Annotated in this window: 40 protein-coding genes, 2 pseudogenes and 1 riboswitch; of the genes and pseudogenes, 10 read left to right on the top strand and 32 right to left on the bottom strand. The window is 74.0% G+C overall.

Translation table 11 applies throughout. From position 1 onward, the window contains the following. Nucleotides 1–85: 85 nt before the first annotated feature. From ACFWI8_RS28790 to ACFWI8_RS28805, 4 genes are all read right to left on the bottom strand, one after another. Nucleotides 86–1,627 (bottom strand): PucR family transcriptional regulator, encoded by a 1,542-nt coding sequence (locus ACFWI8_RS28790; RefSeq protein ID WP_387097404.1) that lies wholly within the window; start codon nt 1,625–1,627, stop codon nt 86–88. A 137-nt stretch (nt 1,628–1,764) separates the two neighbouring features. Then, complete coding sequence (locus tag ACFWI8_RS28795) at nt 1,765–4,128, bottom strand: ATP-binding protein (protein WP_387097407.1); 2,364 nt, start codon at nt 4,126–4,128, stop codon at nt 1,765–1,767. Nucleotides 4,129–4,284: 156 nt separating this feature from the next. Then, entirely contained in the window at nt 4,285–4,995 is a 711-nt protein-coding gene (locus tag ACFWI8_RS28800) for a maleylpyruvate isomerase family mycothiol-dependent enzyme (protein ID WP_387097409.1), read from the bottom strand. Then, entirely contained in the window at nt 4,992–5,651 is a 660-nt protein-coding gene (locus ACFWI8_RS28805) for a pyridoxal 5'-phosphate synthase (RefSeq protein WP_387097411.1), read from the bottom strand. Before ACFWI8_RS28805 ends, ACFWI8_RS28800 begins: the two co-directional genes overlap by 4 nt. Before the next feature lie 223 nt (nt 5,652–5,874). Here ACFWI8_RS28805 and gabT point away from each other — a divergent pair, with 223 nt between their 5' ends. Continuing rightward, nucleotides 5,875–7,254, top strand: a complete 1,380-nt coding sequence (gene gabT / locus ACFWI8_RS28810; protein WP_387097414.1) for a 4-aminobutyrate--2-oxoglutarate transaminase — start codon at nt 5,875–5,877, stop codon at nt 7,252–7,254. Nucleotides 7,255–7,551: 297 nt separating this feature from the next. On the opposite strand, the gene ACFWI8_RS28815 is transcribed toward gabT, so the two are convergent. Both ACFWI8_RS28815 and ACFWI8_RS28820 read right to left on the bottom strand, forming a co-directional pair. Next, entirely contained in the window at nt 7,552–7,983 is a 432-nt protein-coding gene (locus tag ACFWI8_RS28815) for a hypothetical protein (protein ID WP_387097489.1), read from the bottom strand. Nucleotides 7,984–8,141: 158 nt separating this feature from the next. Beyond that, nucleotides 8,142–8,966 carry a DUF4190 domain-containing protein gene (locus ACFWI8_RS28820; RefSeq protein WP_387097416.1) on the bottom strand — a complete coding sequence of 275 codons (825 nt, stop codon included), beginning with the start codon at nt 8,964–8,966 and terminating at the stop codon, nt 8,142–8,144. A 113-nt stretch (nt 8,967–9,079) separates the two neighbouring features. Here ACFWI8_RS28820 and ACFWI8_RS28825 point away from each other — a divergent pair, with 113 nt between their 5' ends. Then, nucleotides 9,080–10,120 carry an adenosine deaminase gene (locus tag ACFWI8_RS28825; RefSeq protein WP_387097419.1) on the top strand — a complete coding sequence of 347 codons (1,041 nt, stop codon included), beginning with the start codon at nt 9,080–9,082 and terminating at the stop codon, nt 10,118–10,120. After that, entirely contained in the window at nt 10,108–10,806 is a 699-nt protein-coding gene (locus ACFWI8_RS28830; RefSeq protein ID WP_311604728.1) for a glycerophosphodiester phosphodiesterase, read from the top strand. Before ACFWI8_RS28825 ends, ACFWI8_RS28830 begins: the two co-directional genes overlap by 13 nt. A gap of 276 nt (nt 10,807–11,082) precedes the next feature. Here ACFWI8_RS28830 and ACFWI8_RS28835 read toward each other — a convergent pair whose 3' ends face one another. Further along, on the bottom strand, nt 11,083–12,516 hold the full coding sequence (locus ACFWI8_RS28835; protein ID WP_387097423.1) for a gamma-aminobutyraldehyde dehydrogenase: 1,434 nt from the start codon (nt 12,514–12,516) through the stop codon (nt 11,083–11,085). A gap of 332 nt (nt 12,517–12,848) precedes the next feature. Here ACFWI8_RS28835 and ACFWI8_RS28840 point away from each other — a divergent pair, with 332 nt between their 5' ends. Continuing rightward, a complete protein-coding gene (locus tag ACFWI8_RS28840; RefSeq protein WP_387097426.1) occupies nt 12,849–13,556 on the top strand; it encodes an ABC transporter ATP-binding protein in 708 nt (235 codons plus the stop codon). After that, on the top strand, nt 13,538–14,743 hold the full coding sequence (locus ACFWI8_RS28845) for a hypothetical protein (protein WP_387097429.1): 1,206 nt from the start codon (nt 13,538–13,540) through the stop codon (nt 14,741–14,743). Before ACFWI8_RS28840 ends, ACFWI8_RS28845 begins: the two co-directional genes overlap by 19 nt. A gap of 113 nt (nt 14,744–14,856) precedes the next feature. Here ACFWI8_RS28845 and ACFWI8_RS28850 read toward each other — a convergent pair whose 3' ends face one another. The 10 genes from ACFWI8_RS28850 to rpsB all read right to left on the bottom strand — a co-directional run bounded on the left by ACFWI8_RS28850 (nt 14,857) and on the right by rpsB (nt 26,149). Then, entirely contained in the window at nt 14,857–16,416 is a 1,560-nt protein-coding gene (locus tag ACFWI8_RS28850) for a family 10 glycosylhydrolase (protein WP_387097432.1), read from the bottom strand. 86 nt (nt 16,417–16,502) lie between these two features. Beyond that, on the bottom strand, nt 16,503–17,594 hold the full coding sequence (locus tag ACFWI8_RS28855; protein WP_387097435.1) for an ABC transporter ATP-binding protein: 1,092 nt from the start codon (nt 17,592–17,594) through the stop codon (nt 16,503–16,505). A gap of 8 nt (nt 17,595–17,602) precedes the next feature. Then, complete coding sequence (locus ACFWI8_RS28860) at nt 17,603–19,246, bottom strand: ABC transporter permease (protein WP_387097438.1); 1,644 nt, start codon at nt 19,244–19,246, stop codon at nt 17,603–17,605. 61 nt (nt 19,247–19,307) lie between these two features. Beyond that, nucleotides 19,308–20,420, bottom strand: coding sequence for a thiamine ABC transporter substrate binding subunit (locus tag ACFWI8_RS28865; protein WP_387097441.1), 1,113 nt, complete (start codon nt 20,418–20,420; stop codon nt 19,308–19,310). Between the two features lie 54 nt (nt 20,421–20,474). Beyond that, a riboswitch (TPP riboswitch) is annotated at nt 20,475–20,580 on the bottom strand. Between the two features lie 40 nt (nt 20,581–20,620). After that, a complete protein-coding gene (gene rlmN, locus ACFWI8_RS28870) occupies nt 20,621–21,727 on the bottom strand; it encodes a 23S rRNA (adenine(2503)-C(2))-methyltransferase RlmN (RefSeq protein ID WP_387097443.1) in 1,107 nt (368 codons plus the stop codon). 74 nt (nt 21,728–21,801) lie between these two features. Further along, complete coding sequence (locus tag ACFWI8_RS28875) at nt 21,802–22,662, bottom strand: phosphatidate cytidylyltransferase (RefSeq protein ID WP_311601462.1); 861 nt, start codon at nt 22,660–22,662, stop codon at nt 21,802–21,804. Nucleotides 22,663–22,773: 111 nt separating this feature from the next. Continuing rightward, a complete protein-coding gene (frr, locus tag ACFWI8_RS28880; protein ID WP_387097446.1) occupies nt 22,774–23,331 on the bottom strand; it encodes a ribosome recycling factor in 558 nt (185 codons plus the stop codon). 39 nt (nt 23,332–23,370) lie between these two features. Further along, nucleotides 23,371–24,108, bottom strand: coding sequence for a UMP kinase (pyrH, locus tag ACFWI8_RS28885; RefSeq protein ID WP_387097449.1), 738 nt, complete (start codon nt 24,106–24,108; stop codon nt 23,371–23,373). Between the two features lie 199 nt (nt 24,109–24,307). After that, nucleotides 24,308–25,144 (bottom strand): translation elongation factor Ts, encoded by an 837-nt coding sequence (gene tsf / locus ACFWI8_RS28890; protein WP_387097452.1) that lies wholly within the window; start codon nt 25,142–25,144, stop codon nt 24,308–24,310. Nucleotides 25,145–25,276: 132 nt separating this feature from the next. Next, nucleotides 25,277–26,149 carry a 30S ribosomal protein S2 gene (gene rpsB, locus ACFWI8_RS28895; RefSeq protein ID WP_311601444.1) on the bottom strand — a complete coding sequence of 291 codons (873 nt, stop codon included), beginning with the start codon at nt 26,147–26,149 and terminating at the stop codon, nt 25,277–25,279. A gap of 409 nt (nt 26,150–26,558) precedes the next feature. Here rpsB and ACFWI8_RS28900 point away from each other — a divergent pair, with 409 nt between their 5' ends. From ACFWI8_RS28900 to ACFWI8_RS28920, 5 genes are all read left to right on the top strand, one after another. Further along, the gene (locus ACFWI8_RS28900) at nt 26,559–26,951 is read left to right on the top strand and encodes a YraN family protein (protein WP_387097455.1); all 393 of its coding nucleotides are present in this window, start codon (nt 26,559–26,561) and stop codon (nt 26,949–26,951) included. Further along, nucleotides 26,951–28,573, top strand: coding sequence for a YifB family Mg chelatase-like AAA ATPase (locus ACFWI8_RS28905; RefSeq protein WP_387097458.1), 1,623 nt, complete (start codon nt 26,951–26,953; stop codon nt 28,571–28,573). The genes ACFWI8_RS28900 and ACFWI8_RS28905 overlap by 1 nt, the downstream gene beginning before the upstream one ends. Before the next feature lie 83 nt (nt 28,574–28,656). Beyond that, on the top strand, nt 28,657–29,778 hold the full coding sequence (dprA, locus tag ACFWI8_RS28910) for a DNA-processing protein DprA (protein WP_387097460.1): 1,122 nt from the start codon (nt 28,657–28,659) through the stop codon (nt 29,776–29,778). Between the two features lie 165 nt (nt 29,779–29,943). Beyond that, a complete protein-coding gene (gene whiG / locus ACFWI8_RS28915; RefSeq protein ID WP_387097463.1) occupies nt 29,944–30,786 on the top strand; it encodes an RNA polymerase sigma factor WhiG in 843 nt (280 codons plus the stop codon). A 70-nt stretch (nt 30,787–30,856) separates the two neighbouring features. After that, a complete protein-coding gene (locus ACFWI8_RS28920; protein ID WP_387097492.1) occupies nt 30,857–31,489 on the top strand; it encodes a helix-turn-helix domain-containing protein in 633 nt (210 codons plus the stop codon). An 84-nt stretch (nt 31,490–31,573) separates the two neighbouring features. Here ACFWI8_RS28920 and ACFWI8_RS28925 read toward each other — a convergent pair. The 15 genes and pseudogenes from ACFWI8_RS28925 to ACFWI8_RS28995 form a co-directional block, all read right to left on the bottom strand. Beyond that, nucleotides 31,574–31,984: pseudogene (locus ACFWI8_RS28925) on the bottom strand (peptidoglycan DD-metalloendopeptidase family protein); the annotation flags it as partial. Nucleotides 31,985–32,093: 109 nt separating this feature from the next. Then, nucleotides 32,094–32,429, bottom strand: a complete 336-nt coding sequence (locus tag ACFWI8_RS28930) for a DUF2469 domain-containing protein (protein WP_132930779.1) — start codon at nt 32,427–32,429, stop codon at nt 32,094–32,096. A 13-nt stretch (nt 32,430–32,442) separates the two neighbouring features. After that, the gene (lepB, locus tag ACFWI8_RS28935) at nt 32,443–33,210 is read right to left on the bottom strand and encodes a signal peptidase I (RefSeq protein WP_387097466.1); all 768 of its coding nucleotides are present in this window, start codon (nt 33,208–33,210) and stop codon (nt 32,443–32,445) included. A gap of 61 nt (nt 33,211–33,271) precedes the next feature. Continuing rightward, a complete protein-coding gene (gene lepB, locus ACFWI8_RS28940) occupies nt 33,272–34,306 on the bottom strand; it encodes a signal peptidase I (protein ID WP_387097496.1) in 1,035 nt (344 codons plus the stop codon). A 304-nt stretch (nt 34,307–34,610) separates the two neighbouring features. After that, nucleotides 34,611–35,579: pseudogene (gene lepB, locus ACFWI8_RS28945) on the bottom strand (signal peptidase I); the annotation flags it as partial. Next, entirely contained in the window at nt 35,572–36,273 is a 702-nt protein-coding gene (lepB, locus tag ACFWI8_RS28950; protein WP_387097469.1) for a signal peptidase I, read from the bottom strand. The pseudogene lepB (ACFWI8_RS28945) and the gene lepB (ACFWI8_RS28950), both read right to left, overlap by 8 nt. Before the next feature lie 29 nt (nt 36,274–36,302). Next, nucleotides 36,303–36,650 carry a 50S ribosomal protein L19 gene (gene rplS, locus ACFWI8_RS28955; protein ID WP_311601459.1) on the bottom strand — a complete coding sequence of 116 codons (348 nt, stop codon included), beginning with the start codon at nt 36,648–36,650 and terminating at the stop codon, nt 36,303–36,305. Nucleotides 36,651–36,797: 147 nt separating this feature from the next. Beyond that, nucleotides 36,798–37,613, bottom strand: coding sequence for a tRNA (guanosine(37)-N1)-methyltransferase TrmD (trmD, locus tag ACFWI8_RS28960; RefSeq protein ID WP_387097471.1), 816 nt, complete (start codon nt 37,611–37,613; stop codon nt 36,798–36,800). Between the two features lie 3 nt (nt 37,614–37,616). Beyond that, the gene (gene rimM, locus ACFWI8_RS28965; protein WP_387097474.1) at nt 37,617–38,129 is read right to left on the bottom strand and encodes a ribosome maturation factor RimM; all 513 of its coding nucleotides are present in this window, start codon (nt 38,127–38,129) and stop codon (nt 37,617–37,619) included. Nucleotides 38,130–38,245: 116 nt separating this feature from the next. Continuing rightward, entirely contained in the window at nt 38,246–38,485 is a 240-nt protein-coding gene (locus tag ACFWI8_RS28970) for an RNA-binding protein (RefSeq protein WP_311601434.1), read from the bottom strand. Between the two features lie 2 nt (nt 38,486–38,487). Continuing rightward, complete coding sequence (gene rpsP, locus ACFWI8_RS28975; protein ID WP_311601432.1) at nt 38,488–38,931, bottom strand: 30S ribosomal protein S16; 444 nt, start codon at nt 38,929–38,931, stop codon at nt 38,488–38,490. A gap of 150 nt (nt 38,932–39,081) precedes the next feature. Next, nucleotides 39,082–39,681, bottom strand: a complete 600-nt coding sequence (locus ACFWI8_RS28980) for a hypothetical protein (RefSeq protein WP_387097478.1) — start codon at nt 39,679–39,681, stop codon at nt 39,082–39,084. Between the two features lie 673 nt (nt 39,682–40,354). Further along, on the bottom strand, nt 40,355–41,770 hold the full coding sequence (gene proS, locus ACFWI8_RS28985; RefSeq protein ID WP_387097481.1) for a proline--tRNA ligase: 1,416 nt from the start codon (nt 41,768–41,770) through the stop codon (nt 40,355–40,357). Nucleotides 41,771–41,836: 66 nt separating this feature from the next. Beyond that, nucleotides 41,837–43,384 carry a signal recognition particle protein gene (gene ffh, locus ACFWI8_RS28990; RefSeq protein ID WP_387097484.1) on the bottom strand — a complete coding sequence of 516 codons (1,548 nt, stop codon included), beginning with the start codon at nt 43,382–43,384 and terminating at the stop codon, nt 41,837–41,839. A gap of 107 nt (nt 43,385–43,491) precedes the next feature. Further along, nucleotides 43,492–45,966 (bottom strand): [protein-PII] uridylyltransferase, encoded by a 2,475-nt coding sequence (locus ACFWI8_RS28995; RefSeq protein WP_387097487.1) that lies wholly within the window; start codon nt 45,964–45,966, stop codon nt 43,492–43,494. Nucleotides 45,967–46,106 lie beyond the last annotated feature (140 nt).

Below are 46,106 nucleotides of genomic sequence, written 5' to 3' on the forward strand. Positions count from 1 at the left end.
CGCTGGCGCAGGGTGACGCGTCCGGTGGCGTCGTACTCGTAGCGGACGCCGCCCGGCGGCGGCTCCGCCGGCCAGAGGCCGGTGGTCAGCCGCTGGCCTTGAGGGCCAGCCAGAGCTCCATGCGGACGTCCGGGTCGTCGAGCGACCGGTCGAGGATCTCCTCGACCCGCCGCATCCGGTAGCGCAGCGTGTGCCGGTGCACGCCGAGGTCGGCCGCCGCCGCGTCCCACTGGCCGTGCCGGGCCAGCCAGGCCCGCAGCGAGGCCAGCAGGTCGCCCCGGCCCCGCTGGTCGTGGTCGCGCAGCGAGCGCAGCATGCCGTCCGCGAACGCCCGCACCGCCTCGTCGGCCAGCAGCGGCACGATGGAGCCGTCCGCGACGTGGTCGTGCTCCACCAGGGTGCGGCCCCGCCGGCGACCGACCAGCAGCGCCTCCCTGGCGTGCTGGTAGGCGGTGTCAACGGCCGAGGGCCCGGTCGGCTCCGAGACGCCGAGCACCAGGCCGTCGGCCCGCCCACGCGGCTCGGCCCGCGCGTGGTCCACGAGGGCCGCGACGGCCGCGCCGCCGTCCGCGGCCAGGAGCACCAGGTCGGCGCCGTCGGCCACCGCGAGCACCGACTCGCCGGCCCTGGCCGCGGCGGACTCCACCACCAGGCCCAGGTCCTCAAGCGCGCTCGACCCGGCGTCGGCCTCGGCGACCACCACCCGCAGCGGGGCGTCGAGCAGCCCGCCGTAGAGCTCGCCCGCGACCGTGCGGGCGTGGTCGGGCTCGCCGCTCAGCAGCATCCGCAGCACCGCGCCGCCCAGTCGGGCCTCCGCCGCCTGGAAGGCGCGGGATCGCTCGGTGGTGAGGGTAAGCAGCGCGACGGCCGCCTGCACCGCGTACCGCTCGGCGGGGCCGAGCGGCGTGGCCGTGCCGATGGCCAGCACGGATCTCGGCAGCTGCCCGGTGCCCACCGACTGCAACTCGACCCGGTCGTCGTCCGGCTCGCCCGCCGTCACCACGCTGGCCGGCGCCGGCCGGTCCGCGAGGCGCCGCACGTCGGCCGCCGCCTTGGCGGCCCGGCGCGCCGCCCAGCCGGGCGCGACCGCCGTGACGGCGCCGGTGAGGTCGTAGAGCGCGGCCCAGCCGCCCACCTGGCCGGCCAGCCGCTCCAGCAGCGCGCGCTGCCCGCCAGGGGAGAGCGCGGCGCCGGTCAGCTCCCGCTGGGCCGCGAACCCCGCCGTCACCGACCGGTACTGCTCGGCGGCTATCGCGGCCGAGACGGCCTTGCTGATGGCGATGAACGGCGTCGGCCGCGGCACGGCGAGCAGCGGGAGGCCGGACTCGCGGGCCGCGCCGAGCAGGGCCGGCGGCACCTCGGGATGGCTGACGCCGACGCCGAAGCCGAGACCGACCACGCCGGCGCCGGCCAGCCGCGACACGTAGGCCCGCATCTCCCCCGGGTCGTGGACGGCGAGCTTGAGGCCGTTGGTCAGCAGCAGCTCACCGCCGTCGAGCCAGGGCACCGGGTCGGCGAGCTCGCTGGCGTGCGCCCACCGCACCTCGGCCTCGAGCCGGTCCTCGCCACAGAGCACACCGAGCTTGAGCGCGGTGTGCTGGACGAGGGAGGCGAGGGTCGGGCGCATGCATCACCTTGGGCAGCCAGAGCAACACGTACCATCACCGTACAGCGATTGGCATATGCGTCCGATGGCGCGTCCCAGGGGCACGTGCCGGCAACGGCGAGTTTCCGTCACCGTCGCGCGGCCCGCCCGGCGGCCGGTCAGCCGAGGCGGACCAGCACCGGAGGGCTCGGTTCCCCGGCCACGCTCGTCATCGAGACCACCGCGTGCCGGGGCGGCACGCGGTGGGCCAGCTCGGACGCCGACCAGCGCTCCCGCTCCACCCGCCGCACGGTGACCGATTCCGTGGTGGTGTCCCGGCCGGTGAACGCCCGGCGCACGCCACGCACCAGCCGCCTGACCATGCCGCCGGTGCGGTCCGGAGTGCGGGTGGTCTCCTGGTCCTCCGTCCACGCGGTGCCCCAGGCGCGCGCGAAGTGCTCGGCGTCCCAGGTGGTGATCCCGGAGAACGCCATCCGGCAGCCGACCGCGCCCAGCAGCCCGGCGCGCAGCTCGGCCGGGACGTCGTCCAGGGTGCGCAGGGCCAGCACGGCGCCGGCGTTGTTGGGGCGCAGCTGGGTCAGGCCGCGCACCGTGCCCCGGGTGACCGCGGCGGTGGCGTCGTCCAGCACCAGGCAGGCGAAGAGCGAGCGGTCGGGGCGGGTGACGGCGGCGGCGGTGAACTGGGCGAGCAGCAGCCGGGTGATGACGCGGCCGGCCTCGGCGTGACCGCCGGCCGGCAGGTCGACGCGGACCCGCAGCGGGTGGGTGAGGGAGCTCAGCGAGAACGCCGGCGCCCGGCCGGGGTGCGAGAAGCCGGCCCGGTCGAGCAGGGCGAGGCGGTCGGCGAGCTGCGGGCCGAGGTCGTCGGGGCGCTGGGCCTGGCGGACCCTGGCGTCCAGGTCGCGCTGCTGGTCGGCGGCGCCGGCCAGGGCCAGGTCCTCGCGGAGGGTGGCCAGCAGGGCGGGGGCACCGTCCAGCATGGCGCGCAGTTCGGGCACGCCGGGGAGCTGGCCGTAGGCGGCCTGGTAGGGGCCGATCAGCTGGATCAGCGCGGCCGCCGCCTCGCCCGGGTCGGCGCGGGTGCCGCCGACCAGCGCCTCGGCCAGCAGCGTGGCCGCCTCGTCGGTGTCGGCGGCGCCGCCGTAGAGGTCGAGCTGGTGGGTGCTGGCCGGGTCGCCGACGCGGACGACGATGTCGAAGGCGCTGTCGGGTCCGAGACCGCTGCGCGCGGTGCCGACGGCGACGACGGCGGCCTGGCCGGTGAGCGCCTGGAGGCACAGGGCCTCGACGACGGGCCTGATGACCCGGCCTGTCTTGCCGGAACCCGGCGGTCCGACGGCCAGCAGCGAGGTGCCGAGCACGGTCGGGTCGAGGGCGACGGCCTCGCCCCGGTACTCGTAGGGGTTGCGGTCCTCGTCGGGGGCGTGGCCGATGCGGACCTGCCGGGTGAGCAGGTCGTGCTCCGCGGTCCTGGCCGGCAGGTCGCGGGCGCCCGACGGGTGGGTGAAGGCGGCGGCGCCCTCGGCCGCCGCGGCGTCGTCGAAGGCGGGCAGCGCGGTGGGGCGGGCCCGCACCAGGCGCCAGGCGTGCTCGATGCGGGCGTAGTCGAGGTCGCTCATCCGGCCGTCCCTGAGATCGGCCGCCAGCCGCTCGGCGGCCCGGTTCGCGCCGGCGGCGCGCAGCTCGGTGAAGTCGGCGCGCCTGGCCAGTTCGGCGCGCTCCCCGGGGGTGGTGCCGGCGCCGGGGCGCAGCCGCGGGGCGAGCGGGAAGTGGCGCAGAACGGCGCGCCAACCGCCGAGCCAGGTGGCGAGGGCGAGCAGCAGCGCGGCGTAGAGCGCGTAGTAGAGGTTGTAGCCAACGGTATAGGCGGTGGTGTCACCGTCCTGCCACCAGGAGTCGGGGACGACGGCGTAGAACGGTTCGAGCCAGAACTCCCAGACGCCGCGGAAGCTGAGCCGCCAGGCGGCGTAGCAGGCGAGCAGCGCGGCGGTGGCCCGCAGCGCCGCGCCGCGCGGCAGCGGGGCGATGTCGGGGCGGCCGGTCAGCAGCCGCAGCACGGCCGGGCGCCAACGGCGCCAGAGGGCGGGGCCGTTGCCGACCCGACCGAAGGCGTAGACCAGGAACGCGGCGAACAGCAGCTCGTAGAGGTAGAGGACGGTGATGCCGCCGGTGGACCCGCCCCAGGAGTCGAGGCCGAGCCATTCGAGCGGCCACAGCACGAAGCCGAGGTAGCCGTTGGCGTAGAGCGACCAGACGATCCAGCCGACGATCGCGGCGAGCGCGGCGGTGCCGTGCAGCTCGCGGTCGCCGAGCCGGTCCGGGTCCTCTGGGGGCCTGGGGACGTGGCCGGTGCGCCAGACGCCGGGACCGGCCGCCGGCCGCGGCGAGCGCAGCCAGCGGACCAGCGGCGGGCCGGCGTCCTCGGGAGCCTCCGGCAGTATGGGGGGCGCGCCCCTGGGACGTGGGACCGCCTGGGCGTTCTCGCGTGCGGTGCGCGCGTCAGGCGCGCCTTCGGTGCTCATCGGCTGCCAAGCCCCCTGACCAGGCCATCGGGTGACCGTCGCTCGCCGCTCGGGCTGCCGCGCGGGTGCCACGGGTGTGCGGCTCAATCTAATGCCGAACGACCCGGGACACGCAGCGCCCGGTCCCTGCCACCGCTTTCCTCCGGTGGCGAACGGTCAGGGCCAGGGGTCGAGTTGGGGCAGCCGCCCGGCGTCGGCGCGGGGTGGCGCCGCCGGGGCGCGGCCGGCGAACCAGGCGGTCAGGTCGGTCAACGGGCCGCGCACCACCACCTCTTCCGCCTCTTCCGCGCCGGTGCCGAGCGCGCGCCGCTCGGGCCCGTCGGTGGCGACCAGCACGAGCCGGATCCCGGAGGGCACGCGCGGGGCGAGGAAGTCCAGGGCGTGGCCGCAGAACGCGCGGGACCAGTCGGCGGGGGTGGGGCCGAGCAGCGCGTCGGCGGTGTGGATCTCCGCCTCCCGCCACCAGGCCGCCAGGGCGCCGCGCAGCGGGCCCTCGCGGTAGCGGACGGGGCGGTCCAGGTCGGCCGGGCCGACGGCCGCCCAGGCGGCCCGCGTCCGGTCCAGGGCGGCGCTCAGGGCGGCGTGCAGCGCGTCGGCGTCGCGCTGGGCGCCCGCCTCGATGCCGGCGTCCCTGGCGGGGCGACCGCCGTCGTAGACGTCCACCCGCTCGCCGCGCAGGGCGAACTCGGCCTGCCTGGCCAGGGCGAGGCCGACGCCCTCCAGGTGGGAGACGACGTGGGCGCGGCTCCAGCCGGGCAGCGCGCTCGGCCCGCGCGCCGCGGCGTCGGTGAGCCCGGGCAGCAGGGCCCGCAGCCGGTCCTCGGCGGCGAACACGGCGTCCCGCAGGCCGTCTTCGGCCAGGGTCACGGCCACAAGATCTCCTTGCTCCAGCCGTCGGCGGTGCGGTGGTAGGCGAGCCTGGTGTGCTCGCGGTCGCGGTCGCCCTGCCAGAACTCGACCCGGTCGGCGAGCAGCGTGTAGAGCGTCCACTCGGGTGGCACGGCGTCCGGCTCGCGGGCGAGCCGGGCCCGGGACGCGGCCAGCGCGGCGGCGCGCTCGGCGGGGTGGGTCAGCGGGCCGCTCTGCCGGCCGAGCAGCGCCTCGGCGCGGGCGCCGGTGCCGCGGGCCAGGAAGTCGGCGGCGCTCAGCTCCCGGCTCTCGGCCACCACCGGTCCTGTGACCCTGACCTGACGGGCCTGTGGCTGCCAGTAGAAGGTGAGGGCGGCCCGCGGCCGGGCGGTGAGCTGGCGCCCCTTGGGGCTGGCCAGGTGGGCGGCGAACTGCCAGCCGCCGGCCTCGGGGAGCACGTTCTTCAGGATGAGCACCCGCGCCTGCGGGGCGCCGTGTTCGTCGACGGTGGACAACGTCATCGCGTGCGGCTTGGGGACCTTGGCGTCGACGGCGGCCAACAGCCAGTCGGTGAACAGCTCGGCGGGCGCGGCGGGAGTGGCGGCCGGGTCGAACGAGGGCAGCTCGCCGGCGAACACCTCGAGGTTCCGCAGCAGTTGACGTAGCTCGGACATGCCCCTCCGCTCCGGTCGAGTCACTCGACCAACCCCTCGATCTAACGGTTGATGGCGACATTACCATTAGGCACCTCACGCGGGTCCGCCCGCCCTTCCCTGCCAGTTCGTCCAGCCGCGTCCCCCGATCACTCCGTGGCGGAGCATGCGGGAACGAGGGGGGCGGCCCTAGCCTGCGAGGAGTGACCGGAGACACAGTCCCTTCGCGACAAGGAGTCCCCTCATGAGCGCCTCGACGGAAAACTCCGGCGGCCCCTCCCTCCCCCAGCGGCGCAAGCTCGTCACCGAGATCCCCGGCCCCAGGTCACGGGAGCTGATGGCCCGCAAGCAGGCCACCGTGGCCGACGGGCTGCCCATCGTGATGCCGGTGTTCGCCCGACGCGCGGGCGGCGGCATCGTCGAGGACGTCGACGGCAACGCACTGATCGACTTCGGTTCCGGCATCGCCGTCACCTCCGTCGGCAACAGCGCCGAGGCCGTCGTCCGGCGGGCGAGCGCCCAACTCACCCAGTTCACCCACACCTGCGCGATGGTCACCCCCTACGAGAGCTACGTGGAGGTCTGCGAGGAGCTCGCCAGGCTCACCCCGGGCGACCACGCCAAGAAGTCGATCCTGCTCAACTCGGGTGCCGAGGCCGTGGAGAACGCCGTCAAGATCGCCCGCTACCACACCGGGCGACAGGCCGTCGTGGTCTTCGACCACGGCTACCACGGCCGCACCAACCTCACCATGGCCCTGACCGCCAAGAACATGCCCTACAAGCACCGCTTCGGCCCGTTCGCGCCGGAGATCTACCGGATGCCGATGGCCTACCCCTACCGCTGGCCCGGCGGTCCTGAGCGCTGCGCCGAGGAGGCGGCGGCCCAGGTCATCGACCAGATCAGCAAGCAGGTCGGGCCGGAGAACACGGCGGCCATCGTCGTCGAACCGGTGCTCGGCGAGGGCGGGTTCATCGTGCCGGCCCCCGGCTTCCTGCCCAGGATCGCGGAGTTCGCCAGGGAGCACGGCATCGTCTTCGTGGCGGACGAGATCCAGTCCGGCTTCTGCCGCACCGGGCAGTGGTTCGCCAGCGAGCACGAGGGCCTGGTGCCCGACCTGATCACCACCGCCAAGGGCATCGCCGGCGGGCTGCCGCTGGCGGCCGTCACCGGCCGCGCCGAGATCATGGACGCCGCGCACGTCGGCGGCCTCGGCGGCACCTACGGCGGCAACCCGGTGGCCTGCGCCGCCGCGCTCGGCGCCATCGAGACCATGCGGGAGCTCGACCTGCCCGCCATGGCCCGCCGGATCGAGGAGATCATGAAGCCACGGCTGCTGGAGATGGCGGCCAAGCACCCGACGATCGGCGAGGTGCGCGGCCGGGGCGCGATGCTGGCGCTCGAACTGGTGCGGCCCGGCACCAAGGACCCCGACCCGGCCGCCACCGCGGCGCTGGCCAAGGCCTGCCACGGCGAGGGACTGCTGGTGCTGACCACCGGCACCTACGGCAACGTGCTGCGTTTCCTGCCGCCGCTGGTCATCGGCGAGGGGCTGCTCAACGAGGGCCTCGACGTCCTGGAGGGCGCCTTCGACGTGCTGGCGGGGGCGGTCGACGGCCTGTAGCGCGTGATGGGCCGCGCCGCCCCCGCGGGCGGCGCGGCCTGTGCCCGGCCTGGCACCGGATGAAGAAGCTGCGGAAAAGTGATGCGGATCCGGCGGCACCAGGCCCGGCACCGGTCATCCTGTCGTACGGTCGGACCGGTAGCGAGAGCAGCCAGACTCCCGCGACTCCTTTCGGACCGGTACCGCCCGCCCCACACCCCCCGGGGCGTGGCGGCCGTCCGTGTTGGGGAGTGGCCGGCACCGCCCCGGAGCTCTCCCCCCCTCGCTCCGGGGTGACTGGGCCGCCCCTCGCCCCGCTCAGCCCCCCTTCCCGTCCGCCAGCGTCGCGGCCGCCTCGTGCATGGCCAGCTCCAACACGGCCGGGTCCGTGAGCACACCCGAGCCGTCCGGCGGGACCAACCAGCGCACGCCACCCGCGGCCCGGTCCGGAGGCGGCACCACTATCCAGCTGCCCCGGCCGGCGCCCCGCACCCCGGTGCCCACCCAGCGGCCGGCCGTGCCCGGCGGGACGAAGAAACCGATCCTGGCGTCCCCCCGGTCCGCCAGCACCGGACCCGGCCGGTCGAGCACCCGGATGAGAACCTCGAGCGTCGGACACCCCAACTCGCCCCGCACCACCAGCACATCCCACACCCGACCGGCCGGGAGCAGCGCCACCCCCAGCGGGTGACGCTCCCACTCCCAGCGGCAGGCCTCCGGCTCGGGGGCCGCGGACGCCAACCAGTCCATGGCCGTGCGCGCGCCCCCGCTGTCGCCCTTCACGCGAACCTCCTCGCCCCCGCGGCCCCCGGTGGGCCGGATCGGGTCACGAGGATGGGAGGGCGCGAAGCCCGAACTCTTACGCCGCTTCGCCGGAATTCACCCGTGTCACACGTCACACCCCCCCGTCACGCCTCGACGCCGTCGTCCCCGGGGGCCGACTCGTCGGACCCCGAGTCGGCGCCGGAGCCGCCGTCGCCGGTGCCCAACTCGAACTCCCAGAAGCCGAAGTCGTAGCCGTCGCCCGGCGCGTAGTCCAGGGCGAGCGGGCCGTGCTGCGCCGACCCGGCCATGGTCCCGCCGATCCGGAAGGAGATCGATCCCGTCTCGCCGGGCGCCAACTCCTCGGGGCTCCGGGTCAACAACACGACGCCGGCGGCCTCGTCACCGATCCAGGCCCGCGCCACGCCCTCGGCCAGGTCCACGGTGTGCCCGCCGCCGTTCGTGACGTGTATGACGAGCAGCTGGCCGGGGTCGCCCTCACGCGGCCCGGCCACGGTGACGGCCAGGCCGTCCGCGTACGCCACCTCCTGGCCGGGCCCGGCCAGGAAGTCGGCCCCGGCCTCCGAGCGCACCTCGGTCGGCCAGTCGGCGGTCCAGCCGGCCAACAGCGCCACGAGCACGGCGGACAGCGCGGTGCCCGCCACCCCCGTCCACAGCCCGCCCTGGGCGAACACCCGGTTGGTGGCCCGGCCCCCGCGCACGTTCGCCAGGCCGACGAGTCCCAGGATGACGGCCAGCACGCCGAGGACCAGCGTCAGCGGGCTCAGGAAGAACGTCCAGCAGAACAACACGGAGAGCAGGCCGAGCACCAACGCGGCGTTGCCCGTGCCATTCCTCGGTGGCGGCGGCAGGAGCGGCCAGACCGGCCTCTGGTACCACTGCCACGACGCCGCGGGAGCCACGCCCTCGGCCGGCGGCCGGAACGGGTTGGGCTGCTGATCGGCAGTCACACGACCTCCACATCTCCAGGACACACCCTACGGTCCACCACCGACACCGCCGCCGGACCGACCGTCGGACCCGCCACATACGATGACCACGCACCGAGACCCCGGAGGGCACCTTGTCCGAGCCGACCGCCGCGACCGACCTGACCACGTTCATCGCCGGCCTGCCCAAGGCCGAGCTGCACGTCCACCACGTCGGCTCCGCCTCCCCCAGGATCGTCGCCGAGCTGGCCGCCAGGCACCCGGACTCGCCGGTGCCCAAGGACCCCCACGAGCTCGAACGCTACTTCACCTTCCGGGACTTCGCGCACTTCATCGAGATCTACATCTCCGTGGTCGAGCTGATCAGGGACGCCGAGGACGTCCGGCTCCTCACCCACGAGATCGCCCGCGACATGGCCAGGCAGAACATCCGCTACGCCGAGCTCACCGTCACCCCGCACTCCTCCGTGCGGCGCGGCATCCCGGACGTCGCCTTCATGGAGGCGATAGAGGACGCCAGAGTCGCCGCGGAGCGCGACTTCGGCGTGGTGCTGCGCTGGTGCTTCGACATCCCGGGCGAGCTCGGCCTGCCGGCCGCCGAGGACACCGCGCGGATGGCGTGCGAGCTGCGCCCGGAGGGCCTGGTCTCGTTCGGTCTCGGCGGCCCCGAGATCGGCTGGCCGCGACCGCAGTTCAAGCCGTACTTCGACCGGGCCATCGCGGCCGGCCTGCACAGCGTGCCGCACGCCGGCGAGTCCACAGGGCCCGAGACCGTCTGGGACGCGCTCACCGAGCTGCGCGCCGAGCGCATCGGCCACGGCATCAACGCGGCGCGCGACCCCCGGCTGCTGGCCCACCTCGCCGAGCACCGGATCCCGCTCGAGGTCTGCCCCACCTCGAACGTCGCCACCAGGTCCGTGCCCTCGCTCGCCGAGCACCCGCTGCCCGAGCTCGTGGCGGCCGGCGTGCTGGTCACCGTGAACACCGACGACCCGCCGATGTTCGGCACCGACCTCAACACCGAGTACGAGGTCGCCGCACGCCTGCTCGACCTCGACACGGCCGGCGTCGCCCAGTTGGCGAAGAACGCGGTGCACGCCTCGTTCCTCGACCCGGTCGGCAAGGCCAGGCTGGCCGCCGAGATCGACGGATACCTCGCCGCGTGGCCCGGCTGACCGGCCGCGCCGCCGTCGCCGTCGCCCACCGGGGCGACCCGTACCGGGCCAGGGAGAACACGCTGCCCTCCTTCCGCTCCGCGATCGCGGCCGGCGCGGACGCGGTGGAGCTCGACGTGCGCGCCACGGCGGACGGCGTGCCGGTGGTGGTGCACGACCCGACGCTCAGGCGGCTGTGGGGGCACGACCGGCCGGTGGCCGCGCTCACGGCGGCCGAGGTGGCTGAGCTCACCGGCGGCGGGGTGCCGACGCTGGCCGCGGCGCTCGCGGTCACCGCGCCGGTTCGGACCCTGATCGACCTCCCGGAGCGCTCGGCCACCACCGCGCGCGCCACCCTGGCCGCGGTCCGCGCCGCCGGCGCGGCCGACCGCGTCTACTACTGCGGCGACCCGACCGCCCTGCGGGCGGTCCGCGAGGCCGACCCGGCGGCGGAGATCGCCCTCACCTGGCACCGCGCGACCCGCCCACCCGCCACGCTCCTCGCCGAAGTCCGCCCGCGTTGGCTGAACTTCCGCTTCGGCCTGATCACGGAGGCCACGGTCGAACGAGCCAGGTCCCAGGGCTACCGGGTCGCCGCGTGGACGCCCGACACGCGGCGCACGATGCGGCGTCTCCTCGCACTCGGCGTCGAGTCGTTGACGACGAACCGCGTCACGACGCTCTGCCGCCTGTTGGACCGGCCGTAGGGTTATCCCCCACCCACCCGCCCTTTCCGCGCTGCGGGGGCCGAGGCACCGCGGCGGCTACGCCGCCGGGTATCCGGCGCGTCCGCGCCGGGGATTGCCCCCGCCCACCCGCCCGTTCACGCGCTTCGCGCGTGTTGGTGGGTCGAACCGCGCTGCGCCGGGCCCTCGCGGCCCGTGCCGCACGGGCCCGGGCCGCGCGACGACCCGCCCGGCTTGTGGGGGCACCTCCCAGCGTTAGCTGGGGGAGGGTGGGTGGGCGCGGCACGCGGCCAACGCCTAGAGCGCCGTCATGACGTGCTTGACGCGCGTGTAGTCCTCGAGCCCGTACGCCGAGAGATCCTTGCCGTAGCCGGACTTCTTGAAGCCGCCGTGCGGCATCTCGCCGACCAGCGGGATGTGCGTGTTGATCCAGACGCAGCCGAACTCCAGCGCCTTGGACATCCGCATGGCGCGCCCGTGGTCCCTGGTCCAGACGGACGACGCCAGGCCATACTCGACGTCGTTGGCGAAGGTCACCGCCTCGGCGTCGTCGGAGAACTTCTGCACGGTGATCACCGGGCCGAAGACCTCCTCCTGGATGATCTCGTCGTCCTGCCGGCACCCCGTGATCACCGTGGGCGCGTAGAAGAAGCCCCGCTCGCCCACCTGGTGGCCGCCGGTGACGACCGAGGCGTGCGCCGGCAGGCGCTTGACGTAGCCGGCGACCTTCGCCAGGTGGGCCGGGTTGTTGAGGGGGCCGTAGAAGCAGTCGGGGTCGGTGACGTCGCCCGTCCGCACCTCGGCCGCCGCCTTGACCAGGCCGGCCACGAACTCGTCGTGTACGGACTCGTGCACCAGCACCCGGGTGGCCGCCGTGCAGTCCTGGCCGGCGTTGAAGAAGCCCGCGTCGCGGATGCCCTCGACGGCCGCCGGCAGGTCCGCGTCCTCGAAGACCAGGCAGGGGGCCTTGCCACCGAGCTCCAGGTGGGCCCGCTTGAGGTCCTTGGCCGCGCTGGCCGCCACCTCCATGCCGGCCCGCACGGAGCCGGTGATGGACACCATCGCCGGGGTGGGGTGCTCGACCATCAGCCGCCCGGTGTCCCGGTCCCCGCACACCACGTTGAACACGCCGGGCGGCAGGATCTCGCCGATCAGCCCGGCCACGAACACCGCCGAGGCGGGCGTGGTGTCCGACGGCTTGAGCACCACCGTGTTGCCGGCGGCCAGGGCGGGCGCGAACTTCCAGACCGCCATCATCACCGGGTAGTTCCACGGCGCGACCTGCGCGCAGACGCCCACCGGCTCGCGCCGCACGAAGGACGTCATGCCGGTCATGTACTCGCCTGCCGACTTGCCCTCCAGCATCCGGGCCGCGCCGGCGAAGAAGCGGATCTGCTCCAGCATCGGCGGCAGCTCCTCCTGCCGGGTCAGCTCGAGCGGCTTGCCGGTGTTGCGACACTCGATGGCCAGCAGTTCGTCGGCGTGCTTCTCGAAGGCGTCGGCGATGCGGAGCAGGGCGAGCTGCCGGGTGGCTGGCGTGGTGTCGCGCCACTCGGGGAAGGCCGCCTCGGCGGCGGCCATGGCCGCGTCCACGTCGGCGAGCCCGGAGAGCGGCGCTGTCGTGTACACCTCGCCGGTGGTGGGGTCCACCACCTCGGTGGTCCGCCCGTCGGCGGCGTCCCGGAACTCCCCGTTGATGTAGTTGCGCAAACGGCTCGGATCGGTGGTCACGACACCCTCCTGCTTCCCGGTCCATCAGGCTGCGGCACCTCAGCCTATGCCCATGAGGCGGTCGAGCGACACCGCCACAGACCAAAGATCCACCACCCCAGGGGCACCGTTCACGGAAGAATGACGCCTCATACCGCATCACGAGAAAGGATTTCCCGTGGCCGGGCGGGTCCTGTCCACCGTCCGGAGGATTCTTCCGACCGCTCGCCGAGTCGCCGGCCGCCGCCCGCGTGGCTGTGTCAGCGTGCTGGGGGTGCCTGTGACGGATTCCCCGACCGCTCGTTCACCCGGTCGGGGGAGTTAAGGCGATACGACCGGAGGTGCCGGAGACGATGGCCCCACCCGATAACGACATTCTCTGGGCGCGCGGACTGCACTACGCGTACGACGGTTCGCCGGCGCTCCTCGGAGCCTCCCTCGGTGTCCGGCAAGGCGAGATCCTCGCCGTCACCGGGCCGCGCGGCTGCGGCAAGTCCACCCTGCTCGGCTGCCTCTCGGGGCAGCTGGCCCCCGACAACGGCGAGGTGTGGTTCAACAGCGTGCCGGTGCACACCCTCTCCCCCGCCAGCCGGGAGCGGCTGCGCCGTGACCGCTTCGGCTGGATCGGCCCGACGCACCAGCTCGTCGACGAGCTCACCGCCTGGGAGAACGCGGCGCTGCCGCTGCTGCTGGCCGGCATCGGCCAGCGCAAGGCCCGCCACACGGCGCTCGAGTGGCTCGACCGGCTCGATGTCGGCGAGTGCGCCCGCAAGCGCCCCTACGCGCTGCTCCAGGCGCAGCGACAGCGGATCGCCCTGGCCCGCGCCCTGGTCCACCAGCCCGACGTGCTGTTCGCGGACGAGCCCACGGCACCGCTCCACCAGGCGGACCGGGCCCAGGTGCTGCGCACCCTGACCACCGCGGGGCGCTCGCACGGCATCACCGTCGTGCTGGCCACCCATGACGCGGAGGTCGCGACGCTCGCCGACCGCACGCTCACCCTCGTGGACGGCCGCGCCTCGGGCGCGCCCGCGGAAGCCGCATGCTCAGTCTCCGTCTAGCCCGGGGCGCCCACCCGGCGGCCCTGTGCCGCCGGCTGCTGGTCGCGTGTGCCGCCGGCGGCGTCGGCTTCCTGCTGCTCAGCGCGCTGGCCTACGCGGTCGCCCACCCGGAGGCCGGCCGGGCGGCGCTGCTGCGGCTCGCCTGGTGCGCGGTGCCGCTGGCCGCCACCGTGCAGCTGGCCATGGCGGTGACCCGTGCCGAGCCGGTGGGCCGGCGCGGCTCAGGACTCGACGTGGCGGGCCTCGGTCCGGGGCGGATGCCGGTGCTCGCGGCCGTCTCCACGGCGCTCGCCGGGCTCCTCGGCAGCTGCATGAGTCTGCTGTGCTTCCTCCATCTACGCGGCGACACCTCCGAGGTGCTGCCCTACCACGGCGCCGCGGCCGACGTGCTGCCCGCCGGCCGGTTGCCGCTGGCCGCCGCGGTCACCCTGCTCGCCGTCGTCCCGCTGGCGGCGGCCGTCGCCAGCGCGCTCACCCTGCGGCGGACGCCGGCGGGGTCCGACCGGGCGCCGCAGCCGCTGCCCCCGCCCGACTCGCTCGACCTCGCGGACGCCGCGCGCGCCGAGCCCTCGGTGCCGTTGCCCGCCGGGCTGCCCTGGGGCACGGCGCTGACCACGGCCGGCATCGCGCTCAGCGCCTACGCGGGAGACGACCGGCCGCGGGCCGCGACCGACGGGTGGCTGCCGATCGACGGCACGCTGGGCGGGGTGGCCCCGGGGGTGGTGGGCGGTTGGCTGCTGATCGCGGCCGGCATCGTGCTGGCCGCGCCGGGGCTCGTCCACCTGTGCGGCCTGCTGCTGGCCGCCGGCCGCCCCCGGGTGGTGCGGCTGCTCGCCGGTCGTGGCCTGCAGGAGGAGTCGCGGCGGGTGGGCCGGCCGCTCGGCGCGCTGTGCGCGGCGGTGGCGGCGTCGCTCGCGGCGTTCTCGCTCGACGGTCTCGGCCAGTTCGGCCCGCTGGGGGTGCTGGGCACCGGGATCGTGCTGGTCTGTTCCCTGGCCTCGGTGGCCACCGCGGCCGACGAGGCCAGGGCCGCCCGCCGGCCGGCCACGGCCTTGTTGCGGCGGCTCGGCGCGCCGCGCGGCATGCTGCGCCGGGCCGCGCTGCTGCGGCTCACGGTGCTGCTGGTGGTCTTCGTGCCGCTGACCTGGCTGGCCGCCCAGCTGATCGCCCTGCCGGCCGGCGGCTAGCGAGACCCGACCACGACACACGACGGCCCGGTTCCCGCCGGGGAGGCAGCGGGACCGGGCCGTCGGGCCGTGTCGCGCGGGCCCGGGGGACGCGCGGCTCAGGGCGGAGAGGCTCAGGGACGGGCGAGGAACGGCGGGAAGTGCGCCTCGGCGATCGCGCCCCTGCCGACCCGCACCGTGCTGAGCGGAACGCCCACCACCCCGTCGGGCAGCTCGACCCGCGCCAGGTACAGCCCGGGGTCCAGGTGCGCGAAGCCGAACCAGCCGGTGCCGTCGGAGCGCCCGGTGACCGGCTCGCCCCGGCCGCCGAGCGGGGTGAGGGTGACCTCGGCGCCGTCCAGCGGGGTGCCGTCCCGCAGCGTCAGCTCGCCGGTGACGTGTCCCTCGGTCGGCCGGCTCTTCCACTCCATCTCCGGCACGGCGGCACGCTCGGCGAACGGCGCGTCCTCGCCGGTGGTCAACGCCTCGGCCAGCCGGCGCCGTTCGGCGGCGGCGCCGGCCGTCGCCGCGTCCAGGCTGGGGCTGGCATAGGAGTAGCCGCTCCAGCCGGCGGCGGTGTTGCCCGCCGGGGTCTCAGCGAGCGCCTGGCGGACCTGGCTGACGCTGTCCGCAACCGAGTTGAGGTAGAGCGCGGGCCCGTTGACCGCCTGCCGCTCGCCCTGGGTGTCGGCCAGGAACTCGGACCACTCGGCGAACATCCGGGCCTGGTCCGGGTTCCAGTTCCGCTTGTAGTTCATGGTCACGACGGTGTCCATGATCCCCTCGTCGAGCCAGCCGGCCCAGTCCTGGAGCACCTCGGCGTAGGTGCGGGTGGACTCCCAACCGCCCACGGACTGCGGCCCGTAGCCGTAGGTGATGGCGTCCATGGAGAGCCGGGCGGTGGGGTCGACCTCCCAAATGCCGAGGTAGATCCGGCGCACCAGGTTGGTGACCTGGTCGCGCCGCCAGTCGCTCCACTGCTCGTCGGCGGGCGCCGGCACGTCGGTGCGTCCGGTGGCCCGCTGGAAGCGCGCCACCGAGACGGCGTTGTAGCCCCAGTCGCTGTGGGTGGTCTGGGCGCTGCCGTCCGGGTAGCGGATGTAGTCGAGGTTGATGCCGTCCACGTCGTACTCGCGGACGATGCTCTGGATCGCCGAGACGATGTAGGCAACGGCGTCCGGGTGGCCCGGGTCGACGTAGGCGTTGGCGCCGACGAGTTCGGTGCCGTCCGCCTTGCGGTTCAGCCAGCGGTCGGCGCCCTGGGCGGTGGGGCCGTGCTCGTTGAAGACGTGCTCGGGCGAGCGCGGCGGCGTGCTGCTGTTCCACATGGTGTTGACGTTGACCCAGGCGTGCACCTGGAGCCCTGCGGCGTGCGCCTGGGCGATGACCTCGTCCAGCGGGTCGTACGGCGCGGGGTCGACGGCCGCGTCGGTGCGCGGGTAGACGGCCCGGTTGCAGAAGCAGTCGTAGCGGCGGGCGGTCTGCACGATCAGCGCGTTGGCGTTGACGGCGAGCGCGTCGTCGATCAGCGTCGAGACCTGCTCGGGGGTGTAGATGCCGGGGTTGAAGGCGTCCACCCAGTAACTGCGCCACTGCTCGGGCGGCCCACCGTCCGACTCGGTGGCCGCGGCCGAGCCCACGGTCGGGCCAAGCAGGCCGACGACAGCGAGCAGCACGAGCAGGAACCGTCTCATATGGCGCCCCTCTCAGGGGAGTTGAGAGTCGGTTCGACAATTTACTTCGCCGGACCCCGGGCGTACAGACAGAAACTTTCGCCGTCTCAGCGCGTCTCGGCGCCGGCCGGCAACACCACGACCTCGGCCGGGTCGAAGGCGAGGAAGACGGTCTCGCCCTCGGCGGGCGCCTCGCGCAGCGCGCAGGCCGCCTCGAGCGCCGGCCCGCGCTCCGGCGCGAGGTGCAGCAGCACATGGTCGCCGCGGAAGGTGCGGGCGCGCACCAGGGCACGGGGCGCCTCCTCGGCCGGGGTGAGCCGGACGCCGGAGGGCCGCAGCAGCAGCCGGTGTCGGCCGTCCGCGGTGCCGGCGGGCACCGGCACCCGGCCCCAGGGGGTGTCGGCCACGCCGTCGCAGACGGTGGCGTCGGCCAGGTTGCGGAAGCCGAGGAAGCGGGCGACGAAGTCGTCGGCGGGCCGGCTCCAGACCTCGACCGGGGTGCCGACCTGCGCGACCCGGCCGTCCCGCATCACCACGACCCGGTCCGCGAGCGCGAACGCCTCGCCCTGGTCGTGCGTGACCGCCAACACGGTGGTGCCCAACCGGCGGAACAGCTCCCTGAGTTCGACGACGAGGCGCTCCCTGAGGTGGCGGTCGAGCTGGCCGAGCGGCTCGTCCAGCATCAGCAGCGCGGGCCGGGGCGCGAGCGCGCGGGCGAGCGCCACCCGCTGCTGCTCGCCGCCGGAGAGCTCGTCCACCGCCCGCCGTTCGGCGCCCGGCAGCCCGACCAGGTCGAGCAGCTCGGCGACCCGCCGCCCGGCCTCGGGCCGCGGCACCCGCCGCATCCGCAGGCCGAAGCCGACGTTGCCGCCGACGTCGCGCTGCGGGAAGAGCTGGTGGTCCTGGAACATCAGCCCAAGGCCCCTGCGGTGCGCCGGCACCCCGGCCTGGTCGCGGCCGGCCAGCCGGACCGTGCCCGCGGCCACCTCGGCCAGCCCTGCGACGGCGCGCAGCAGCGTGGACTTGCCGCTGCCGCTCGGGCCGAGCACGCAGACCGTCTCGTGCTCGGCGACGTCGAGGGTGACGTCGTGCAGCGCGGTGCGGCCGGGGTAGCGGACGGTCACGCCGGCGAGTTCGAGCAGGGGGGTGCCGGGGGCGGCCGTCCGGCCGTCCCGTTCCGCCGCCACGACACGGTCCATCGGGGGCCTCACAGCATCTCGGCGGAGCGGGCGGGGCGCAGCCGCTCCAGGGCCAGCAGGGTCAGCGTGCACACCAGCATCAGCACGGTGCTCAGGGCCATGGCCTGGCCGTAGTTGAGCTCGCCCGGGCGGCTGAGCAACCGGGCCACGGCCACCGGCAGGGTCGGCGCGTCGGCGCGGGCGATGAAGACGGTGGCGCCGAACTCGCCGAGCGAGACGGCAAACGCGAAGCCGGCGGCGACCAGCAGCGCACGCCGCACCAGCGGCAGGTCGACCTCGCGCCAGGCCCGCCACGGCGAGGCGCCGAGCACGGCGGCGGCCTGCCGCAGCCGGTCGTCGACGGCGCGCAGCACGGGCAGCAGCACCCGCACCACGAACGGGGTGCCCACCAGCGCCTGGGCGAGCGGCACGAGCAGCCAGGAGGACCGCAGGTCGAGCGGCGGCTCGTCGAGCGCGATCAGGAAGCCGAAGCCCACGGTGACCGCCGAGGTGCCGAGGGGCAGCATCAGCAGCGCGTCGACACCGCGCAGCAGCCGACCCGCGCGCCGGGTGAGCGCCACGGCGGCGAGCCCGCCGACGACCAGGGCGATCGCGGTGGCCAGGGCCGCGTAGCGCAGCGAGGTACCCACCGCCTCCCAGGGCGCGGCGACGAAGGTGCCGCTCTCGGTGCCCGTCAGCGCCCGGTAGTTGCCGAGTCCGTAGCCGTCCGGGGTGGACAGCGAGCGCTCCACGAGCACCGCGAGCGGCAGCAGGAGTAGCACCGTGATCACCGCCACGACGCCACCGAGCAGCGCCCACTGGGCCCGGCCGCGCGGCCGGCGCGCCGTGGTGGCCGCGTCGCGCAGCGCCAGCGCGCCCTCCCGGCGGCGCGTCAGCCGGCCGTGCGTGGCGAGCAGCGCGGCGACGGCGGCGAACTGGAGCAGGGTGAGCACGGCGGCGGTGGGCAGGTCGAGCAGCTGGGCGGTCTGCCGGTAGATCTCCACCTCCAGCGTGGCGTAGCGGGGCCCGCCGAGGATCTGGACGACGCCGAAGGAGGTGAAGGTGAAGAGGAACACCAGCAGCCCGGCGGCGGCCAGCGAGGGTGTGAGGGCCGGCAGGGTGACGCGCCGCCAGGCGGCGAACCGGCCGGCGCCGAGCACCCGCGCCGCCTCCTCCTGCCGGGGGTCGAGCTGGGCCCAGAGGCCGCCCACCGTGCGGACCACGACGGCGTAGTTGAAGAAGACGTGGGCGAGGAGGATGGCCCAGGCGGTGTTGTCGAGGCGCACGCCCCACAGCTCGTCGAGCAGCCCGCCCCGGCCGAGCAGCGCCAGGAAGGCGGCTCCGGTGACCACGGTCGGCAGCACGAAGGGCACCGCCACCACGGCGTGCAGCAGCCGCCTGCCGGGGAAGTCCAGGCGGGCGAAGACGTAGGCGCCGGGGAGCGCGAGCGCCAGGGTGAGGGCGGTGGAGGCCGCCGCCTGCCAGCAGGTGAACCACAGCACCCCGGCCAGGTCGGGGTCGGTGAGCACCTCGCCGACCACACCGAGCCGCCAGGCGCCCTCCGGGCGCAGTCCGCGCTCCACGATGGCCGCCACCGGGTAGGCGAAGAACAGCGCGAAGAAGGCCAGCGGGGGCGCGAGGAGCGCGAGCCGGACGGCGAGGGCGCGGGTCACCCGGGGAACCTCGTCCTCATCGTCCTCATCAGACTCAACGGACTCAACGGACTCAACGGACTCAACGGACGACCAGCGAGGTCCACTCGTCGACCCAGTCCTCACGGTGCTCGGCGATGGTGGCGGGCTCCACCGACCAGGGCTCCGCCACGGTCGCGCCGTAGCGGGTGAAGACCTCGGGCAGCTCGGTGCCCTCGCGGACCGGGTTGACGAACATCGACATCGGCAGTTCGCGTTGGAAGGCGTCGCTCAGCAGGAAGTCGAGCAGCGCCCGGCCGCCCTCCGGGTTGGCGGCGCCGTCGAGCAGCCCGGCGAACTCGATCTGCCGGAAGCAGGTGCCGGTGGCCACGCCGGTGGGCGCCTCGTCCGGCAGTTCCTCACCGCCGCCGAAGGCGACCTCGGCCGGCGGGCTGCTGGCGTAGGAGACGACGAGCGGCCGGTCGCCCGAGGAGCCGCCGGCGCCAGAGAAGCGCTCGTAGTACGCCTGCTCCCAGCCGTCGACCACCTCGACGCCGTTCTCCGCGAGCCGCTGCCAGTACTCCTGCCAGCCGTCCTCGCCGTAGGCGTCGACGGTGGCCAGCAGGAAGCCGAGCCCGGGCGAGGAGGTGGCGGCGTTCTCCACGACCAGCAGGTCGCGGTAGGCGGGGTCGGTCAGGTCGTCCAGCGTCTCCGGCGGGGTGAGGTCATGCTCGGCGAAGTAGCCGCGGTCGTAGTTGACGCAGACGTCGCCGGTGTCGACCGGGGTGACCCGGTGCTCGCCGGCGTCCAGCTGGAACTCCTCGGGCACCTCGGCGAGCCCCGCGGCCTCGTGGGGGACGAACACGCCCCCGTCCAGGGCGCGGGAGAGCAGCGTGTTGTCGACGCCGAAGAGCACGTCGCCCTGCGGGTTGCCCCGGGAGAGCACGGCCTGGTTGACGACGACGCCCGCGTCGCCGCCGCGCAGCACCTCCACCCGGTACCCCGTCTCCGCGGTGAAGGCGTCCAGCACCTCCTGGGGCACCTCGAAGGAGTCGTGGGTGACCAGGGTGACCTCGTCCCCGCCCGCGCCCTCGGAGTCGCCCGGGCCGGCCGCGTCCTCCGAGCCACCGCAGGCGGTGAGCAGGGTGAGCCCGAGGGCGGTGGCGAGTGTGGCGGCGCGCCGTGTGGTGGCGCGCCCCGGGTGGCTGGGGTGCATGTGCCGCCCTTTCCGGGCCTTCCTGGCCGACTGGAGACAGGCGGGCGCGCACGCACGAGAGGCCTTCCGAACTTCCTACCCAGCATGACCTGGGCGAGGTTCGAGGGTCTGCGGCCGGTGCCGCACTCTCAGCGCTGCGAGCGCTCCCCTGTCGGAATGTGTGATTGTCGGCCGCCCACGATAGCAGCCGCCGGAAGCGACTACCGCTCGGCCGCCGCCAGCTGACCGCAGGCCCCGTCGATCTCCTGCCCCCTGGTGTCCCGCACGGTGACCGGCACCCCGTGGGTCTCGAGCGCCGCCACGAAGGCCCGCTCGTCCTCGGGCCTGGAGGCCGTCCACTTGGAGCCGGGGGTCGGGTTGAGCGGGATCAGGTTGACGTGTGCGCCACGGCCCTTGAGCAGCCGGCCGAGCAGGTCGGCCCGCCACGCCTGGTCGTTGATGTCCCGGATGAGCGCGTACTCGATGGAGACGCGCCGCCCGGAGCGCTCCGTGTACTCCCAGGCCGCGTCCAGCACCTCGCGGACCTTCCAGCGGGTGTTGACCGGCACCAGGGTGTCCCGCAGCTCGTCGTCCGGCGCGTGCAGCGAGACCGCGAGCCGGCAGGAGAGGCCCTCCTCGGCGAACCTGCGCATGGCGGGCACCAGGCCGACGGTGGAGACCGTGATGCCGCGCTGCGAGAGCCCGACGCCGTCGGGACCCGGGTCGGTGAGCCGGCGGATGGCGCCCACCACCCGGCGGTAGTTGGCCAGCGGCTCGCCCATGCCCATGAACACGACGTTGGAGAGCCGGGCCGGGCCGCCCGGCACCTCGCCGTCGCGCAGCGCCCGCATGCCGTCCACGATCTGGTGCACGATCTCGGCGGTGGACAGGTTGCGGTCGAGGCCGGCCTGTCCGGTGGCGCAGAACGGGCAGTTCATCCCGCAGCCGGCCTGTGAGGAGACGCACATGGTGACCCGGTCCGGGTAGCGCATCAGCACCGACTCGACCAGCGTGCCGTCGTGCAGCCGCCACAGCGACTTGCGGGTGGCTCCGTCGTCGCAGCTGACGTGCCGCACCACGGTCATCAGCCGGGGCAGCAGCTCCTGGGCGAGCCGCTCCCGGGCGCCGGCCGGGATGTCCGTCCAGTCGGCGGGGTCGTCCGCGAACCGGCCGAAGTAGTGGCGGGACAACTGCTTGGCGCGGAACGGCTTCTCGCCGAGCGCGACGACCGCCTCGCGCCGCTCGTCGGGGCTGAGGTCGGCGAGGTGCCGCGGGGGCTTGGCGGCCCCGCGCGGCGCGACGAAGGTGAGCTCTCCTGGTACAGGCATGGTCAGGCCAGTGTCGCAGACGCCGACGGCATCCCACGCCGCCGCCCGCCCCGCCGGCCGCCGCCGGGCCGGGCTCAGCCGGCGCCGACGAAGGCGAGCAGCACCAGCCAGACCACCGGGGCGGTGGGCAGCAGCGAGTCGAGCCGGTCCATGATCCCGCCGTGCCCCGGCAGCAGCCGGCCCATGTCCTTGATGCCCAGGTCCCGCTTGATCATCGACTCGCCCAGGTCGCCGAGGGTGGCGCTGACGGCCACCCCGAGCCCGAGCACGAGCCCCTGCCACCAGGCGCCGTCGTCGATCAGGAACTCGGCGCACACCGCGCCCGCGGCCATCGCGAAGAGCACGGCCCCGACCAGGCCCTCCCGAGTCTTGCCCGGGCTGATCCTGGGAGCGAGCTTGGCGCGGCCGAACCGGTAGCCCACGGCGTAGGCGCCGGTGTCGCTGACCACGGTGAGGATCAGGAACGTCAGCACGCGCTGGACGCCATCGTCGGCGGCCAGCATCAGCGCCACGAAGCTGGCCAGGAACGGCACGTAGAACGCGGCGAAGACCGCGGCCGTCACGTCCCGCAGGTAGTCCTCTGGCGGGCCCGACATCCGCCACAGCAGCGCGGCGAGGACGGTGAGCGCCATGGCCAGCCAGACGCCGTCGGCGCCCCGCAGGTAGCCGAGCACGACCGTGGCGGCGCCGCCCACCGCGAGCGGCGGCAGCGGCAGCCGGATGAGCTTGCGCTCGGCGAGCCGCGAGGAGAGCTCCCAGAGCCCGACCACGACCGCCAGCGCTATCACGACCAGGAAGGCGGGCTTGTAGGTGAAGAGCGAGACCAGGACGACCGCGCCGAGGCTGAGCCCGACGCCCACGGCGGCGCCCAGGTCGCGCCCGCCGCGCTTCGTGGGCGGGCGGGCGCCGGAACTCGCGCCGGGGCCACCGCCCACGCCGGGGGGCGACGCCGTGTCGCCGTCACGCCCGGCCTGGCCCGCGTAGCCGGCGGCCTGGGGCTGTGGCCCCCAGGACGGTCGCCCCCAGGATGATTCAGTCACGTCCGGTCAGACCTCGAGCAGTTCCGCTTCCTTGTGCTTGAGCAACTCGTCCACCTGGGCCACGTACTTGGCGGTGGTGTCGTCCAGCTCCTTCTCGCCACGCCGGCCCTCGTCCTCGCCGACCTCGCCGTCCTTGACGGCCTTGTCGATGGCCTCCTTGGCCTTCCGGCGGACGCCGCGGATCGAGATCTTGGCGTCCTCGCCCTTGGTCTTGGCGACCTTGATGTACTCGCGGCGGCGCTCCTCGGTGAGTTCGGGGAACACCACGCGGATGATGTGGCCGTCGTTGGTCGGGTTGACGCCCAGGTCCGAGTCCCTGATGGCCTGTTCGATGTTGCGCAGCGCGCTCTTGTCGAACGGGGTCACCACGGCCATCCGCGCCTCGGGAACGGAGAACGAGGCGAGTTGGTTGATCGGGGTCTTGGTGCCGTAGTACTCGGCCAGAATCTTGTTGAACATCGCCGGGTGCGCACGGCCGGTGCGAATCGCGGCCAGATCCTCCTTGGCGACCACGACGGCCTTCTCCATCTTCTCCTCGGCCTCGAGGAGGGCTTCTTCGATCACCACGTGCTCCTGGTTCGATGTGTTCGATGTGGGTGTCTGTCAGGCCCGCCGGCCCTGGCTGTTGACGAGTGTGCCGATCTTCTCACCCTTTACCGCACGGGCGATATTGCCCTCCGCGAGCAGTTCGAAGACCAGGATGGGCAGTTTGTTGTCCCGGCACAGCGTGATCGCCGTGGAATCCGCCACCCTGAGGTCGCGGGTGATCACCTCGCCATAATCGAGCGCGTCGAACTTCACGGCGCCCGGGTTCTTCGCGGGATCCGAGTCGTAGACGCCGTCCACCCCGTTCTTGCCCATCAACAGCGCCTCGGCGTGGATCTCCAGGGCGCGCTGGGCCGCCGTGGTGTCCGTGGAGAAGTAGGGCATGCCCATGCCCGCGCCGAAGATGACCACGCGGCCCTTCTCCAGGTGCCGCACGGCGCGCAGCGGGATGTAGGGCTCGGCGACCTGGCCCATGGTGATGGCCGTCTGCACCCGGGAGTCGATGCCCTCCTTCTCCAGGAAGTCCTGGAGCGCGAGGCAGTTCATGACCGTGCCGAGCATGCCCATGTAGTCGGAACGGGCCCGGTCCATGCCGCGCTGCTGCAACTCGGCGCCCCGGAAGAAGTTGCCGCCGCCGATGACGACAGCGATCTGCGCGCCGTCCCGGACCACGGCGGCGATCTCCCGGGCCATCTTGTGCACGACGTCTGGGTCGACCCCGAGCCCTCCGCCGCCCGCGAACGCCTCTCCCGACAGCTTGAGCAGGAAACGGCGAGGTTTGTCGTCCTGGTTCATGGAACTCTCCTCGTGCACACACCAAGGAGGCCACTGCCAGCGGATGCGCGCGATCCCCTGTTCGGCAATGGCCTCCTCGTCACCACTTCGGTCGTGCCGACCGCTTCTGCCGCGGCCGGACGGCCTTCCGCCCGACAATAGCCGGGGCACGTCCGTTCCGTCGCCGACGGCGCGACGTCACGGGCGGCGCGTCAGCGCGTCAGGCGCCGACGCGGAACCGGGCGAAGGCGGTCAGCGTGGCGCCGGCCTCGGTCAGCACCTTCTGCACCGTCTTCTTGTTGTCCTTGGCGAACGCCTGGTCGAGCAGCGCGTTCTCCTTGAAGAAGCCGTTGACCCGGCCCTCGACGATCTTCGGCAGGGCGCCCTCGGGCTTGCCCTCCTCGCGGGCGGTCGCCTCGGCGATGCGACGCTCGTTCTCGACGACGTCGGCCGGCACGTCCTCACGGCTGAGGAAGCGGGGGGCGAAGGCGGCGATGTGCTGGGCGACGTCCTTGGCGGTCTGGGCGTCCTCCTTCTCCAGCTGGACCAGCACGCCCACCTGCGGCGGCAGGTCGGGGCTGGTGCGGTGCAGGTAGGAGGCGACGTAGCCGCCCTCGTAGCGGGCGTAGCGGTCCAGGACGATCTTCTCGCCCAGGTTCGCGTTGGCCTCGTCCACGTAGGCCTGGACCGACTTGCCGGGCTCGATCTCGGAGCCGAGCAGGGAGGCCAGGTCGGCCGGGGCGGAGTCGAAGACGTGCTGGGCGATCGCCGCGGCGACGGCCTGGAACTTCTCGCCCTTGGCGACGAAGTCCGTCTCGCACTTGAGCTCGACCAGCACGCCGGACGCGTTGTCCTCGGCGATCAGCGCGACGACCGCGCCGTTCTCCGCGGTGCGGCTCTCGCGCTTGGCCACGCCCTTCTGGCCCTTGACGCGCAGGATCTCGACGGCCTTCTCGACGTCGCCCTCGGCCTCGTCGAGCGCCTTCTTGCAGTCCATCATGCCGGCGCCGCTGAGCTCGCGGAGCTTCTTGACGTCGGCGGCGGTGAAGTTCGCCATCGTTACTGATTCTCTTCCGGAAGTCGTTCGGATCGCTTGGCTCGCCCCACTGGGCGCCGTACGCAGGGGACGGCGGACGGGGTGCTCACCCCGCCCGCCGTGCGCCCCGGTCGTGCCGTGGTGCGGTGCGCCTCAGCCCTGCTCGGCGGTGGCTTCGGTCGACTCGGCGGGCGCGGCCGCCTGCTCCTCGGCGGGCTTCTCCTCGGCCGACTTCTCCTCGGCCGGCTTCTCCTCGGAACGCTCGAGCAGCTCGCGCTCCCACTCGGGCAGCGGCTCGGCGGCGGGCTTCTCGCCCTCCTTGGCCTGCGCGGCGCCCGAGCGGGCGATCAGGCCCTCGGCGACGGCGTCGGCGATCACGCGGGTGAGCAGCGTGACCGAGCGGATCGCGTCGTCGTTGCCCGGGATCTTGTAGTCGACCTCGTCGGGGTCACAGTTGGTGTCGAGGATCGCGACGACCGGGATGTTCAGCTTGCGGGCCTCGCCGACGGCGATGTGCTCCTTCTTGGTGTCCACGATCCAGACGGCGCTGGGCACCTTCTGCATGTCGCGGATACCGCCGAGGGTCTTCTCCAGCTTCGCCTTCTCGCGGGAGAGGACCAGCAGCTCCTTCTTGGTGAGGCCGGAGGCCGCCACGTCCTCGAAGTCGATCTGCTCGAGCTCCTTGAGCCGCTGCAGCCGCTTGTGGACGGTGGAGAAGTTGGTGAGCATGCCGCCGAGCCAACGCTGGTTGACGTAGGGCATGCCGACGCGGGCGGCCTGCTCCGCGATCGCCTGCTGGGCCTGCTTCTTGGTGCCCACGAACATGACGGTGCCGCCGTGCGCGACGGTCTCCTTGACGAACTCGTAGGCGCGGTCGATGTACGACAGCGACTGGAGCAGGTCGATGATGTAGATGCCGTTGCGCTCGGTGAAGATGAAGCGCTTCATCTTCGGGTTCCAGCGGCGGGTCTGGTGCCCGAAGTGGACGCCGCTCTCCAGCAGCTCCCGCATCGTGACGACGGCCATGGCCGTTCTCCTTGTTGATGCTCGGTTGTCCGCGCCGCCCGGCTGGCCGGCGCTCCTGACGCCCCGGCGCGCTGTGCCATGGGAACCGCCGTATGACGCCCGGGGACGCCGACCGCTCCATGGACCGAGGTGCGCGGCCACCGAAGCACCGCGGCTGGGCCGCTGCGCCGAAGTGGCGGGGCATGCGAGGTCGGTCCGGGACCCCCGGACCGCCACGAGCAGTGTACGGGACGGGCGGGGCGCCGGACGACAGAGCACGGAAGCGCGCGGAAGGGCGCGACGCGCCGCGGGCACCCCTCGGACGAGTGACACGTACGAGTGACGAGGTTATCCACAGTCACCGACTTGTCCACCAAGATCCACTTCCGCCTCGCGCTCCCCTCACAGTCGGTGACGGAGGTGATGCGAAGTGAATCATCGAGGAGCGTTGGGGCGCTTCGGGGAGGACGTGGCCGTGCGGCGGCTGCGGGACTCCGGTTTGACGGTGCTGGAGCGCAACTGGCGCTGCCGGGCCGGGGAGATCGACATCGTGGCCGAGGAGCCGGCCGGCGGCGGCACGTTGGTGATGTGCGAGGTCAAGACCCGCCGGGTCGGCCGGCTGGCGCCGTTCGAGCATCCGATGGCCGCGGTGACGCCGCGCCGGGCCGACCGCCTGCGCACTCTCGCCGAGTGGTGGCTGAGCGAGCGGTGGCTGGCCAGGTTCGACGCCCCGCCGCCGGGCGGGGTGCGGATCGACCTGATCGGGGTCCTGCTCCCGCGGCGCGGCGCGCCGCTGGTGCAGCACGCGCGGGGGGTGGCGTGATGGCGTTCGCCCGCACCTGCGCGGTGGCCCTGGTGGGCGTGGAGGGCGTGGTGGTCGAGGTCCAGGCCGACCTCGAGCCCGGCGTCGCGGCGTTCTCCCTGGTCGGCCTCGCCGACAAGTCGCTGAGCGAGAGCCGGGACCGGGTGCGGGCCGCGGTGATCAACTCGGGGGCCGAGTGGCCGCAGAAGAAGCTGACGGTGGGGCTCAGCCCGGCCGCGGTGCCCAAGTGCGGCAGCGGATTCGACCTGGCGGTCGCCTGCGCGGTGCTCGCGGCGGCCGAGCGGATCGACCCGCGGGCGATCGCGGACCTGATGATGATCGGCGAGCTGGCGCTCGACGGGCGGGTGCGCCCGGTGCGCGGGGTGCTGCCCGCGGTGCTGACCGCGGCGGACGCCGGCTACCGGCAGGTGGTGGTCCCCGAGCAGGCGGCGGCCGAGGCGGCCCTGGTGCCCGACGTCTCGGTGCTCGGCGTGCGCAGCCTGCGCCAGCTGATCGCGCTTCTCGCCGACGAGCCGGTGCCGGACGAGCCGAGCACCGGCGACCCCGGGCCCGGCGGGCCCCGCGTCGCGCTCGGCCCCGGCTGGGGCTTCCCGCAGCCGGCCGGCCTCTACTGCGCCGCGGGCGTCGGACAGGCCGTGCCCGACCTGTCCGACGTCTCGGGGCAGCGGCTGGCCCGCCGGGCGCTGGAGGTCGCGGCCGCCGGGCGGCACCACCTGCTCTTCAAGGGGCCGCCGGGGGCCGGCAAGACGATGCTGGCGGAGCGGCTGCCCGGGCTGCTGCCCCCGCTGACGCACCAGGAGTCGCTCGAGGTCACCGCGGTGCACTCGGTGAGCGGTTCGCTGCCCGCCGGTCGCCCGCTGATCGACCGGCCGCCGTACTGCGCGCCGCACCACTCGGCCTCCATGGCGTCCCTGGTCGGCGGCGGCACCGGGGTGCCGCGCCCCGGGGCGATGTCGCTCGCCCACCACGGGGTGCTCTTCATCGACGAGGCCGCCGAGATGAACAGCCAGGTGCTCGACGCCCTGCGCCAGCCACTGGAGTCGGGCCACGTGGTGGTGGCCAGGGCGGCCGGGGCGATGCGAATGCCGGCCCGGGTGCTCCTGGTGCTCGCCGCCAACCCGTGCCCGTGCGGCCGGCACGGTGCGCCGGGCGGCGAGTGCGAGTGCCTGCCGGCCACCGTCCGGCGCTACCGGGCGCGGCTCTCGGGGCCGCTGCTCGACCGGATCGATCTCCGGGTCATGGTGGAGCCGGTGAGCCGGGCCGAGCTGGTCGCCTCGGGGGGCGGCGGCGAGTCCACGGCCGTGGTGGCGGAGCGGGTGCTGGCCGCCAGGGAGCGGGCCGCCGCCCGGTACGGCGCGGCGCCCTGGTCGGCCAACGGGGAGGTGCCGGGGCACGAGCTCAGGTCCCGCTGGGCGCCGCTCCCCGGCGCGCTGGCCCGCGCCGAGCAGGACATGGACCGCGGGCTGCTGACCGCCAGGGGCCTGGACCGGGTGCTCCGCGTCGCCTGGACGGTGGCCGACCTGGTCGGCCACGATCGGCCCACCGCCGAGGACGTGGACGCGGCCCTGGAGCTGCGCACCGGCGTGCGGCGCGGTGCGGGCGTCGCGGGGAGCCTCCCGTGAGGGGCGCGCCGGCAGTCGCCGGGCCGCCGGCGGGCCGGGCCTCGGGATCGGTGAGTGGGGAGTGCCGGTTGGCGCGGGCCGCGGTGACGAGGCTCGCGGAGCCGGGGGACGAGCTGATGGGCCGCTGGCTCGCGGAGCTCGGCCCCGAGGAGGTCTGGCGCGCCGTGCGCGCGGACGACCGGCTGCCCGGCGCGAGCCGGGACCGCTGGGCGGGGCTGCGGCTGCGCGCCAGGCGGGCGGACCCGAGCCGGGACCTGGCGGCGATCGCGGCGGTCGGCGGCCGGTTCCTGTGCCCGGGGGACCGGGAGTGGCCGAGCCAGCTCGACGACCTGGGTCCGGCGCGGCCGGTGGGTCTCTGGGTGCGGGGCCCCTGCTCGCTGCGGTTCGTGGCGCTGCGCTCGGTGGCCGTGGTGGGCTCGCGGGCGTGCACGGACTACGGGGCGCACGTGGCGGCCGAGTTCGCCGGGGCGCTGGCCGAGCGCGGCTGGGCGGTGGTCTCCGGCGCGGCGTACGGGGTGGACGGCGCGGCGCACCGGGGTGCGCTCGCGGTGGGCGGCCCGACCGTGGCGGTCCTGGCCTGCGGGGTCGACGTGGGCTATCCGGCGGCGCACCGGGAGCTGCTCGACCGGATCGCGGGCGGCGGGCTGCTGGTGGCCGAGTTGCCTCCCGGGGAGCATCCCACCCGGGCCAGGTTCGTCCAGCGGAACCGGGTGATCGCGGCGTTGACCAGGGGCACCGTCGTGGTGGAGGCGGCGCGGCGGAGCGGTTCGCTGGTGACGGCCAGGCACGCGAGCCGGCTCGGTCGGCATCTGATGGCCGTGCCCGGTCCCGTGACGTCGAGCCTGTCGGCGGGTGCGCACCGGCTGATCAGGGAGGCGGCCGTGCTGGTGTCCGATGTCGCGGAGATCATCGAACTGGTGGGAGACATGGGCGAGTTGCCGCCCGAGGAGGCGAGCCCCGCCGTGCCGAGGGAGTTGTTGGCGCCGGAGGCGGGACAGGTGTTGGAGGCGTTGCCCGCGTGGGGGGCGCTGGGCGCGGAGGAGATCGCGCGCCGGGCGTGCACGGGCGAGGCGGCGGCGCTCGCCCGGCTGCGGGAGCTGAGCTGCCTGGGCTTCGTCGAACGGGTGGGCGAGCGCTGGCAGTTGTCCTGCCCCACCGGCCGACACGCGGGCGGGGGTGATCAGGCGGGAAGTGCCGGGGTGTAACACCACGGTGCGGGCAGCGGAACGTATCTGCGCATAGCCGAGCACCGTCCACATGCGCAATGCGACCCGACAGTCACGCTACGCTCACAGGGTTCTGTCGACAGAACCGCTTCCCCGCACGCACACCTCCCGCAGGTCATCCCGCAGAACGGCTCAAGACGACGCATGCCACAGCACTCCTCCGGGCCCCGGAACGCGGCTCCGGCTGCCCCGGCCGTGACGGAGGGCGCCACCGTTCCCGCCGCGCCGACCGCCCTCGACGAGCTGTGGCGCTCGTACAAGGCCAGCGGTGACGAACGGCTGCGCGAGCAGCTGATCCTGCACTACTCGCCGCTCGTCAAGTACGTGGCGGGCCGGGTGAGCGTGGGCCTGCCGGCCAACGTGGAGCAGGCCGACTTCGTGTCCTCCGGGGTGTTCGGCCTGATCGACGCGATCGAGAAGTTCGACCCGGGGCGCTCCATCAAGTTCGAGACCTACGCGATCACCCGCATCCGCGGCGCCATGATCGACGAGCTCAGGGCGCTGGACTGGATCCCCCGCTCGGTGCGGCAGAAGGCCAGGGCCATCGAGCGGGCCTACGCGACCCTGGAGGCGTCGCTGCGCCGCACCCCCTCGGAGTCCGAGGTCGCCGAGGAGATGGAGATCTCCCTGGAGGAACTGCACACCGTGTTCAGTCAGTTGTCGCTGGCCAACGTGGTGGCCCTGGAGGAGCTGCTGCACGCGGGCGGCGAGGGCGGTGACCGGCTCAGCCTGATGGACACGCTGGAGGACACCGCGGCCGACAACCCCGTGGAGGTGGCCGAGGACCGGGAGCTGCGCCGGCTGCTGGCCCGCGCGGTGAACACGCTCCCCGACCGCGAGAAGACGGTGGTGACGCTCTACTACTACGAGGGCCTGACGCTGGCCGAGATCGGCGAGGTGCTGGGGGTCACCGAGAGCCGGGTCAGCCAGATCCACACCAAGTCCGTGCTCCAACTCCGCGCCAAACTGGCGGACGTGACCGGCTAGGCGCGATCCGGCCGCCGGTGAACCGCCGACCCTCTACAGTGAGGGCGTGCCCAGGATCCGAGCGGCCACGGTGGCCGAGCACCGGAGAATCCAGCGCGACGCCCTGCTCGACGCCGCCAGGTCACTGCTGTCCGAGGGCGGTGTCAGGTCGCTGACCTTTCCGGCGCTCGCCGAGCGCACCGGGCTGGCCCGTTCCTCGGTCTACGAGTACTTCCGCTCCACCGCCGCGCTGGTTGAGGCGCTGTGCGAGGTCGACCTCCCGCTGTGGGCGGCCGAGGTGGAGGCGGCGATGGCGGCGGCCGACACGCCGGCCGCCAGGATCGAGGCCTATGTCAGGCACCAGTTGACGCTGGCCGCGGACGGCCGGCACCGGGCCCTGATGGCCGTCGCGGCCGGCGAGCTGGAGGCCGCGGCCAGGGCCGGCACCCGCCCCGACGCCGCCTGGGAGCGGATCCGGGCGGCGCACGGCGGCATCGCCGAGCTCGTGGTCGGCGTGCTCGCCGAGCTCGGGCACGAGGACCCGCGGCTGGCCGCCAGGCTGCTACAGGGCGTGATCGACGCGGCGGTGCGCTGCGGCCCCGGCCAGGGCGTCGCCGAGACCGCGGTTCGGATGGCCCTGCGCGCCGCCGGCGCGGACCGGGGCCTGGCCGCCCGGGAGTGGGACGCCACCGACGGGCAGGAGTCTGACGGGACCGGCGCCTAGCAGCCGAGCGGGCAGCAGCGAGAGCGGATCGAGGTACGTCTCGTCGCGCAGCAGCCCCCAGTGCAGGCAGGCCGTCGGGCAGTGGAAGGGCCCCTCGGCGAGCGTCCCGACCACCTCGCCCGCCGCCACCCGGTCCCCCACCGCCACCGAGGCCAGCACCGGCTCGTGCGTGATCCGCAGCGGCGGCTCACCCCCGCCGTCCAGCTCGATGGTGAGCACCCCGCGCCCGGCCACCCGCCCGGCGAACGTGACCCGCCCGGGCGCCGCCGCCCGGACCTCGACCCCCGGCGCCGTGGCCAGGTCGACGCCGCGGTGCCCCGCGGCCCACGGCGCCGGCGGCGGATCCCAGAGCCTGGCCACCACCGGCCTGGGGCCGCCGGCGGGCCCTGGCACCGGCCAGGAGCCGGCGGTCCCGTCGGCAGCCGGCGCGTCGGCCGCGGGCCAGGCGAGCAGAAACACGGAGAGCAATGGGTTCAGCACTGTCAGGAGAGCCATGCGGCCAGGTTGCCGCCTCCGGCCCCCGGGCGGGGAGACGGGCCGTCGCGCTGTGGACGACCGGCGATCTGTGGATACCGCCGGCACCCGTACGGGTGACTTCGGAGCGTCAGGAGCCGCGCGCGCCGCCGAAGCCCGAGTCCTCTGGGAGGTCGAGCTCGCTGCGGTTCAGCTCCTCGATGTTCACGTCCTTGAACGTCAGCACGCGCACCTGCTTGACGAAACGGGCCGGCCTGTACATGTCCCACACCCAGGCGTCGGCCATGGAGACCTCGAAGAACACCTCACCCTGGACCGAGTGCACCTGCATCTCGTAGTCGTTGGTGAGATAGAAACGCCGCTCGGTCTCGATCACATACGTGAATAGCCCGACCACGTCCCGGTACTCCCGGTAGAGCTTGAGCTCCATCTCGGTCTCGTACTTTTCGAGGTCCTCGGCACTCATGGCGTGATCCCCTTCAGCCGTGCGTTCCCTCATTGTGCGCCACCGGAGGCGTCGGCACGCCATGGCGGTCCGACCGAGCACGGGTGAGCCGGCCCACGACGGGCCCGGAGAGCGCTCCGCAGACGATCAGCAGGCCCCCCGCCACCGTCGCGTACGCCAGCGGCCGCAGCGGCCCCGCGCCCGACACCCCGCCCGGCAGCTCGGCGAAGCCCGAGGCGGCGGGCAGCACGCCGAGACGGTCGAAAGGCCAGACGGTGGCCTCCACCCGCCCCGACACCGCCGTCAGCGGCACCGTGCCGGGGTCGGACTCCGTCATGAGGTTCCGGGAGTCGAGCGAATCCACCCGGTCGTCGCCGAGCAGGAAGATCTCGCCGTCGGGGACGGTGGCCTCGAAGCCGACGCCCGCGGCGCCCTGCGCCTCCTCGACGTACGGCTCGACGATCGGCTCGCCGTTCACCGTGAGCCGCCCGCCCTCGTCGCAGCAGGCCACGGTGTCGCCACCGACGCCGACCACCCGCTTGATCATCGGGCTGTCGCCCCAGAGAGCGTCGCGGAAGACCACCACGTCCCCGCGCCGCACCTCGGAGCCGTCTATGCGCTGCGCCAACACCCGGTCGCCGGCCATGACGGCCGGCGACATCGAGTTCGTCGGCACCGTGTAGGGCTGGTACAGGAAGGCCGCGAGCACGAAGCCGCCGAGGAAGAGCACGCAGCCGACCCCCACGGCCACCGCGGACAACCTCCGACCAAGTCGCCCGCCGTGCCCCGGCGCTCCGCTCATCCGCCCCGCCCCTCCCGATCAGTGGTCAGGAGGTGACCCTACCCAGCACCGCACCCGGCGGTCAGCCCTTTTGCGCCACGCCGCCCTCCGCGCCACCGGCGGCCGCGGACTCGGTCGCGGCGGCCGCCTCGCGGGCCAGCAGCCGGCGGCGCCGCCACAGCACCAGCGGCACCGCGGTCGCCAGGCCGATCGCCCCCGGGCCGACGAAGCCGGCCGCGCTCTGCACGGAATCGAACGCGGACGGCACCGGCAGGGTGGACCACCGGTTCACCGGCCACGCGATCACGATGGCACGCCCGACCACGTCGTCCTCGGAGACCGTGCCCCGCCCCTCCAGGTTCTGGTGGTACCGCGAGTCGAGCGAGTCCTGCCGGTGGTCACCCATGACCCACAGCCGCCCCTCGGGCACCGTGATCGGCCCGAAGGGGCGGTCGCCACACGGTGTGTTGCCCGGGAACAGGTAGGAACTCTCGTCCAGCGGCTCCCCGTTGATCATGACCTGGCCGCCGTCCTGACACTCCACGGTGTCCCCGCCGACCGCGATGACCCGCTTGATCAGGTCCTGGTCCTCGGCGGACGGCATCAGCCCGATCCAGCTCAGCGCGTCCTGAACGGCCGCGCCGAAGCCGCCGTTCGACGGGGTGTCACCGAGCCAGCCGTCGGGATCGTGGAAGACGATCACCTCGCCGCGCTCCGGCTCCGCGCCGAACCACGGCGTGAGCTTGTCCACCAGCACCCGGTCGCCGCGCTGCAGCGTGTCCTGCATCGAGTTGGACGGGATCGAGAACGCCTGCACCAGGAAGGTCTTGATCAGCAGCGCCAGGACGATGGCGATGCCGATCAGGATCGGCAGCTCCTTCCAGAACGAACGCTGCTTTGCGCCCTGGCCGGGCGTCGCGTCCGAGCCGTCCTCGCCACCATCATCCTTCCTGGCCTCTTCGCCAGGGTCGCTCGCAGGCGCATCCGCGCCATCCGTGCCCGAGTCGCCTTCGGTCCCGTCCTTCGGAGGCGGGGGCGCTGAGCCGGATGCCTCGCCGCCCGGGGCCTCCGGACGCTCCTCCGGGTCCTCCGCGCCGGACCGCGCACCCACCGCAATTTCCCCCACTTCCGCTCCTCACACTCCGCTCCGGTCCGTGCGGGTTCCGCAACAGACCCACCACTCCCATAACGAGCGGAAGTTCCGCAGGGCTCGGGAGTCGCGCGATTTCACCGTCATTCTCCCCCTCGCCCGCCGTCCCGGGCAGTCGGCCCGCCGCCGCGTCGGGGTCACCGGTCCCGGCCTCGCCCGGATCGGGCACGGCGGAGAACGCCTCGGTGCCGCCCAGACCGCTCCAGTGTGAGAAGGGCCAGGCGATCACGACGGCGCGCCCGACCACCAGGTCGACCGGCACCGTGCCGCCCTCCTCCTCCAGGTGGTAGCGGGAGTCGGCCGAGTTGGAGCGGTGGTCGCCCATCACGAACAGCCGGCCCTCGGGGACGGTCACCTCGAACTCGATCTGCGAGGGCTCGTTGCCCGGGTGCAGGTAGGGCTCGTCCAGCGGCGCGCCGTTGACGGTGACCCGCCCCTCCGGATCGCAGCAGGCCACCGTGTCGCCGCCGAGCGCGATGACCCGCTTGATCAGGTCCTGGTCGTCGTCGGACGGCAACAGCCCGATCCACGTCAGGAAGTCCTGGGCCTGCCGCACGCCGATCGGACCTTCGGACCCCGAGTCCTGCTCGCCCTCGAGCCAGCCGCCCGGGTCCCGGAACACCACCACGTCGCCGCGCTCGGGCTCCCAGCCGAACCAGGGCGTCAGCTTGTCCACCAGCACCCGGTCGTTGATCCGGATCGTCTGTTCCATCGAGCCTGAGGGGATCACGAACGCCTGCACCAGGAACGTCTTGAGCCCGAGCGCGATCACCAGCGCGGTCACGATCAGGATCGGGATCTCCCGCGTGGCACGCAGCCGGCGGCGCCGCTTGATGCGCCTGGCCGCGCGCCGTCGGTCGGCCCGGCCCTCGCCAGGGCCCCGCAGGGTGCGCGGCGGTTCGTCGTGCGGCGGCTCGTCACGCGCCCCCTCGGCCGGCGCGGGCGCCGGCGTGGGCGGCTGTTCGTCGGGCGCCACGCCCCACACCTGCCCGGTGGTCCCGCCCGGCAACGGCGTGGACGACCTGGGCGGGAAGCCACGCGTCTCGGGGAGCTCGGCCGTGCCCTCCGGCGCCCCGCCGCCCCGCGGCGCGCTCCTCGGCGGAAAGCCCCTGGTCTCCGGGAGTTCGGGCGGCTCGCTCGAACCTCCACCGCGCGGGTCGCCCGGCGCCCGTGTCTCGCCCACGCGCCGCTGACCGCCGGCTCTGCGCCGCCCCGGCTTGGCCCGGCCGCGGTCACCCATGGTCCGACCGCAGGGAGCTCCAGCGGCCTATCGGCCAACCGATCCAGTCCACCCGGCCGATCACCCTGTCCTCGGAGACGGTCCCGCCCCCCGGGGAGCCCAGATACTCCCTGGAGTCCGCCGAGTCAGAACGGTGGTCACCCATCACCCACAACCGTCCCTCCGGCACTTGGATATCAAACCTGACATTCGAAGGTCTGTCCCCCGGAAAGAGATAGGGCTCGTCCAGGGGTTCGCCGTTGACGGTGATGCGCCCCTCGGCGTCGCAGCAGGTCACCCGGTCCCCGCCGACGCCGATGACCCGCTTCACGTAGTCGGTCTCGGACGAGGTGCCGAGTCCGACCGCCGCGACCAATCCGCGCACCAGACCGACCAGCGGCCCGTCGTCCGCCGCCTCGGCGTCGAAGGAGCCGGTGCCGTCGAAGACGATGACGTCGCCGCGCCGCACCTCCTCGCCGAACCGGTAGGCCAGCTTGTTCACCAGCACCCGGTCGCCGACCTGGAGCGTGCCTTCCATCGAGCCGCTCGGGATCACGAAGGGCTGCACCACATAGGCACTGGTCAGCGACGTGATCAGCACCGTGCTCAGTGCCACGACCACCCAGAAACGCACCGAGCGCGACCACCGACACCAGACCCGCTTCGGGGCCGGCGCGGGGTCGCGCTCGGGAAGTCGTGCGTCGGAATCGGTCACGCCTGATGGTAACCGGCCGCCCGCGCGCGTCAGTTCTCGCGCTTCTCCTTGATCTTGGCGGCCTTGCCGCGCAGGTTGCGCAGGTAGTACAGCTTGGCGCGCCGGACGGCACCGCGGGTGACCACGTCGATCTTCTCCACGACCGGGGTGTGCACCGGGAAGGTGCGCTCCACGCCGACGCCGAAGCTGACCTTGCGGACCGTGAAGGTCTCACGGACGCCGGAGCCCTGGCGGCGGATGACCACGCCCTTGAACTGCTGCACGCGGGAGCGGTTGCCCTCGATGACCCGGACGTGCACGTTGACCGTGTCGCCGGGGCGGAAGGCCGGGATGTCGTCGCGCAGGGACGCGGAGTCGACGCTGTCGAGGAGGTTCATGACCTGCTGCTCTCCGTCGCTGATGCCACAGGCCATCAGCGGAACGTTGTGTGGATGGTGACGATCGTGGTGTGCGGCTCGCGCCCCCGGCGGGCGGCTTTCCCCCTGTGGCAGGGTCGCGCGCCGGATGTGAACGGAGCCAGCCGCCTATTCTTCCACGCCACCCGACGGGCGCCAAAATCGGCCGTCGGCGTCCTGCCGCCAGCCGAGCCCGGCCAGCGTCTCGCGGTCGTGCTTGTCGAACGCCTCGGGCTCGCAACCCTCGATGAGCTCCGGCCTGTTGAGGGTGGTGCGGCGCAGCGCCTCGTCCCTCCGCCAGCGGGCGATCCGCCCGTGGTGGCCGCTGACCAGCACCTCGGGGACGCCACGCCCACGCCACTCCGGCGGCTTGGTGTACACCGGCCCCTCCAGCAGGGCGGCCATCGCGCCGGGCGCGAACGAGTCGTCCCGGTGCGACTCGGCGTTGCCCAGCACCCCGGGCAGCAGCCGGGCGACGGCCTCGACCATCACCAGCACCGGCGCCTCGCCGCCGGCCAGCACGTAGTCGCCGATGGAGACCTCGCGCACGTCGAGCCGCGCGCCGTACTCCTCGATCACGCGCCGGTCGATGCCCTCGTACCGCGCCGGCGTGAACACCAGCCAGGGTGCGCCGGCCAGCTCGACCGCGAGCTCCTGGGTGAACGGCCGGCCGCTGGGCGTCGGCACCACCACCACGGGGTCCGCCTCGGGGCGGTCGCCGGCCAGCAGCGCGTCCAGCGCCTCGCCCCACGGTTCCGGCTTCATCACCATGCCGGGACCGCCGCCGTAGGGGGTGTCGTCCACGGTGTGGTGCCGGTCGTGCGTCCAGCTCCGCAGGTCGTGAAGGCGCACATCGAGCAGGCCACGTGCCCTGGCCTTGCCGAGCAGCGACACGTTCAGCGGCTCGAGGTACTCGGGGAAGATCGTGACGACGTCGATCCGCACCGGTCAGTCCTCGTCGAGCAGGCCGGGCGGCGGGGAGATGACCACGCGCCGCCGGTCGAGGTCGATCTCGGGCACGAACTCGGCGACGAACGGGAGGAACGCCTCGCCGCCGCCCTCCCTGGCCACGACCAGCAGGTCCTGGGCGGGCAGGTGGGCGATCTCACCGATGGTGCCGACCTCCGAGCCGTCGGCCGTGACCACGGTGAGGCCGACCAGCTGGTGGTCGTAGAACTCCTCCGGGTCGTCGGGGCTCTCGTCGGGGTCGACGTCGGCGAGCAGCAACGTGTTCCGCAGCGCCTCGGCCGCGGTGCGGTCGTGCACACCGACGAACCGCAGCAGCAGCCGGCCGCTGTGCACCCGGCCGCTCTCGATGGTGAGCGGCCCGGCCCCCGGTGGGTCGGTGGCCAGGACGCTGCCGGGCGCGAGCCGCGCCTCGGGCTCGTCGGTGCGCACCTCCACCGACACCTCGCCCTTGATGCCGTGGGCGCGGCCGATGCGCGCGACGACCAGTTCCACTGTGCTTCCGTTCTCGCGATCTTGACGTCGGGGACGGGCGGTCGCGGCCCGGGCACACGGAGGGCCGGGAGCGGCTCTCGCCACGCCCGGCCCTTCGTGCGCTGCCATACGCGCCCTCAGCGGATCTCGTCCGCGTCGACCAGGTCGACGCGGATTCCCTTCCCGCCGAGTGCGCCCACGACCGTGCGCAGCGAGCGCGCGGTGCGGCCGTTGCGGCCGATCACCTTGCCGAGGTCGTCGGGGTGGACCCGGACTTCGAGCACGCGCCCGCGACGCAGGGTGCGCGAGGCGACCTGGACCTCATCGGGATTGTCGACGATGCCCTTGACCAGGTGCTCCAGGGCCTCTTCGAGCATTCTCAGCCCTCGGTCGACTCGGCCGGGGCCGCGGCGGCCTCGGCGTCGGCCTTCTTGTCGGCCTTCTTCGCCTTCGGGGTGATGGCCTCACCCTTGGACGAGTCGCCACCCGACGCCTTCGCGGCGGCCTCGAAGAGGGCGCGCTTGTCCGGCTTGGGCTCGGCGACCTTCATCGGCGGCGGCGCCGGCAGACCCTTGAACTTCTGCCAGTCGCCGGTGACCTTGAGGATGGCCAGCACCGGCTCGGTCGGCTGCGCGCCGACACCGAGCCAGTACTGCACGCGCTCCGAGTCGACCTCGATGCGCGAGGGGTTCTGCACCGGGTGGTACAGGCCCAGCTCCTCGATGGCACGGCCGTCCCGGCGGGTCCGGGAGTCCGCGACGATGATGCGGTAGTGCGGCGAACGGATCTTGCCCAGTCGCTTCAGCTTGATCTTGACTGCCACGGGTGTGGTGTCTCCTGCGTGTGTGACGAGTGAGCCGCGCCGGGCGACCGCGTGGGGTTGCGACGCCGGGGGCCCGGTGGACGCGTCAGCCGGAGGAGAGAGGGGTCCTGTGCGACTGCCGAGTACAGCCGCCCATTGTGCCATAGGCCGTCAGTGGGACGCGGCCACGGCCAGTGCCTCCGCGATCTGGAACGGCTTCTTGCACGCGCCGCAGACGATCGGTGCCTGCGCCAGAACGGACGGGACCACCCGCACGTTCCGCCCGCACTCGCACACGGCCTTGACTCGGACGCCCCCGCCCGATGAGCCGTGACGCGCGGCGGGGCCGCGGAAGCTGCGCTTGGTGTCGGTCGCGGTCGCCACGACGTGCGCCTTGAGCGCGCGCTGGAGGCGCTCGGCGGTGGGCCGGTAGCGGCGCCTGGTCTCGGGCGTCATGGCGACGAGCGAGAACCCGCTGCTCGGATGCGGGTCCTCGCCGTGGTCGAGACCGAGCTCCTCGGCGATCGCGAGAAAACGGCGGTTGTGGTAACGGCCGGCACGGGAGGTGTCCCTGACCCCCCGGGCGGCGGCGATGCCGTGCACGGCTTCGTGCAACAGCCTTTCGAAGGAGAGCTCGGAGCCACAGGCGGACGAGGACTCTCCGATCAGTGATTCGGGCGCGGCCAGGTCCGGCAGCTCCGGGTGGTGCCGTTGAATGTCGGCCCACGCGTGCGCCAGCTCGGCGGCGAGAACTGGTGGTGTCGTGCTCACGTCGTACCTAACGAGCAAGTCCCCCCGTGTGTTCCGATTCCGGGTCAAGTCCCCGAATTTGCACTTACCAGTCAGTTCACCGCCAATGCGGGCGCCTGGCGGCGGGCTTGGCCGGTGAACGTGCCCCTTGGACGCGGGCGGCGGCCAGGCGGTTCCCGCGGGGCCCGCCTGCCGGCGGACCGGTCAGAAGGCGGAGCACAGTCGGCTGCCGGAGATGGTCCCGACCCTACTCCCCCGCTCAGCGGGGCGGTGACGCTCAGCGGCCGGCCGTACGGGCAGAGCCGAGCGTACGGGTGCCCGAGGCGGGCGGCGTGCCAGCGCCGGCCCGCGGGGCCGGGTGCCCCGGCCACGACCTGTCGCCAGGCGCGGACGCCTGGCGACGGATCCCACGCCGCGCCGGGCTACCCACCCCCCGATCACGTGCCGACGGCGCGAACCGACCCGGCGGCACGCCACGGGACCGGCATCGCCGCGACCGCCGGGTACGACCGGAAAGCCGGGCGGCGAAGCGCACCACCGGCGCCGCGCGGCGCGGTGCTCGGCGCGCCGCGCCGGCGGCTCGGCCGTGGCGCGCGAAGCGCGGCCCCGACCCTCCCGCGCTTCGCGCGGAAAGGGCGGGCGGGTGGTGGGACCCTCCCCGCCCCGTGGGGCCGTGCGCCGCTCGCCGCGGCGCTCAGTACGCGCGGCCGACGACGGCGATGTTGCCGGGGGTGTCGACGGACTCGGGGACGGAGCCGTCCTCGGCGACCAGGCAGCGCACGGAGACCGCGTCCTGGGCGAGGCGCGCCTCGCCCTCAGGGCCGAGGTCGGCCCACGGGATGCGGGCCCAGCCGCCGGCCGTGGCGGCCTCGACGGCCTCCTCGATGGTCCGCACGTCCGAGGTGCGGGACTCCCGCCGCTCGCGGGACTGGCGCAGCAGCAGCTCCTGGTCCTCGTCGAGCAGGCCGGGCAGCAGCTTGGGCAGCGCCTCGATGGCGACCGGCTCCTTGCCGCCGGGGATCCGGCGGGCCAGCATCGCGGTGTCGGCGGCCACGTCGCGCGGCCCGACCTCCACCCGCACCGGGACGCCCTTCAGCTCCCAGTCGACGGCCCGGCGGCCGAACGGGGTGTCGGTGCGGTCGTCGACCTCGGTCCTGATGCCGGCGGCGGTCAGCGCGGCGCCGATCTCCCGGACCTTGGCCAGCACGGCCGGGTCGTCCTTGATGGCGAGCACCACGGCCTGGGTGGGCGCGAGCCGCGGCGGCACGCGCAGCCCGTTGTCGTCGCCGTGCGACATGATGAGGCCGCCGACCATGCGGGTGGAGGCGCCCCAGGAGGTCTGCCAGACAAGGTCGCGCTCGCCGTCGGCGGCGAGGAAACGGGTGTCGAAGGCGCGGGCGAAGTTCTGCCCCAGCTCGTGGCTGGTGCCCATCTGCAGCGCCTTGCCGTCGCCCATCATGCCCTCGAGCGTGCGGGTGTTGATGGCGCCGGCGAACCGCTCGGCGGGGGACTTGATGCCGAGCACGGTGTCGATGGCGAGCACGTTCTCCATGAAGTCGGCGTAGACCTCGTGGTGGATGCGGGCCGCGAAGTCACGCGCGTCCTCGTAGGTGGCGTGCGCGGTGTGGCCCTCCTGCCACAGGAACTCGGTGGTGCGCAGGAAGATGCGCGGGCGCATCTCCCAACGGACCACGTTCGCCCACTGGTTGAGCAGCAGCGGCAGGTCGCGGTAGCTCTGGATCCACTTCGAGAAGTACTCGTTGATGATCGTCTCGGACGTGGGCCTGACGACCAGCGGCTCCTCGAGCTGCTTGCCGCCGCCGTGCGTGACGACGGCGAGCTCGGGAGCGAAGCCCTCGACGTGCTCGGCCTCCCTGGTCAGATAGGACTGGGGGATGAACAGCGGGAAGTACGCGTTGCGGGTGCCCGTGGCCTTGATCCGGGCGTCCATCTCCTGCTGCATCCGCTCCCAGAGCCCGTACCCGTACGGTCGGATGACCATGGTGCCGCGGCCCGGGCCGTTGTCGGCCAGCTCGGCCTTGCTGATCAGGTCCTGGTACCAGCGCGGGAAGTCCTCCGCCTGGGGGGTGAGTACGGGAGCCTTAGCCATGCCGCTGATGGTACGGGGCCCGGGCGCCCTGGTGTGAATCGGTTATCGCGGGGCGCCCGGCCGGCGTCACTTGGGGGGCAGCATGTCCCGGAACTCCTTGGGCAGTTCGAAGTCGCCCGGGTCGGCTCCCGCACCCGGCAGACCGAAGGCGGCGCCCTCGTCCTGACGCTGGGAGGCGGCCTCCTCCTCGGCCCTGCGCTTCATCGGGTTGCCCGAACGGCGGGCGCCCTTGCCCTTCTTCTGCTGCTTGGCCTTCCTGCGGGCGCCGCCGCCCATGCCGGGGATCCCCGGCATCCCGGGCATGCCGCCACCCTGGGCCATCCGCGACATCATCTTGCGCGCCTCGAAGAAGCGCTCCACGAGGCCCTTGACGGCGCTGACGTCCACGCCGGAGCCGCGCGCGATCCTGGCGCGGCGCGAGCCGTTGATGATCTTGGGGTCGGCGCGCTCGGCCGGGGTCATGGACTTGATGATGGCCGCGGTGCGGTCGACCTCGCGCTCGTCCAGGTTGTTGATCTGCTCCCGCATCTGGCCCATGCCGGGCATCATGCCGAGCAGCTTGGAGATGGAGCCCATCTTGCGGACCTGTTCCATCTGGGCCAGGAAGTCGTCGAGGGTGAACTCCTTGGGGCCCTTGGCCAGCTTGCTGGCCAGCGCCTCGGCCTCCTGCTGGCTGAAGGTGCGCTCGGCCTGCTCGATCAGGCTGAGCACGTCGCCCATGCCGAGGATCCGGGAGGCCATCCGGTCCGGGTGGAAGGCGTCGAAGTCGTCCAGCTTCTCGCCGTTGGAGGCGAACATGATCTGGCGGCCGGTGACCTGTGCGATGGAGAGCGCGGCACCGCCGCGGGCGTCGCCGTCGAGCTTGGAGAGCACCACGCCGTCGAAGCCGACGCCGTCCCGGAAGGCCTCGGCGGTGGTGACGGCGTCCTGGCCGATCATGGCGTCGACCACGAACAGGATCTCGTCGGGGCTGACCGCGTCCCTGATGTCGGCGGCCTGCCGCATCATCTCCTCGTCGATGCCGAGGCGGCCCGCGGTGTCGACGATCACCACGTCGTACTGCTTGTCGCGGGCGAAGGCGATCGAGTCCTCGGCGACCTTCACCGGGTCGCCCACGCCGTTGCCCGGCTCGGGGGCGAAGACGGCCACCCCGGCGCGCTCGGCGACGACCGAGAGCTGGTTCACGGCGTTGGGGCGCTGGAGGTCGCAGGCGACCAGCAGCGGGGTGTGGCCCTGGCCCCTGAGCCACTGGCCCAGCTTGCCGGCGAGGGTGGTCTTGCCCGCGCCCTGGAGGCCGGCGAGCATGATCACGGTCGGCGGGTTCTTGGCGAACCGCAGCCGCCTGGTCTCGCCGCCGAGGATGCCCACCAGCTCCTCGTTGACGATCTTGATGACCTGCTGGGCGGGGTTGAGCGCCCTGGACACCTCGGCGCCCAGGGCACGCTGCTTGACCTGGGCGATGAAGGCGCGCACCACGGGGAGCGCGACGTCCGCCTCGAGGAGCGCGATGCGGATCTCGCGCGCCGTGGCGTCGATGTCCGACTCGCTCAGGCGGCCCTTGCCCCTGAGGTTCTTGAACGTTGCCGCGAGGCGGTCGGAGAGAGTGTCGAACACGGCGCTGGCGGATCCTTACAATCGGCGGTCATCTCGAAGGCGTGCCCTCCAGCGTATAGGCCCGGCGCCGGTGCGGTCAGCCCGCTGGCCCGCCCCCGCTCCCCCGGCTAGCCGGCCAGCGCGCGCTCCAGGTCGCGGGCCAGGGCGGCCGCCTCGGCGTCGGGCAGGGGGGCGCCGCCGGGTCCGGTGACGTAGAACGCGTCGACCGCGTTGGCGCCGAGCGTGCTCACGTGGGCGCTGCGCACGTACGCCCCGGCCGCGTCGAGCGCCCGGCCGATGCGGTGCAGCAGGCCAGGGGCGTCCTGGGCGCGCACCTCGATCACGGTGGCAAGACGGGAGCCGAGCGGGGCGACGGTGACTCGGGGCGGCGGCGTGGGGTGCGACCGGCGCGGGCGGCGGTAGGCGGCCTCGCGCTCGGCGAGCCGGCCGGCGATGTCGAGCGAGCCGTCGAGCGCGCGCACCAGGTCGGCGCGGAGCCGCTCGGCCTGCGGCAGCGAGCCGTACTCGGCGGCCACCCGCCAGTCCAGGAGCAGCACCTGTCCCTGGCCCGTGGGGTCGATGGCGCGCAGCTCGGCCGAGCGCACGGTGAGCCGATGCAGCGCGAGCACCCCGGCGACGGCGGGCAGCACGCCCGGCTGGTCGGGGAGCGCGACCACGAGCTCGACGCCGACCGGCTCCGGTCCGCGCTCCTCGTCCCGGTCGCCCGCGGCCGCCTCGGCGAGCGGCGGCTCGGGGCGCGCGTGCAGGGCGAGCACCGGGGAGCCGGTGCGCATGGCCTCGACGGCGAGCCGCTCGGCGGCGACGGTGGGGCTCGGCGGGCCGGTGCGGGGCGGGGCGCCGCCCTCCTCCAGGGTGGCGGCGACCCGCTTGACCAGGTCGGCGACGAGCGAGGCGCGCCAGCCCGACCAGGCGGCGGGCCCGGTGGCGAGCGCGTCGGCCTCGGTGAGCGCGTGCAGCAGTTCGAGGGCGCCGGGGGAGCCGACCGCCTCGGCGACGTGCGAGACGGCGGCCGGGTCGTCGAGGTCGCGGCGGGTGGCGGTCTCGACCAGCAGCAGGTGGTGGCGGACCAGGGTGCCGAGCACCTCGGCGTCCTCGGCGGGGAAGCCGATGCGGCCGGCCATGTCGCGCGCGATGGTCTCGCCGACGACGCTGTGGTCGCCGGGCCAGCCCTTGCCGATGTCGTGCAGCAGGGCCGCCACCAGCAGCAGGTCGGGGCGCTGGACGCGGCGGGTGAGCGCGGAGGCGCGCACGGCGGTCTCCACCAGGTGCCGGTCGACGGTCCAGCGGTGCACGGGGTTGCGCTGGGGGCGGCAGCGCACCCGCTCCCAGTCGGGCAGCAGCCGGGTGATCAGCCCCGCGGCCTCCAGCGCCTCCCAGACCGGGACGGCGTCGGGCCCGGCGCCGAGCAGGGTGATGAACTGCTCCCGCGCCTCGGCGGGCCAGGGGACGGGCAGCGGGTTGTCGGCGGCGGCGAGCGCGTGCACGGCGGGCAGGGCGAGCGGCAGCCCGGCCTGGGCGGCGGCGGCCGCGGCGCGCAGCGGCAGCACCGGGTCGCGGTCGGGGCGGGCGGTGCGGGCGAGCACCACCTCGCCGTCCTGCTCGACGACGCCCTCGGCGAGCGGGGTGCGCTCGTCGGTGACGGGGCGGCGGGTGGAGCGGGTGCCGAGGATGGTGCGCAGCCGGCGGCGGGCGCTCCTGGCGCGCAGCACCCGGCCGACCTCGCGCCACGTGACGTCGGAGGCGTAGGAGATGGTGCGGGCGGCCTCGTAGACGCGGCGCAGCAGGGCGTCGGCGTCGAGCATCCCGAGGGCTTCGGCGACCTGGTCCTGGTCCTGGAGGGCGAGCCGGTCGGTGGCGCGCCCGGTGGCGAGGTGCAGGGCGTCGCGGACGTCGAGGAGGGTCTCGCGGGCGGCGTCGAGGCCCTGGCGCGGCGCATCGGCCACCCAGGAGGCGGCGACGGCGCGCAGCGCGGTGGCGTCGCGCAGGCCGCCCCTGGCCTCCTTGAGGTCGGGTTCGAGGAGGAACGGCAACTCGCCGTGGCGGCGGGCGCGTTCCCGGCCGAGCTCGTGCAGTTCGGGGAGGCGGGCCGGGGCCTGCGCGCGCCACTGGGCGAGGAGGGCGGTGCGCAGTTCGGCGGTGAGGGCGCCGTCGCCCGCGATGTGGCGGGCGTCGAGCAAGCCGAGGTGGACCTTGAGGTCGTCGGCGGCCGTCTCGTGGGCCTCGGTGAGGGTGCGCACGGAGTGGTCGAGGGCGATGCCCAGGTCCCACACGGGGTACCAGAGGCGGTCGGCCAGGGCGGCGATCTCCTTGGCGGAGGCGCTGCCGTCGTGCAGCAGCAGGAGGTCGAGGTCGCTGCGCGGGGAGAGCTCGCCGCGGCCGTAGCCGCCGACGGCGACCAGGGCGACGCGGCCCGGGCGCGGTCCCTCGCCGAGCAGGCCGGCCAGCCAGGCGTCGGTGAGACGGGCCAGCTCGCCGCGGCGCGCGGGACCCGGCCGTTCCTCGTCGCCGAGGAGGCGCAGCCTGGCGGCCGCGTATCCGCCGTCCGCCGCCTCGTCGGTGGTCGGTGCCGTCTCCGCCGTCATGCGGTCCCCACACTCCTGTCGGTCATGGTGGTGCCCGTGCGCCGGGGGGGGGGGGGGGGGGGGGGGGGGGGCCGGGGGGGTTTGAAAAAAAAAAGGCCCCCCCACCAAAAAGAATTGTGGATGGAGGGGGGGGGGGGGTT

The organism is Streptomyces sp. NPDC127098 (genome assembly GCF_042722465.1).
Lineage (GTDB): Bacteria > Actinomycetota > Actinomycetes > Streptomycetales > Streptomycetaceae > Streptomyces > Streptomyces millisiae.

Bases quoted from the DNA above. Each gene is read 5' to 3' on its own strand.
- tsf (WP_387097452.1), bottom strand. From the start codon at position 25,144: ATGGCGAACTTCACCGCCGCCGACGTCAAGAAGCTCCGCGAGCTCAGC.
- gabT (WP_387097414.1), top strand. From the start codon at position 5,875: ATGAGCGCCTCGACGGAAAACTCCGGCGGCCCCTCCCTCCCCCAGCGG.
- ACFWI8_RS28805 (WP_387097411.1), bottom strand. From the start codon at position 5,651: ATGTCCGAGCTACGTCAACTGCTGCGGAACCTCGAGGTGTTCGCCGGC.
- rpsB (WP_311601444.1), bottom strand. From the start codon at position 26,149: ATGGCCGTCGTCACGATGCGGGAGCTGCTGGAGAGCGGCGTCCACTTC.
- ACFWI8_RS28930 (WP_132930779.1), bottom strand. From the start codon at position 32,429: ATGAGTGCCGAGGACCTCGAAAAGTACGAGACCGAGATGGAGCTCAAG.
- rplS (WP_311601459.1), bottom strand. From the start codon at position 36,650: ATGAACCTCCTCGACAGCGTCGACTCCGCGTCCCTGCGCGACGACATC.
- ACFWI8_RS28790 (WP_387097404.1), bottom strand. From the start codon at position 1,627: ATGCGCCCGACCCTCGCCTCCCTCGTCCAGCACACCGCGCTCAAGCTC.
- ACFWI8_RS28865 (WP_387097441.1), bottom strand. From the start codon at position 20,420: ATGCACCCCAGCCACCCGGGGCGCGCCACCACACGGCGCGCCGCCACA.
- whiG (WP_387097463.1), top strand. From the start codon at position 29,944: ATGCCACAGCACTCCTCCGGGCCCCGGAACGCGGCTCCGGCTGCCCCG.
- ACFWI8_RS28840 (WP_387097426.1), top strand. From the start codon at position 12,849: ATGGCCCCACCCGATAACGACATTCTCTGGGCGCGCGGACTGCACTAC.
- ACFWI8_RS28995 (WP_387097487.1), bottom strand. From the start codon at position 45,966: ATGACGGCGGAGACGGCACCGACCACCGACGAGGCGGCGGACGGCGGA.
- proS (WP_387097481.1), bottom strand. From the start codon at position 41,770: ATGGCTAAGGCTCCCGTACTCACCCCCCAGGCGGAGGACTTCCCGCGC.
- ACFWI8_RS28795 (WP_387097407.1), bottom strand. From the start codon at position 4,128: ATGAGCACCGAAGGCGCGCCTGACGCGCGCACCGCACGCGAGAACGCC.
- ACFWI8_RS28905 (WP_387097458.1), top strand. From the start codon at position 26,951: ATGGCGTTCGCCCGCACCTGCGCGGTGGCCCTGGTGGGCGTGGAGGGC.
- ACFWI8_RS28815 (WP_387097489.1), bottom strand. From the start codon at position 7,983: ATGGACTGGTTGGCGTCCGCGGCCCCCGAGCCGGAGGCCTGCCGCTGG.
- ACFWI8_RS28970 (WP_311601434.1), bottom strand. From the start codon at position 38,485: ATGCTCGAAGAGGCCCTGGAGCACCTGGTCAAGGGCATCGTCGACAAT.
- lepB (WP_387097466.1), bottom strand. From the start codon at position 33,210: ATGAGCGGAGCGCCGGGGCACGGCGGGCGACTTGGTCGGAGGTTGTCC.
- ACFWI8_RS28855 (WP_387097435.1), bottom strand. From the start codon at position 17,594: ATGGACCGTGTCGTGGCGGCGGAACGGGACGGCCGGACGGCCGCCCCC.
- ACFWI8_RS28850 (WP_387097432.1), bottom strand. From the start codon at position 16,416: ATGAGACGGTTCCTGCTCGTGCTGCTCGCTGTCGTCGGCCTGCTTGGC.
- ACFWI8_RS28845 (WP_387097429.1), top strand. From the start codon at position 13,538: ATGCTCAGTCTCCGTCTAGCCCGGGGCGCCCACCCGGCGGCCCTGTGC.
- pyrH (WP_387097449.1), bottom strand. From the start codon at position 24,108: ATGAACCAGGACGACAAACCTCGCCGTTTCCTGCTCAAGCTGTCGGGA.
- rlmN (WP_387097443.1), bottom strand. From the start codon at position 21,727: ATGCCTGTACCAGGAGAGCTCACCTTCGTCGCGCCGCGCGGGGCCGCC.